We start from the raw sequence: 57,671 nt of genomic DNA, 5'->3' as shown, positions 1-57,671 counted from the left end.
CCTCGGTGTGCGCCGGCGCGGCGCTCATGGTCACCCTGGTCGACGTCGAGATCTACGCGCGGCTGGTGCTGGAGCGCGACGGCGTGGCCGCGGTGCTCACCCTGGTCCGCTTCCTGCTCGCGCTGCCCGTCGGCGCGATCCTCGGTGGCTTCCTCGCCACCCGGTTCGGCGACCGGATCGTCTCGGTCGTCGGCCTCATCGTCGCGGCGGGCGGCTACGTGCTCATCGCGACCTGGCCGGTGGACGTGCTCTCCGCCCACTACCTGGGCTTCCTCCCGGCCCTGGACACCTCGCTCGCGATCGCCGGCTTCGGGCTCGGCGTGGTGATCGGCCCGCTGTCGTCGGCGGCGCTGCGGGCGGTGTCGCTGTCGCAGGCGGGCATCGCCTCGGCGCTGCTCGTCGTGGCGCGCATGAGCGGCATGCTGATCGGCGTGGCGGCGCTGACCACCTTCGGCTTCTACCGCCTGAACGCGATCATGGACTCGATGCCGCGGATCGCCTCGACGGGCGACTTCATGAAGACGGCCATGGCGGTGGCGCAGCAGACGCAGGAGGCCTACGGACGGATGTTCGGCGAGGTCTTCGGCGTGACCGCGGTGATCTGCCTGGTCGGCGCGGGGTTCGCGGCCTCCGTGGCCGGCGGCCGGCACGAATCGGAGCAATCGCCCACCGAGGACGACGAGGCGCTCGTACCCTCCCGGTAGGCGATCGGCGCGGGGGCGCCGATCGGGAGCGGGGGCTCTCATGGGGGATCTGTCCGTGCGCCGCGGCGCGCCACGGGTGCGGCTACTCGGTCGCGCCGGGGTCGGGAGGACGACGCTGGGCGTGGCGTTACGCGCGCGGGCCGTCGAGACGGCCGAGGACGACGGCGGCGCCGACGCGCTGCTCTACTGCTTCGCCGGGGGACTGCGCGCCACCGACCGTGCGGCGATCGCGGCGCTGGACGCCGATCCCACGGGCCCAGCGGTGATCGCGTGGACCAAGGCCGACGCCGCGGGCTCCTGGCGCGCCGCCGACGAGTACGCCGCGCGCCTCGGTGAGGTTCTCGGCCGCCCGATCGTCGCGGTCATGGCGCTGCTCGACGGGGTCGACGCGGACGACCTGCCCGCGATCCGCCGCCTCGCGGAATCGCCCCTTGCACTGCCCGAGTCGGCGCTCGCGGCCGCGGAGGCGCTGGGCGAGGACGCCCCGCTGCTGCGCCGGTTCGGCGGCTACGGGCTGGCGTGCGCGCTCGGCGCGCTGCGCGAGACCCCGTCGATGCCCGACGAGGTGCTGCTGGCCGGCCTGCGCGAGCTCAGCGGCGTGGACGCGCTGCTCCCGCCGCTCGCCGCGGCCCTGCAGGGGTACGAGGAGCGCCGGGAAGCCGAGTTCGACGGTGTGCTGCGCGCCGTCGCCGCCACGGACTGCGCGCGGCGCGACGAGGCCGAGCAGCTGCTGCTGGACCGCCTGGGGCGGGCGTCGTGACCGTGCTCGTGGCCGGGCAGGACCCGGCCGGCGCGGCGGCCGTCGCGGACCGCCTGGGCGGGGACGCCGCGGCCGTCGGCGCCGACGGCGTGCCGGTCCCGCTCGGCGAGCACCGCGGCGATCACGACGTGCTCGTCTACCTGCTCGACGCCTGCGTTCCCGCCGACGCGGTCGACGCGGTCGCCCTCGGCCGCCTCCGCGCGGGCCTGCCGGCGGTGCTGGCCGCCACCGGCGCCGACGTCTATCCGCACGCCGCGGCGACCTTGGCGGAGTCCGGGCGACTCCTGGGCGGCGACGTGATGAGCGTCCAGCCGGATTCGGGCGGTGGCTTCGACGCGCTGCGCGCCGCGCTCGACGATCCGCTGCCCGTGCGGCCCGTCGCACCCGCGGGCCCGCGCGCCGTGCCGCCGAACCCCGCCCTGGAACGGGCGGACCGCTCCGCGTACCTGCGCTCCACCGTCGCGCGGATCCGGGCGACGCTGCTCGCGGACTCCGCCGAGGGGTTCCGGCGCCAGGAGGACGAGCCGGGACCCGACGTGCGGCCCCGGCTCACCGCGGTCGCCGTCGCGCTGGAGCGCTCGCTGGACGCGCACCTGCGCGCCGCGTACCGGGGCACCTTCGCGGGGTGGCCCGAGCCGCCGGAGCCCGCCGTGCCGGTGCTGCCCCGGCCCGATCCGCCGGACGCGCCCGCGTACCGTCGCCGGCCCGAGGACTTCGCGGTGCTGATCCTGGGCGCGTCCGCCGGGCTGGGCATCGGCCGGGCTGTGGCCGCGCCGCTGGAGGCGCTGGGTGCCCTGCGCTGGCTCGCGCTGCCGATCAGCCTCGCCGTGGGGCTCGCCGCCGCGGTCTGGCTGCTGCGGGTGCGGCGCCGGTCGGCCGCGCGGGCGGACCGCCGGAACCGGGCCGACGCGGCCGCGGCCCGGTTCCGGCAGCGGGTCGAGGCCGAGCTGGCGGCGGCGCTCGTCGCCGCGGAGGCCGACGCCGCGCTGCGGCTCGCGCGCGGGCAGGGAACCGATCGGGAGGCTGGTGCGTCCAATGAGTATGGACCCTGAATTCGGGCTGTTCGGGTCGCCGGACACGGACGCCTTCGGGCCGGGGCTGTTCGACGGTGCCGTCCCCTCCGCCGAGCCCTCGCCCGGTGGGCTCTGGGTGCACGCGGAGGAAGGCTGGTACGACGTGCACGCCCTCGACACCGACGGGGACGGCCTGGTCGACACCGGCACCCTCACCGACGCCCAGGGCACCGCCGTGTTCACCGACCTGGACGCCGACGGGGTGGCCGACGTCTACCACCGAGTGCGGCCGAACGGCACGTTCGAGACGTGGCGGTTCGCCGACGGCCGGTGGCGACTGATGGACAGGGGCGACATTGCTTGACACCGTTCGATAGGGTTGCGATCGCAAACCTGATTGAGGGGGGACCATGGCGAACCGGTTCAAGGCGAGGCGCGCCGCGCGTGCCGGACTGGCACTGACCCGGGCGCAGGAGTACGTCCTCGCCGCCCAGCGTGCCGACGGTCCGGGGCCGGGGTGGACGATCAGCGAGTACGTCGTGCTCGACGGGGAGATCGACGTCGCCGTGCTGCGCCGCGCCGCCGCCTACGTGGCGACCGCCGCCGAGCCGCTCGTCGCCCGGATCGACGAGAAGGCGCACACCCAACACATCGGTGCCGGTACCACTGTTGCGGTGGAGGAGGTCGACCTCCGGCGCGAGGCCGACCCCGAGGAGGCGGCGCGGCGGTTCGCCGCGGACCGTCTTTCCTCGCCGCCGCGGGAGCCCCGTGTCCGGCTGGCTGTCGTGCGCACCGCCGAGAACCGGGTGCGGCTGCTCCTCGAATGCGACCTCGCCGTCGCCGACGGGTACACCGCGGCGCGCGTCCGCGCCGCGATCGCCCGCGCGTACACGGCACTCGTGCAGGGCCGCTCGCTCCAGGAGGACCCCATCCGCCCGCTGCGGGCACTGCTCGCCGCCGAGTCGGGCTACCTCTCCTCCCGGGACCGCGGGGAGGACGCCGCGTACTGGCGCGCCGCCGGCCTCCCGGGGCCGGCCGTCCTGCCCGGCGGCGCACCGTCGAGCGGGGCCGGCGGCCAGGTCCGCGCGCCCCTGCTGCCGGTCCCCGCGGATCTGGTCCGCAGCCTCGACGCCGAGGCCCGCGCCGTCGGCGTGCGGAACTTCACCGTGGCGGTCGTGGCCGCCGCCCTCGTCGCAGCGCGGCGCACCGCCGCCGAACGGGTGCGGGTGGACCTGCCCGTCTCGGGGCGCATCGACGAGACCGGCCTCGACACCGACGGCGCCGCAGGCACCACCATCGCGGTGCGCGTCGACCTGCCGCGGGAGGGCACGGTGCGCGCGTGCCTGCGGGCCGTCGACGCCGGGATCCGCCAGGCCTTCCTGCACCAGCGTGGCCGCCCGCTCGACGGCGAGCACGGCTCGACCGGCGTGGTGGTCAACTACCTGCAACCCGTGCCCGAGGACTTCGCGGGTGTGCCCGGCGGCACCGAGGTGATCAACGCCGGGCCCGTCCGGCACCTCGCCTTCGTCGCGCTGGCCGTGGACGGCGGCCTCACCCTCGATGTCCGCGGCCGGGCCGCGGTCTTCGACGCCCCGCAGGTCGCGGCGCTCGCGGCCGAGTGGCGCGGCGCCATCGCCGCACTCGTCGCCGACCCCGACGCGCTCCTCGGGCCGCTGCTCGAAGCCGTGCCGGAGGAGGCCGTGCTCGAGGAGATCGTGCCGGAGGCGCCCTCGTCCGAGTCCCGGTCCGTCACGGCAGCCGGCGGGGACGACGTCGCGCTCGTCGCCGAGCTGCTCGGCGGGATCCTCGGCGTGCCCGACGTGGGCCCCGACGACTCGCTGTTCGACTTGGGCGGCACCTCGCTGGTCGCGGTGCGGATCACCGACCGGCTCGCGGAGCTGCGCGGCGTGCAGGTCCCCGTGGTGGAGGTCTTCGACAACCCCACGCCCCGCGGCATCGCCGCGCTCCTCGCGACCGCGCCGCCCGTCGCCCCCGTCGCCTCGGCCGCCCTCGCCGCCCTCGTCGCGCCGGCCACCACCGATCCGACCGCCGGGGACGCGCCGGCGGCACCGTCGAAGCCCGGCCCGGCCGGACCGTCGATCCCCCCGCTGGGTGATGTCGCGGAGGCCCCCGCCTCGCACGCGCAGGCGGGCCTGTTCCGCGACTTCCAACTCGGCGGGCCCTCGCCGGTCTACAACATGCCGCTGGTCCTCGACTTCGACGAGCCCATCGACGCCGTCGCGATGGGCCGCGCGGTGCGCGACGTGGTGGCCAAGCACCGGGCACTGCGCACCGTGCTGCGGTTGCGCGGCGACGACGTGGTGCAGGACCTCACCGTTCCCATCGACGACGAGCGCCTGCTGGAGCGGCGCACCGTCGCCTCCGGCGAGCGCGACGCCGTCGCCCGGGAGTGTGCGGCGTACGCCTTCGACCTCGCCGCCGAGCCGCCCTTCCGCGGCTGGCTGCTCGAGGATCCCGACCCGGACGAGCCGCCGCGCATGGTCCTGGTGCTGCACCACACCGCCGGCGACGGCGCGTCGGTCGGGCCGTTGTTACGCGACCTCGTCGCCGCGTACGCCGCCCGCCGCTCCGGCGTCGCTCCGGACCTCGGGGCCCCGGCGGTGCAGTACGCGGATTTCGCGGCCTGGCAGGTGACGCGTCTGCGCGATCTCGGTGGGCCGGTCGTCGCGCAGCGCGACTTCTGGCGCCGTACGCTCGACAGTGCGCCGGCCGAGACGGTGCTGCCCGTGGATCGCCCGTACCCCTCCGACAGCGGATTCGAGGGCGGCACCGTCGATTTCGCGTGGCCGGCGGAGCTCGCCGAGCGCCTGAGCAGCCTCGCGCGTGAGCACGGCGCGAGCCTGTTCATGGTCCACTACGCCGCCCTCGCGGCGCTGCTGTCCAAGCTCGGCGCGGGCGACGACGTGGTGATCGGCACCGCCGCGTCCGGCCGCCCCGCGTCGTGCGACGACGTGGTCGGCATGTTCGTCAACCTGCTGCCCCTGCGCACCACCGTCGACTGGTCGGCGGAGTTCGGCGACTACCTCCGGCGCACCCGGTCGACGGTGCTCGACGCCTACGCGAACCAGGACGTGCCCTTCGGCGAGATGGTGGCGATGCAGCCGCGCGGCTCCGCCGATCGGCACCCGATCTTCCAGGTGATCCTCGGCTGGAACGAGGATCCGGGCTGGGGCGACCTGCGCGACGTGCTCGGCGCCGAGGTGGCGCCGATGGCCGCCGGGACCTCCCGCGCCGACCTGCTGTTCAGCGTCACCGAGTCCGCCGACGGCCTCACCGGCGGCGTCGAGTACCGCACCGACGTCTTCGACCGCGCCACCGTCGAGGCCCTCGTCGCGCGCTGGCGGCGGCTGCTCGAGCAGGTCGCCGCCGACCCGCGGACCCGCGTGGCCGCCCTCGACGTGCTGCTCGACCCCGAGCCCGCGACCCTCGAAGCGTGGGGCGCACCGTCGGGCCCGGAGCGCACCGCGACCGTCCCCGACCTGATCGACGAGTGGATCCGGACCACGCCCGACGCCCTCGCCCTCGCCGACGACGAGCGGACCCTGACCTACGCCGAGCTCGACCGGGAGGCGAACCGCTGGGCGCGCTACCTGCGCGGCGAGGGCGTCCGGCCGGGCGACGTGATCGCGCTGACCGTGCCGCGCTCGGCGCGGCTGATCGTGGCGGAGCTGGCCGCGCTGCGCGCCGGCGCCGCCTACCTGCCGATCGATCCCGCGTACCCCGCCGAGCGCATCGCGTTCCTGCTGGAGGACGCGGCGCCGCGCCTGGTGATCGGCGTCGACACCGCCCCCGACCTGCAGGGTTTCGACGATGCGCCGCTCACCGACGCCGAGCGCGGCGGGCCGCTGCGGACGGACGACGCCGCGTACATCGTCTACACCTCCGGCACCACCGGCACCCCGAAGGGCGTCGTCGTGCCGCACGCCGGCGCCGCCGGACTGGCCGCGGCGATCGCCGCCGGGACCGGGGCGGGCCCCGGCGCGCAGGTGCTGTCGAACTTCTCCGTCGGCTTCGACATCTCCTTCTGGGACCTGCTCAGCGCCCTCGCCACCGGCGGCACGCTGCGGATCTCCGGCGAGACCCGCGTGGGCGACGAGCTCGCGGACTTCGTCGAGGAGCACGGCGTCACGCACGCGCTCATCACCCCGTCCGTGCTGGCGTCGATCACGCCGGGCCGGATGCCCGGCCTCACCTCGCTCACCGTCGGCGCCGAGGCCGTCACCCGCGCGCTCGTCGAGACCTGGGCGCCGGGCCGGCGGCTGATCAACGCCTACGGCCCCACCGAGCTCACCGTCGCCGCGACCGTCGGGCCGCTGACCCCGGGGGAGGGCGCGGTCTCCATCGGCCGCCCCATCGGCGGCTCCCGCGCCTACGTCCTCGACGCGGGGCTGCGGCGCGTGCCGCCGGGCGTCGTGGGCGAGTTGTACGTCGGCGGGCCCGGCGTGGCGCGCGGTTACGCGGGGCTGCCCGCCCTCACCGCGTCGCGCTTCGTCGCCGACCCCCTCGGCGCGGACGGCGCGCGCGTCTACCGCACCGGCGACCTGGTGCGCTGGCTGCCCGGCGGCGAGCTGGAGTACGTGGGCCGCGCCGACGACCAGGTGAAGCTCCGCGGCTTCCGGATCGAGCCGGGCGAGGTCGAGGCGGCGCTCGCGGCGTGCCCCGGCGTCGTCGCGGCCGCCGTCGTCGTGCAGGGCGACGGGGCCGCCCGGCGCCTCGTCGGGTACGTCACCGGCACGGCGTCCGAGGCGGACGTCCGGGCCCACGCCGCGCGGCGGCTGCCCGCGCACATGGTGCCAGCCCGGGTGCTCGTTCTCGGCGCGCTGCCGCTCACCGCGAACGGCAAGGTCGACCGCGCGGCGCTGCCCGTGCCCGACGCCGGCGACGACGCCCCGTACCGGGCGCCCGGCACCTCCGCCGAGGAGACCCTCGCCGGGGTCGTCGCCGAGGTGCTCGGCCGCGACCGCGTCGGCGTCGACGACTCCTTCTTCGAGCTGGGCGGCGACTCGATCACGGCGATCCAGCTGGTCGGCCGCGCCCGCGCCGCGGGCCTCACCGTCACCGCGCACGACGTCTTCGCGCACCGCACCGTCGCGGGCCTCGCGGCCGTGGCCCGCACGGCCGACCCCGCCGAGGCCGCGCCCGACGACGGCGTCGGCGAGATCGCGCCCACGCCCGTGATGTCCTGGTTCGCCGCGCACGGCGGCACCCCCGAGGGCTTCCACCAGTCGGTGCTGGTCCGCACCCCGTCGGGCGTGAGCACCGAGACGCTGCACGCCCTGACCCAGGCGATCCTCGACCGGCACGACGCCCTCCGCGCGCAGATCGGCACGACGCCCGGCGGCGCCTCCTCGCTCGTGGTGCGGCCCGTCGGCGCCGTCGCCGCGGCCGACGTCGTGGACCGGGTCGACGCCACCGGCCTGTCGATCGACGAGGCCGGCGCCGCGATCGCCGCCGAGCACCGCCGGGTGACAGGCCTGCTGCGGCCCGGCGCCCCGTCGCTGCTGCGGGTCGTGTGGTTCGACCTCGGCCCCGAGCGGGAGGGCGCGCTGCTGGTCGCGGCCCACCACTTCGTCGTCGACGGGGTCTCCTGGCGCATCCTGCTCACCGACCTCGCGACCGGCTGGCACGCCGCCGCGACGGGCCGGCCCGTGGTGACGGCCCCGGTGGGCAGCTCCTTCCGCCGCTGGTCGACGGTGCTCGCGGACCGGGCCGTGGAGGTGGGGCCGGAGGACGTCGACCACTGGCGGTCGGTGCTCGACGGTGCGCCGTCGCTGGTCGACGGTGCCCTCGACCCCGCCCGCGACACCCACGGCGCGGCCGGCCGGGCGGAGCTGACGCTGCCGCCCGAGATCGCCGGGCCGCTGCTCGGCGCGGTGCCGGAGTCCTTCCACGCGGGCGTGCAGGACGTGCTGCTCGCGGCGTTCGCGACCGCGGTCACCGCGTGGGCGGACGAGCGTGGCCGCGGCGACGGTTCCGCGCTCGTCGAGGTGGAGACCCACGGCCGCGACGAGTCCCTGGCGCCCGGGCTGGACCTCGCGCGCACCGTCGGGTGGTTCACGAACGTCCACCCCGTGCGGCTGCGGCCGGGCGCGGACGGCCCCGCCGCGGCGGTCAAGCGGATCAAGGAGCAGCTGCGGGCGGTGCCCGGCGGCGGCCTCGGCTACGGCCTGGCGCGGTATGCGAACCCCGAGACGGCGGCGGAGTTCGCCGGGCTCCGGGAGCCGGAGATCGGCTTCAACTACCTGGGCCGCACGACCGGCGCGGGCGATCAGGACTGGGGGCCCGACCGCCGCTTCCCCGACCTCTCCCCGGCGCCCGACGCGCTCGCGCTCCTGCACGCCGTCGAGGTGAACGCCGTCGCCCGCGACGGCGCGGACGGGCCGGAGCTGGTCGCTGCGTGGACGTGGGCGCCGGCGCTCATCGACGAGGACGCCGTCCGCCGGCTCGGCGCGCTCTGGTTCGACGCGCTCCGCGACGTCGTCGCATCGGCGGGCACCGGCGGCGGGCACACCCCGTCGGACTTCCCGCTGGTCGCGCTCACGGGCGAGCAGGTCGAGCGCCTCGACGAGCGGTACCCGGGCCTGGAGGACGTGCTGCCGCTGACGCTGCTGCAGCAGGGATTCCGCTACCACGCGGAGCTCGGCGACGCCGCGGACGAGCGGCCCGACCCCTACGTCGTGCAGACGGTGATCGACTTCGACGGCGTCCTCGACGAGGCCCGCTTCGCCGAGGCGGTGCGCGCGGTGCTGGCCCGCCGCGAGGCGCTGCGCGCCCGGTTCGTCGCCGACGGGCTGGACGCCCCCGTCCAGGTCATCGCGGCGCCCGGTCCCGTGCCCTACCGCCACGAGGACGTGCGCGCGGAGGACGACCCGGACGCCCGGTTCGTCGAGCTGGCCGCCGCCGAGCGGCGCCGCGGCTTCCGCCTCGACCGCGAACCCGGCATGCGGTTCCTGCTGGTCCGGGTGGGGGAGCGCGACGTGCGGCTGGTGGTGACGAACCACCACATCCTGTGGGACGGCTGGTCGGCGCCGGTGATCCTCCGCGATCTCCTGGCGGGGTACGCGGGCATCGATCCCGACGCCCTCGGCGGCCCGCGGGCGGGCCTGCGCGACTACTTCACCTGGCTGGCGGGCCGCGACCGGGACGCCGCGCGCGCCGCGTGGGCCGCGGAGCTCGACGGCCTCGACGAGCCGACACTCGTCGCCCGCGACCGCCCGCTGCGGTCCGGAGCCGACGGCGGACCGTCGGGCGAGGGGCACGACGAGGTGCGCACGATCATCCCCGACAACCTCAACGCCGCCGTCACCCGTCTCGCGGGCACGCTCGGCACCACGCCCGGCGCGGTGCTGCAGGCCACGTGGGCGATCGCGCTGGGCGGCGCGACGGGCCGCGGCGACGTGGTCTTCGGGTCCGTCCAGTCGGGCCGCCCCGCGCAGCTCGACGGCGTCGAGGACCTGGTGGGCCTGCTCATCACCACCTCGCCGGTGCGCGTCCCCCTCGACCCGCGCGCGACGGTCCGCGAGGTTGCCCTCGGCGTACAGGAGCAGTACGTGCGCCTGCTCGACCACCAGCACCTCGGCCTCACGGAGATCGCCCGCGCCGCCGGCCGGGACGAGCTCTTCGACTCGCTGTTCGTGGTGGAGAACTACCCGTCGACGGCGGGCGCGACGATCCCCGGCACCGACGTCGAGGTCGTCGACGTGCACGGCGACGAGGCGACCCACTACCCGCTGTCCGTCGCCGTGGTCCCGGGCCGGACCATGCACGTCCGCGCGGGTTTCCGCACCGACGCGCTGGACCGCGGCTGGGTCGAGGACCTGATCGACCGGTGGCGCCGCGTGCTGACCGCCGCGGTCACCCGGCCCGACGCCCGCCTCGCCGACGTCGACGGCACCGGCGAGACCGAGCGGCTGCTCGTGCGCCGCTGGGGCGGCGCCATCGGCGGCGTCCCCGCCCGCACGCTCCCGGAGCTCTTCGCCCGCCGCGCCGCGGCCCGCCCCCGTTCCCGCGCCGTCGCCGGCGACGGCGCCCCGCTCAGCTACGCCGAGCTCGACGCGCTGTCGAACCGGTGGGCGCGACGCTTCCTCGCCGAGGGCGTGGGCCCGGGCGACGTGGTCGCCGTGACCGCGCCGCGCTCGATCGGCTTCGTCGCCGTGGTGCTCGGCGTCGCGAAGGCGGGCGCCGCCTTCCTGCCGATCGACGCCGCGACGCCGCGCGAGCGCATCGAGGCCATGTTCGACGACGCGCGCCCCGTCCTCGAGGTCGACGGTGCGCTGCTCGACGCCGGCCCGGGCGAGGCGGGGGACGAGCCCGTCACCGACGCTGACCGGCGCGCGCCCCTGACCCCGCAGGACGCCGCCTACGTCATCTTCACCTCCGGCTCGACGGGCACGCCCAAGGGCGTCGCCGTCACCCACGCCGGCCTCGCCGACCTGGTGCGGACCTTCGACGAGCTGGACCTGGGCCCGGGGACGCGGATGCTGCACAACGCCTCCGTCGGCTTCGACGCCGCGGTGTGGGAGCTGCTGTGCGCCCTCGGCACGGGCGGCACGCTCGTCGTCTCGGCGACGGTGCTCGCGGGCCGCGAGCTCGCCGACTTCGTCGAGAAGCACCGGGTCACCAACGCGGTGCTCACGCCGTCCGTGCTGGCGTCGGTGCCCGCCGGGCGGATGCGGGGCCTGACCTCGCTGGTAGTGGCCGCCGAGGCGGTGCCGCGCGCGCTCGTCGACCGCTGGGGCCCCGGCCGCCGGTTGGTCAACGCCTACGGCCCCACCGAGGCGACGATCGCCGTCTCCTTCGCGCGGATCCGGCCCGGCGAGTCCGGTCCGGTGCCCATCGGCCGGCCCGTCCGCGGCATGGCGGTCCGGGTGCTCGACGGTGCCCTCCGGCGCGTCGCGCCGGGCGTCGTGGGCGAGCTCTACGTGTCGGGCGCCGCGGTGGCCCGCGGCTACGTCAGCCGCCCGGGCCTCACGGCGTCGCGGTTCGTCGCGGACCCGTACGGCGCCGCCGGCGCGCGGATGTACCGCACGGGCGACCTGGTGCGGTGGCTGCCCGACGGCGCCCTGGAGTACGTGGGCCGCGCCGACGACCAGGTGAAGATCCGCGGCGTGCGGGTCGAGCTGGGCGAGGTGGAGGCGGCGCTGGCCGCGGTCCCCGGCGTGAACGCCGCGGTCGCCCTCGTGCGCGACGGCGCTCGCGGCGGCCGGCTCGTCGGCTACGTCGTCGCGCCCGGCCTCGCGCCTGACGAGGTGACCGCGGCCGTCGGGCGGCGTCTGCCCGCCGCGATGGTCCCGTTCGTCGTGGTGCTCGACGCCCTGCCGCTCACCCCGAGCGGCAAGCTCGACCGCGCGGCGCTCCCGGAGCCGGTGTTCGCCGCGGCCGCCGGGTACCGGGCGCCGGAGACCGACGAGGAACGGGCCATGGTCGCGCTGTTCGAATCCGTCCTCGAGGCCGAGGGCGTGGGCCTCGACGATTCCTTCTTCGAGCTCGGCGGCGATTCGCTGTCGCTGATGCGGCTGGTGGACCGCGTGGACGTCGACTTCGGGGTGCGGGTGCCGATCGCGGGACTGTTCGAGAGCGCCACCCCGGCGTCGGTGCTGGCGTCGCTGTCCGACGCCGGCGGGCCCCGGTCGGTGGAGGTCCCCGTCGACGACGTGCGGTTCGCGCCCGCCGCGCCCGACGTGGTGCCGACCGGCCACGAGGTGCTCGTCACCGGCGCGACCGGCCTGCTGGGCGGGCACCTGATCCGGGCGGTCCTCGAGGCGGACCCGGCGGCCCGCGTGCAGGCCCTGGTCCGCGCGCGCGACGAGGCGTCGGGGCTCGAGCGCATCCGCACCACGATGCGGGGCTACGGCTCCTGGTCGGACGGCTACGAGGACCGCATCACCGCGCTCCCCGGCGATCTCGCGCTACCCGCCCTGGGGATCGAGGCCGACGTCTGGGACCGCGTGATCGAACAGGTCGACGCGATCATCCACTGCGGCGCCCGGGTCAACCACGTCGAGCCCTACGCGCGGCTGCGCGCCGCCAACGTGGATTCGACGCGGTTCCTGCTGGAGTTGGCCTCGCGGCGGCCCGGGACGGTCTTCCAGTTCGTCTCCACCATCTCGGCGGCGGGCGCGTTCGAGGAGATCCCCGACGCCGGGTACACGCAGTCCAAGTGGGTGGCCGAGCGGGTCGTGGAGCTGGCGGCGGCGAGCGGCGTCCCGTCGACGATCCTGCGTCCCGGCCTCCTGACGGGCGCCCTGGACTCGGGCGCGACGAACACGGACGACGCCTTCTGGAACCTGGTGCGGTCGATCGCGACGGTCGGCGCGGCACCGTCGGAGCTGCTGGACCAGACGATCGAGATGACCCCCGTCGACCGCGCCGCAGAGGCGATGGTCGAGGTCCTCCGCACGGGCGACGAGCCGCTGCGGACGCTCGAGGTGGGCAGCGGCTCGCGGGTGAGCTGGCGGGAGATCGTCGGGGCGCTGCGCCGCGGCGGCTATCCCGTCGAGGCGGTGCCGGGGCACGTCTTCCTGGAGCGGCAGACCGCCGCGTTCCGCGACCGGCCGGAGGTGGCGGGGGCGCTCGCGCGCGCCATTCTGCTCATCCGTGCAGGTCTGGAGCGTGAGACCGTCGGCGAGGGCGGCGGCTGGACCCCGACGAGCGCCGCCGACGGGCGGATCGGGCTCGACGGTGACCGGGGCCCCGTCGGGGACGCCGGGCTCGACGTCTACGTCGACTACTTGGTGCGCATCGGCTTCCTCCCGCGCGTGGGGAAAGGGGCAGAGGTGTGATGTGAGATGTTGCACGTCACCCTCGGTTCTGTGACCTTGCCCGATGTGTGACACTGGTTCAAAGGTTCGTATGCGACTTTGGAGATGACACCTATGACGTCAGCCACGATTCCCGGCCTCGAGGGGGATTCGGTCCCCACGAAGCACGCCCAGCTCGTCGAGTGGGTGCGCGAGGTCGCCGAGCTCACGCAGCCCGACCGCGTGGTGTGGGCCGACGGTTCGGACGCCGAATGGGATCGCCTGACCGCCGAGATGGTCGCCGCGGGCACGTTCACCAAGCTGAACGACGCGAAGAAGCCCAACTCCTTCCTCGCACTGTCGGACCCGGCGGACGTGGCGCGCGTGGAGTCGCGCACCTACATCTGTTCGGAGACCAAGGAGGGCGCGGGCCCGACGAACAACTGGGTCCGTCCCGCCGAGATGCGCGCGACGATGACCGACCTCTACCGCGGCTCGATGCAGGGCCGCACCATGTACGTGGTGCCCTTCTGCATGGGCCCGCTGGGCGCCGACGACCCGAAGCTGGGCGTCGAGCTGACCGACAGCCCCTACGTGGTGGTCTCGATGAAGATCATGACCCGCATGGGCACCGCGGTGCTGGAGAAGCTGGGCGACGAGGGCTTCTTCGTCAAGGCCATCCACTCCGTGGGCAAGCCGCTCGCGCCGGGCGAGGCCGACGTGGCGTGGCCCTGCAGCGAGACCAAGTACATCACCCACTTCCCCGAGACCCGCGAGATCTGGTCGTACGGCTCGGGTTACGGCGGCAACGCCCTGCTGGGCAAGAAGTGCTACGCGCTGCGCATCGCCTCGGCCATGGCGCACGACGAGGGCTGGCTCGCCGAGCACATGCTGATCCTCAAGCTGATCTCGCCGGAGGACAAGGTCTACTACATCGCCGCGGCGTTCCCGTCGGCCTGCGGTAAGACCAACCTCGCGATGATCCAGCCGACCCTCCCGGGTTGGCGCGCCGAGACCGTCGGCGACGACATCGCCTGGATGCGCTTCGGCAAGGACGGCCGCCTGTACGCGGTGAACCCCGAGTTCGGCTTCTTCGGCGTCGCCCCCGGCACGTCGATGGACTCGAACCCGAACGCGATGAAGACCATCGACGCCGGCAACACCATCTTCACCAACGTCGCCAAGACCGACGACGGCGACGTCTGGTGGGAGGGCATGTCGGCCGCGCCGCAGCACCTCACCGACTGGCGCGGCGACGACTGGGAGAGCTCCTCCGCCGAGAACGAGGACGGCGTCGTCACCGTCGCCGCGCACCCGAACTCGCGCTACACCACCCCGATGTCGCAGTGCCCGTCGATCGCCCCCGAGTGGGACGACCCGCAGGGCGTGCCGATCTCGGCCATCCTGTTCGGCGGCCGCCGCAAGACGACGGTGCCGCTGGTCACGCAGGCACGCGACTGGAAGCACGGCGTGTTCATGGGCGCGACCGTCGGCTCCGAGCAGACCGCCGCCGCCGAGGGCAAGGTGGGCACCGTCCGCCGCGACCCGATGGCGATGCTGCCATTCCTGGGCTACAACGTGGGCGACTACTTCGACCACTGGCTCAACATCGGCAAGCAGGCCGACGAGTCGAAGCTGCCGGCCGTGTTCTACGTGAACTGGTTCCGCCGCGGCGAGGACAAGCGCTTCCTGTGGCCCGGATTCGGCGAGAACAGCCGCGTGCTCAAGTGGATCGTCGACCGCATCGAGGGCAACGCCGCCGGCAAGGAGACGCCGATCGGCATCGTCGCCACCCCGGAGGAGCTGGACCTCACCGGCCTGGACACCCCGGTCGCGGACGTCGCCGAGGCGCTGGCCGTGAACGTCGACGAGTGGCGCGGCGAGCTGCCGTCGATCGACGAGTGGTTCGAGTTCGTGGGCGACAAGCTGCCCACTGGCCTCAAGGACGAGCTGGACGCGCTCAAGCAGCGCCTGGGCTGATCCCTGACACGTACTGCGCCCCCGCCGGATTTCGGCGGGGGCGCAGTGCTGTCCGGGGACGCCTGTCGGCGGCGCGTCAGGCGCGTGACCAGTCCTGCTGTCGCAGGTCGCGCTTGAGGATCTTCCCCGCGCCGGAGACGGGGAGCGCCTCGACGAACGCGACCGACCGCGGCAGCTTGTAGTTCGCGATGTACTCCCGGGCGAAGCCGCGGAGCTCGTCTCCGGTGACCGCGGCGCCTGCGGCGAGCACGACGACGGCGTGCACCCGCTCGCCCCACTCCTCGTCGGGCACGCCGATCACGGCGACCTGCGCGACGGCGGGGTGCTTGGCGAGCGCGTTCTCCACCTCCACCGAGTAGACGTTCTCGCCGCCGGTGATCACCATGTCCTTGATCCGGTCGGCCACGAAGACGTACCCGTCGTCGTTCATGTAGCCCGCGTCGCCGGTGTGCATCCAGCCGCCGCGCAGCGCGTCCGCGGTCTCGGCCTCCTTGTTCCAGTAGCCCGTCATCAGGTGATCGCCGCGGGCGACGATCTCGCCGACCTCGCCGCGGGGCAGCTCGACGTCGTCGGGACCCACGATCCGCACCTCGGAGTGCACGGCGGGGCGCCCGCAGCTGCGCCGCAGCGCGGGGTCGTCGTGGTCCTCGGCGGTGAGGAGCGTGGCGACGGGCGCCAGTTCGGTCATGCCGTATGCCTGCGTGAGCCGGGCGGCCGGGACCAGGGCGTGCGTCCGCTCGAGCACCGCCTCGGAGATCGGGGAGGCGCCGTACATGATCCGGGTCAGGCTCGACAGGTCGGCCGCGCGGCCCTCGGGGGAGTCGATGAGCAGCTGGATCATGGTGGGCACGAGCAGGGCGTCGGTGACGCGGTGCTCCTCGATCGCGGCGGCGACGCCCGCCGGCGTGAACGACGGGACCATGACGTGGGTGGCCCGGGTCAGGCACCCGATCGTCCACGCGGCGAGGTCGGCGAGGTGGAACATGGGGGCGGCGTGCAGGAGCACGCCGCCGCGGTTGAGCATGCCGGTGGTGACCAGCGAGCCCATCGCCGACGTGAGGCACGCGCGGTGGGAGAGCATCACCCCCTTCGGGGTGCCGGTGGTGCCGCCGGTGTAGAAGATCCCGTACAGGTCGTCGCCGCCGCGCCGGGCGTCCTCGATCGGCGCGGAGGAGGTGATCAGCTCCTCGTAGCCGAGCATGCCGGCGGGGACGGTGCCCTCGCCCGCGTGGATCACGGAGGTCACGTTCGGCGCGAGCGCGCGGAGCTCCGGGACCAGCGGCGCGAAGGCGTCGTCCACCACCAGGACGTTCGTCTCGCAGTCGGCGAGGGAGTAGGCGATCTCGGCGGCGCTCCAGCGCACGTTGACGGGGTTGACCACGCACCCCGCCCAGGGCGTCGCGAGCAGGAACTCGTGGTAGCGGTCGCTGTTGAGCGACAGGATGCCGATCCGGTCCCCCTCGCGAGCGCCGAGGTCGCGGAACGCGCCGGCGAGCCGGGCCACCCGGTCGGCGACCTCGGCGGCCGTCCGGCGGCGGTCGCGGTACACCGTCACGACGTGGTGCGGCACGGCCTGGGCGGTCTGGGACAGCGATTGGGTGATCTGCACTTCAATCCTCCGGGGAGTGAACCACTACCAGTGTGATAGCGACTACAACGGGATTGACTATTGCATGTCAGGGCGGGGTCGTGCAATAAATGTGAATATCCAATCGTACGGAGGTAGAAAATGAGTCGGACATACGTCGCCGGCGTCGGGATGATTCCCTTCGCCACCCCGCGCACCGCGGAGCCCTACGACGTGATGGCGCCCGCCGCGGTCCGTGCCGCCCTCGCCGACGCGGGCGTCGAGCTCGCGGACGTGCAGCAGGCGTACGCCGGGTACGTCTACGGCGATTCGACCAGCGGCCAGCGCGCGCTCTACCGGGTCGGCACGACCGGGATCCCCGTCGTCAACGTGAACAACAACTGCTCGACCGGCTCGTCCGCGCTCTTCCTCGCCCGCCAGGCCGTCGCGTCCGGCGCCGCGGACTGCGTGCTCGCCTTCGGCTTCGAGCAGATGGAGCGCGGCGCGCTCGCCATCAAGTGGCCCGACCGGCCGAGCCCGTTCGTCGACTTCATGGCGATCGCGGAGGAGCGGAACGGCAGGAGTGAAGCGCCGTTCGCCGCGCAGCTGTTCGGCGGCGCGGGCGCGGAGTACGCCGAGCGGTACGGCGTCGCACCGGAGACCTTCGCGAAGGTGGCGGTCAAGGCCCGCGCCCATGCCGCGAACAACCCGTTCGCGGTGTTCCGGGACCCGGTCACCGTCGAGGAGGTGCTGGCCTCTCCGCAGATCTTCGGCCCGCTCACGCGCCTGCAGTGCTGCCCGCCCACCTGTGGGGCCGCCGCCGCGATCATCGTGAGCGAGGAGTTCGCCCGCGCCCGCGGCCTGCGCACGACGGTCGCGATCGCCGCGCAGGCGATGACCACGGACGGCGCCGCGACGTTCGACGGCTCGCTGATGAACCTCGTGGGCGCGGACATGAGCCGCCGCGCCGCTGATCAGGTGTACGAGGCCGCGGGCGTCGACCCGGGAGACGTGCGGGTCGTGGAACTGCACGACTGTTTCACTGCGAACGAGATCCTCTCCTACGAGTCCCTGCGGCTCACCCCGGACGGCACCGCGGAGAAGTTCATCGAGGACGGCGACAACACCTACGGCGGCGCGGTGGTCACCAACCCGTCGGGCGGCCTCCTGTCCAAGGGGCATCCCCTCGGCGCGACGGGTCTGGCCCAGTGCGCGGAGCTGTCCTGGCAGCTGCGCGGTGAGGCCGGCACCCGCCAGGTCGACGGTGCCTCCCTCGCCCTGCAGCACAACATCGGGCTCGGCGGCGCGGCCGTCGTGACGCTGTACGAGCGGGGCGACCGATGAGCATCGACCGCGACGCCGCGCTGGCGCTCGCTCTGCCCGAGTTCTCCGTGGACGTCGAGCGCGGCCGGCTGCGCTTCTTCGCGCAGGCCATTGGCGAGACCGACCCCGTGTTCACCGATCTCGACGCCGCGCGGGCCGCGGGCCACCGCGACCTGCCCGCGCCGCCGACCTTCGTCTTCGGCCTGGCACTCGAGGCACCGGAGCCCTTCGGCTACCTCGGCGCGCTCGGGATCGACCTGCGCCACATCCTGCACGGCGAGCAGCGCTTCGACTACCACTCCGTCGTCTGCGCCGGAGACCGGATCTCCGTGCGGGAGAACATCGTCGACGTCTACGCCAAGAGCGGCGGCGCCCTCGAGTTCCTGGTCAAGCGGTCAGAGTTCCTCCGCGATGGCGCGCCGGTCGCCACCGCCACCTCGACGATCGTCGTCCGTCGCCCGCAGGAGGCCGCCGCGTGAGCGCAACCATCGACGTGGGCACCGAGCTGCCCCCGCTCGCCGTCGGCGAGATCACGCGCACCACGCTCGCCCTGTTCGCGGGAGCGAGCGGCGACCACAACCCCATGCACATCGACCTCGACGTCGCCCGCTCCGCCGGACTCGACGACGTCTTCGCCCACGGCATGCTCGGCATGGCCCACCTGGGTCGATTGCTGACGGGTTGGGCCGGCGTGCAGCGCATCCGCAGCTTCGCGGTGCGGTTCGTCGCCATCACCCCCGTGCACGCCCGGCCCGTCTGCCGGGGCACGGTCGTCGCGGTCGACGATGCCGCCGGCACCGCCACCCTGGACCTCACGGTCACCCTCGCCGACGGCACCTCGACCCTCACGGGCACCGCCGTCGTCGACCTCGCCTGACCCACACCCCAAGGAGTACAACCATGTCCGCACTGAACGGAAAGATCGCCGTCGTCACGGGTTCCGGCCGCGGTATCGGCCGGGAGATCGCCCTCAAGCTCGCCGCCGACGGCGCCGCCGTCGTGGTCAACGATCTCGACGAGGCGCCCGCCGCGCAGACCGTCGCCGATATCGCGGCCGCCGGTGGCCGCGCCGTGGCCTGCGCCGGCAGCGTCACCGAGGAGGGCTTCGCCGAGCGCTTCGTCGGCACGGCCGTCGACGAGCTCGGCGGGCTCGACATCGTCGTCAACAACGCCGGGTACACGTGGGACTCGGTCGTGCAGAAGATGACCGACGAGCAGTGGGACGCGATCCTCGACGTGCACCTCAAGGCCCCGTTCCGAATCCTGCGCGCCGCCCAGCCGGTGATCTCGGGCCTCGTCAAGGCCGCCCGCGCGGAGGGGCGCGCGGTGCCGTGCCGCAAGGTGGTCAACATCTCGTCGATCGCGGGGCTCGGCGGCAACGCGGGGCAGGCCAACTACGCCGCGGCGAAGGCGGGCGTGACGGGACTGACCAAGACACTCGCCAAGGAGTGGGGCCGGTACAACGTCACCGTGAACACCGTCGCCTTCGGGCTCATCACCACGCGCCTGACCGAGGCCCCGGCCGGCGGCGACGGCAGCATCGACGTCGCGGGACGCGAGATCAAGGTGGGCGTCAATCCCCAGCTGCTCGACGCGATGGCGGCCCAGATCCCGCTCGGCCGCGCGGGCACTCCCCGGGAGGCCGCCGGCGCCGTGTACCTGCTGTGCCGGCCGGAGTCCGACTACGTCAGCGCGCAGACTCTGGTGTGCGGAGGCGGGTACATGATCTAGGCGCCCTAGTCTTGGACGCCATGGAGACGACATCGGTGGTGCGCTCGCGTCCGGCCAACCGGCGCGAGCTGATCATCGACGCCGCGGCCGCGGCGTTCGCGGCCCGCGGCTACGAGAACGTCGCGATGAGCACCGTCGCCGAGGCCGTGGGGGTGCGGCCCTCGGCGCTGTACCGGCACTTCGCCAACAAGGAGGCGATGCTCGCGGCGGCCTTCGAGGGCTACGTCCAGGGCCTGCGGGAGGCGCTCGCGGCGGGGTCGGAGGCGGACCGGTTCGGGCCCCTGATCGACCGGACGCTCGCGCACCGGGCGGCGGGCCGGCTCTGGATCCGGGAGGCACGCTACCTCCCGGCGGACGCCGTCGCTGCGGTCCGCGAGTCCCTCCTGGCGGACCTCGATGCAACGGTCGCGGTGGAGGGCGATGCCGGGGCGCGGGCCCGATCGATCGCGGTGCTCGGCGTCCTGCTCAGCACGGCGATGCACGCCACGGAGTCGACCGAGCCGCCGATGCGCTCGCTCCTGTCCGCCTTGGTGTCCCGCGCCGCGACGGGCCCGCTCGCGGCGGATTCGCCGTCCGCCGCCGCGCCGCGCGGCCTCGCCCGGATCGCCAAGCGCGAGCAGATCCTCGCCGCCGCAGTGGAGCTGTTCGCGGCCCGGACCTACGACGGGGTCGCGCTGGAGGACATCGCCGCCGCGGTCGACCTCGCGCCGTCGAGCATCTACAACCATTTCGCCAGCAAGGAGGAGATCCTCTCCTCGGCGCTGCACCGTGCCAACGGTTTCGTCCAGGTGGATCTCGACGAGGTGCTCGCCGCCACCGACGACCCCGGTGTCGCGCTCCACGCGATCGTGGGGCGGTACGCGGGCTTCGCGGTGCGCCACCCCGGGATGACGCAGGCGATCGTCTCCGAGATCGGCGAGCTCGCCGAGCGGGAGAGCGCCGTCCTCATCGAGCCCCAGCGGGCCTACGTCGGCGAGTGGGTCCACCTGTACGGCAGCGTCGACGACGCCGATCCCGCCGCGCGGCGCGTCGCCGTGATGGCGGCGATCACCGCGGTCAACCAGCTCGCGTGCACGCCGGGCGCGCCGCGCGGGGCCGAGAGGGCCGCGCTGGTGACGGCGTACGGGCGCAGGATCCTCGGCGTCGACGGCGTGCAGGACCCCCTTCCACGGGCCTGACGGCGCGGCGCCGGTTCAGAGCCGGCCGCCCCGGCCGTAGCTGCCGAACTCGAGCAGGATGAGCGCGGCCGCGACCCGGGCGACCTGGTGCGGACGCAGCATGACCGCGCGCTCCTGGTCGAAGGAGCGGTACTTGCGCAGGTAGCGGTAGAGCCGCTCGACGTGCAGCAGCGGGTCGAAGGCGTGCACGGCGCGCCGCGCCGCGGCCCGGACCCACGGGTGCCGCAGGGCCGTCGCGTCGTCGGCGAACAGGTCGGGGAAGGGCGCGAAGGCGAGCGAGACGCGCTTGTAGCCGTGGTCGCGCGCCCACGCCACGGTCTCCAGCGTGAGCCGCTCGTCCACCCCGTTGGGCGACCGCCGCGCGCGCAGCGGCAGGTCCAGGGACAGGTCCTCGGGCCCGGCGGGCAGGTACCGGTGCGCGGCGCAGACGGTGCCGTCGGGCGTCCGGGCGAGGGCGAACACCCCGTCGGGCGTGGTGCCGTCGAGCATGCGTCCCAGGATCATCGAGAAGCCGCGGGTGGGGTCGTGCCCCGCGAGGGTCTCCATCCGGCGGACGGCCTGCCGGTCCAGGTCGGCGACGTCGGCCTCCCGCACGATCTCGACGGTGACGCCCGCGTTGCGGGTGCGGGAGACCGCCTGGCGCAGGTTGCGGAACCGTCGGCCGACGAGGTCGAAGGCGCAGGTGTCGACGACGACGTCGCGGCCGATGGGCACGGCCCGCAGGCCGTGCGCCTCCCAGAGCGGGCGGTACGCCTCCCCGGCGCCGAGGACCGCGATCGGCCGGTGCCCGGCACGGCGCACGAACTCCGCGATCGCCGCGGCGCGGGCCTCGGCGGTGAGGCCGACGGGGTCGCCGCTCGCGACCACCACGCCGAGCCGGATCGCGTAGCCCACCACGGCGTCCCCGCCGGGCGCGGCCACGTGCTGCTTCTCGGGCCGGAGCGCGAACGGCGCGAGCGGATCGCCGACCGCCTTGCCGACCAGCTCCGAAACGCTTCGATGAGCGAAGGACATGAACGAATTATGCGCCTGCCCCTGCGATCCCGCGCGCCGGGGGTCAGTCGTCGAGTGGCCGCGGCGGCACCGTCGACGCCCGGACGACGACCTCGGTGCGGATCTGCGCCGGCTCCCCGGGTGGGTCCCCTGCCAGGATCGCGAGCAGCATCGCGACCGTCGCGCGCACCTCGTCCTTCACCGCCCCGGTCATGCAGGTGATCGACGGGGTCGCGGTGCGGGAGTGCTCGGAATCGGACATGGTGGCGACGAGCAGTGCGTCGGGAACGTGGATCCCGCGCTCGGCGAGCGCGGCGACGGTGCCCGCGGCATGCCGGCCCGTCATGCAGACGATCGCGTCGGGCAGGCGGCCGTGCGCGCCGCCGGCCAGGGCGGCGGCGAAGGCGCGGCCCCCGTCGACCCCGGCCCGTTCCGGCACGGTGACGACCACCGGATCGGCGCGGCCGGTCTCGGCGCACCAGCGTCGGAAGGCGTTCTCGCTGTCGATGTTCCACGCGTTCGGGTCGGTGCCGCGGACGAGCAGGATGCGCCGGGCGCCGGCGTCCGCGAGGTGGTCGAGCATCCGCGTCATCCCGGCGTCGTCGTCCGTGGAGACCCAGTCGACCCGGTCGGGGCGGCCCGGGTCGCGCCCGATGGTGACGTAGGACAGGCCGCGCTCGTCGAGTCGCCGGAGCACCGGGTCGTCGTGGTGCGGGTTCACCACGATGTAGCCGTCCATCGAGTAGGCGAGCGGCGGGGCGGCGTGCGTGACGAGGTCGCGGAGCAGCATGACGCCCCTGCCGCGCTCGAGCAGCTCGACGCTGAGCATTCCGGCGATGCGGGAGAAGACGTCCACGCCCTCGGGGTTGTAGTCCTCGAGCGCGTCCAGCGATCGGAAGACCAGGCCGACGGCGCCGAGCCGGGCGCCCTGCAGGCCGCGGGCGATGGCGTCGGCCTGGTAGCCCATCTCCTCCGCGACCTCGACGATCCGCGCCCGCGTCGCCGCCGACAGCGTGCCGGTGCCGTTGAGCGCCTGGGAGACCGCGGCGGTCGAGACGCCGGCGCGGGCCGCCACGTCCCTGATGGTCAAGCCTCGTCGCCGCATCCTCGGAATCCTACGGGCGGAACCCGTTGTATTAAACGTTTAACTTTTCTATGGTCTGGATCACAGTCGCGGCGCCGGGCGCCGCGCATGATCGAGAAGAGGACCGGGTGCAGCTCTACACCGACATCACGACGACCCCGACCGGCGCCGCGGCCGGCCGCGCCAGGGGCGCCCGCTTCGCGCCGCGGATCCGGCGCATCAGCGCGCTCTACGCGGCCCACTTCGCGGAACTCGGGATCGCCCCGGGCGTGGTCGCCGAGGTCGCGGCCGCGAGCCACGACGAGCTGGCGTCCTGGGCCCCGCACCTCGCCGCCGAGGTCGAAGGACTGGCCGCCGGCGCGGAGACGCCCCTCGCCGCGGTCGCCCTCCTCGACGCCCGCACCGAGATCCTCGCCCGCACCGCGCCGTCGCGCGAGGGGGAGTGCTCGACGATGGTGCGGGCCCTCCCCGGCGCGGCGCCCGAGACCCTCCAGACCTGGGACTGGCACGACCACCTCGCGCCCGACGGGCTCCTGCTGGCCGGTGTCGGGAACACCGGCCTGCGGTTCAAGATGTTCACCGAGTTCGGTGTGTCCGGCAAGATCGGCCTCAGCGAGGCCGGTGTCGGCGTCCACTTCAACATCCTCAACCACCGCTCGGACGGGGGCGCCCCGGGCGTGCCGGTGCACGCGGTCGCACGCCGCGTCATCGAGGAGGCGACGAGCGTCGACCACGCCGTCGACCTCGTCCGGAGCGCGCGGGTCAGCGCGTCGACGGTGCTGACCGTCGCCGACCGGCACGGCCGGGCCGCGAGCATCGAGATGTCCCCCGCGGGAACGGCGGTCGTCCGCCCGGGCGAGGACGGCTGGCTGTTCCACACCAACCACTTCCTCGACCCGGAACTGGCGGCGGGCGACACCATCCCGCGCGTGGAATCGTCGACCGACCTGCGGATGGACGACATGACCGGCCGGCGGGCGGACCTGTGCGCCGGCACCGGCCAGGCGCGCGCGAAGGCCCTCGCGGCCGACGGTACGGCGCCCCAGATCATGCGCCCCGACCTGACGCTCCCGCTCGTCGAGCAGTGGAGCACCCTCCTCACCGTCGCCCTGGACCTGGACGCCTTCGCGCTGTCCTACCGGGCCGGAACCCCCCTCGAGGCCGCAGAACTCGGCCTCCTCACCTTCTGATCGGACGTCGACCATGGCAACCCACCAGCTCTCCGCACGCCCGTCCGCGCGGAAGATCTTCACCGTCTCCGGCTTCGGCACCGCGATGGAGTACTACGACTTCTCGATCTACGGGCTCGCCGCGGCGCTCGTCTTCCCGAAGATCTTCTTCCCCGACCTCAGCCCCATGGTGGGGACCCTGGTCTCCTTCCTCACGTTCGGGGCGGGCTTCCTCGCCCGGCCCCTCGGCGGCCTCGTGATCGGCCACTTCGGCGACAAGGTCGGACGCCGGCCGATGCTCATCCTGACCCTGCTCGTGATGGGCCTGTCGACCTTCGTCCTGGGCTGCCTGCCGACGGCGGACAGCGTCGGGATGCTCGCCCCGGTGCTGCTCGTGCTCGTGCGCATCGTCCAGGGCTTCGCCGCGGGCGGCGAGTGGGGCGGTGCGGCCCTGATCGGGATCGAGAGCGCGCCCGACGACCGGCGCGGCCTCTGGGGCAGCTTCACCAGCGTGGGGATCGGGACGGTGCTCGGCATCGCCGTGTTCACTCTGGTCAGCGGGCTTTCCGGGGACGCGATCTCCGGGGCCGGGCTGGCCGGTGGTGCCTGGCGGATCCCGTTCCTGCTCGGCGGCGTGCTCGTGGTCTTCGGCCTCGTGATGCGGTTGCGTGCCCCGCAGGAGCCGGCGCCCCATCCCGGCGAAGACCGGAAGGCGCAGCCGCTGCCCATCTTCACCGTGCTGCGCCGGTTCCCCGCGGTAGTGCTGTGCGCGGTGGGCATCTCCTTCGGGTACATCACGCTGGCCTACGTGACCTCGGTGTTCATGCTCACCTACATGACCGAGATCGGCTACGGCGACACCGACAACCTCCTGATCAGCCTGGCAGGCGCGATCGCCCTGATCCCCGGGGCGGCGTTCTTCGCGCTGCTGTCGGACCGGATCGGCCGCAAGAAGGTGATGATCGGGGGAGCGGGCCTCATTCTGGCCGTCTACGTCGCGTACTTCGCGATCGTTCCGCTGCACCACCTGGCCGCGACCTACGCGATCAGCGTCGTATCCGGGTTCGTGGTCGGCGCTGCCCAGGGGCCGATCCCGGCGTTCCTCGGCGAGCAGTTCCCGCGGGAGGTCCGCTACACCGCCATCTCGGCCACCTACCAGGTGGGATCCGCGATCGGCGGCGCGACCGCCGCCGGTACCGCCACGTGGCTGCTGATCGCCTTCGACGGTCACTGGATCGGCGTCGTCGGATACCTCGCTCTCGTCCTGGGCGTGCTCGCGTTCTGCTCGTCCCGCCTTCGCGAGACCGCGTTCGAGCCGCTGCCCGAGAACCGGGACGCCGAGGGCTCGCAGTCGGCCGACGCGGACGCGACCGCGCGACCGTGAGCCGGCGTCCCGGCCGGCGGGTCCGGGGCGTCGCCGATTCGATGGGGCCGCAACGCGGTTCGCGCACCGGTCCGCCGGGGACGCAACGTCGAGACACCGAGTGGCCCGGTGTCGCACGCGCGGCGACGCGATGGTGATGGCAAAACGTACGGTGTACTGATTGGGCGGAGAATGATTGCCACAATGGTCGCCACGCGCCGTTGCGGCGTGCTGACGGGCGCGATTGGCAGGTGTGATCGGAAAAGTTATCACCGCGAAACACCCGGTTCTTCACGTTGGGGAAGAGAGTTGTCGAAGTCGCTTTCCGCGCATTGTGGTCGCGTTCACATCGTGTTGTTTTCGTTACCCGTGTTTCCTGGAATCCGCTCGCCCGGTCGTGTTTGCTCAGAGGTGGGTCGAATCGGTAGCCATAGCAACCACCTCTGAAATCTTTTTCACTCCAATGCTTCTCATCCGTGTGTCGCGGCCGTGCCGCAGGCGCACGGTGATCGGTGCTGCGCTGTGGACGCCGGATCGCCCGCCCGAAGGAATGGTCGTGCGCGATGGGAGAAGGAGAATTCATGTCCAGGTATCAGGGGCGGCACCGTAAGAACACCGGGACGGCCGCATCGGTGACGCGGATGACCGCATCGGCGGCCGCCGCCGTCGCGGTGGGTTCGATCTGGCTCGGCGCGGGCGCCGCTCACGCGGGTGGCGACCCGTCGAAGCCGCCCGCCCCCGTGCAACCGGCGGGTCCGGGCAAGCCCGGCGCCCCCGCGAAGCCCGCGGGCGCGGCGAAACCGGGCGGTCCGGCATCGACAACCGGGACGGCGGGCACGGCGAAACCCGGTGCGCCGGGGAGTGCCCCGGGTGCGGTCGCCCCCGGGGGCCCGGCTAAGCCCGCGGGGCCTGCTGCGAGCGCGCCTGCGGCCGCGGGCGGGCAAGGCTCCAGCGGCGCCGGAGCCGGCTCCGGTGCGGGCGGGAACGGTGCGGGCGCTGCAGCTCCCGGCGCCTCGGGCCGCACGAGTGGCGCGGGCGGCGGCGGTGCGCAGGCCGCCACGGCCCAGGGTGGCGGCACCCAGGGCGCCGCGGGGCAGCCCGTCGGCGCGGCCCAGCAGGGCGGCGGATCGGGTGCCGGCGGTACCGGCGCGAACACGGGACCAGGCGGCGGCACGGGCAGCACTGCCCCGCAGGGCGTGGCACCGCAGGGCACCGCTCCGCAGGGCGCGGCCCCGCAGGCGCCCTCCGCCGCGAGTGGGGGCCGTGCGGTCCCCGCCGCCACCGGCGGAGCGGGCGCCTCGGACGCCTCCGGCGGCGCGGGCTCGGGCGCGACGGGAGTCGGCTCACTCGACGCGGATTCGACCGCCCAGGTCGCGGGCTCGGGCGCGACTGGGAGTGCGTCGTCGGCCGGCTCGGAGCGCGACACCGCCGCGTCGCTCGCGGGGACCGGATCCACCGGCGCGAGCGCCGAGGGCACCACCGGCACCGCCGGCGGAGTGACGTCGACCGGGTCGGGCGGGTCCGCATCCACCGGGACGAGCGGCGCGGGCGGATCGAGCGCGGGCGGCGGGGCTTCGTCCGCGGACGCGGGTGTCTCGGCCTCCGTCCCGGGCGCGTCCACCTCGTCGGGCTCGGACTCCGGCGGCGGACTGCTCAGCGGCGTCCTCGACGCGATCCCCCTGCTCTAGCGGCGAGCGCCGCGTCCCCGAATCGGGGCGCGGCGCGACGTCGGGCGAGGGCCCTCAGTCGGGCGGCGACCAACGCTGCGCGCTGCGGAAGACCCGGTCCATCATCCGGTTCGGGGCGGCACGCATCGCCAGGTCGCGCCCGCGGGCGAGGAGCGGCGTGGGCGCCTGCAGCGCGGCGCCCAGCAGGTGCGCCTGCCGCGCGATGGACTGCGTGCGCGGCCTGCGGGCCTTGTCGTAGGCGGCGAGCTTGGTCGGGATGTCGCGGGGATCGTGATCGCGCGCGATCGGCCGGAGCAGCGAGACCAGCACGGCCGCGTCCTCCAGCGCCAGGTTCGCCCCCTGCCCCAGGGTGGGCGGCATGGCGTGCGCCGCGTCGCCGACCAGCGCCGCCGGGCCCCGCGCGTAGGTGCGCAGCGGGTGCGCGAGCCGCTCGATGGGCTGGTAGCCGATGCGCTCCGGGGCGGTCGCGGCGAGCAGATCGGGGATCGGGTCGTGCCAATCCCGGTAGCGCTCGAGGAGCTCACCGGGCTCGGGCAGGTCGTCGTCGGCGGCCGGGCGCACCGCGAACCAGTAGACGCGGCCGTCGGCGAGCGGGACGTAGCCGAATCGCTCGCCCCGGCCGAAGCTCTCCCCGCTGTCGGTCAGCGTGACGGGGCCGTCGGTGATGCCGCGCCACGCTCCGTAGCCGCAGTAGGCCGCGCCCGGGTCGCCCGCGTGGCTGCCGCGGACCCGGCTGCGGATGCCGTCGGCCCCGATCAGGACGTGCCAGTCCTCGAGCAGCCCGCTGGGCCCCAGGTCCAGCGTGCCGCGACTCAGGCCCTCCACCCGGATCCCGGGCCGGACGGTGTCGGGGGCCAGGTCCCGGAGCAGGGCCTTGTGCAGGTCGGTGCGGTCCACCACCCGAAGCTCGGCGAGGGTGGCGGGCGAGAAGAGGCTGAGCCGGGTGCCGTCCGCGCGGCGGGTGCCGTACGGGACGGACGGCGGACCGTCGGCCACGACGGCCCGCACCCGCTCCTCCAGCCCGAGCGAGCGGAGCGCCGCGAAACCGTTGGAGAGCAATGAGAGTCCGGAGCCGCGGGGCAGGAAACGGGCGGCCTGCTCCAGGACGATCACCTCGGCGCCGGCGCGCTGCAGGCCGGAGGCCACCGCCAGCCCGCCGATCCCGGCGCCGACGACGGCGACGCGCAGTGAGTTCGTCCTCCACATGCCCTCGACGCTAGTGCCGAACGAGCGCCGTGTCACCGAGGCGGGCGCCACGTGACACGTCGTGTTGTCACAGGGCTGTGCTGGGTTTGGGATCGCACCCTACCTGTGGTTATCCTTGTGCGTCCCTCCACCGCTGAACGAGGGCAGAGCCCTCGAGGAGTGACCGTGGCCGTCGCCGACGAATGGGAACTGTGGTTCCCTGATGCTTACGAGATCGGCGCGGAGACGGTGCGGTCGTTCGCCCGCGCGACCCGCAGCTGGGACGTGCCCTACGCGGTCAGTCGCCGCCTTCCGGACGACGTGGCCGTACCGGCGACCATGCTCGGCGCCCCCATGCTGCAGGCCGCGTCCGGGGTGGTCGGGAAGGCGATCCCTGGCTGCAACCTGGCGGCGATCCTGCACGCCGGCCAGGCCTTCACCTACCTGCGCCCGCTGCACGTGGGCGACGTTCTCAGCCTGGGGGTGCGGTTGGCGTCGCACATCGTGAAGGCGGACACCGACATGATCGTCGTCGAGTGCATGGTCTACGCGGGCGACGAGCCGTCGCTCGGCGGGGAGATCTTCCTGGTCCACAGCCAGCGCGAGACCGGCATCGACCTCGAGGCCGCAGACCGGCTCGCCGACGAGGTCATGATGACCGGCACCGGGCCCTCGGACAGCGACGCCTACGCCGCGAACGTCGCCGCGTCCCGGTAGCGACGGCCGGATCAGACCGAAGCGCCGAGCACCCCGTCGAGCGCCCGCGCCATATCGGCCGCCTCGATCCGCATGAGCATCGCCTCGTCGACGCCGGCCAGATCCAGGCCCGAGTCGGCGAGCCGTAACTCCCGCTCCTCTTCGGCGGCCTCGATGACGTTCCGCACGAAGCGCCCGTTGCCCAGGCGGTCCAGCCGGTCGGCGACGCCGGCGCAGCAGGTCTCCAGCACCTCGGCGGCCCCGCCCGTGAGCAGCGCGTCGCGCGAGCGGGCCATCGCGGCGCCGATCTCGGCGAGCTCGCCCGGGCTGTACCCGGGGAACCGGATGCGGCGCGCGAACCGTGAGGCGAGGCCCTCGTTCGAGCCGAGGAAGCGGTCGATCTCGGCGTCGTAGCCCGCCACGATCACGACGAGGCGATCGCGGTCGTTCTCCATCCGCGCCAGCAGGGTGTCGATCGCCTCCTGCCCGAAGGCGTCGCCGCCCGTGAGGCCCTCCTGCACCAGCGTGTAGGCCTCGTCGATGAACAGCACCCCGTCGAGCGCGGAGTCGATCACCGCGGAGGTCTTCTGCGCGGTGGCGCCGAGGTACTGGCCGACGAGATCGCGGCGCGAGCACTCGATCACGGTGTCGGTCGCCAGCAGACCGAGGCCGCGGTACATCCGCGCGACGATGCGCGCCACCGTCGTCTTGCCCGTGCCGGGCGGGCCGGTGAACGCGAGGTGCAGCGAGCGGCTCCCGCTCGACAGTCCGCGGTCGGCGCGGACCCGCGCCAGCTGCATCGTCGTGCGCAGGCGGGTGACCTGCTCCTTCACCTCGTGCAGCCCCACCTGCCGCTCCAGCTCGTCGGCGGCCGCGGCCAGCAGCGCGTCGCCCGCGTCGCCGTCATCCTCCGCGGCCGGTCCGGGGGTCTCCGGCGCGTCGAGTACCAGGCGGTGGCCCGGGTCGCGCAGCGCCGCCTCCGCGGGCGGGTACGACGGTGCCGCCCGCTCCAGCAGCTCGCGGGCGCGCTCCTCCTCGCCCTGCTCGCGCAGGACGAGGGCGTGGCAGTAGCGGGCCGCGGCCGCCGCGCCGGGCACCGGCCCCTCGGCGGCGGCGGTCAGGAGCCGCGCGGCCTCGCCGAACCGGCCCAGCTGCGCCGCCGCGGAGCCCGCGATCGTCGCCGCCGCGGCCGCGAGGACCGCGTCGTCCCAGTCCCCGTGCCCGTCGAGCGCGGTCAGGGCGTCCGGCCACCGTCGGGACCGTACGGCGACCACCGCGCGCTGATACCGCGCGACGGGGCACGACGGCGCGGCGTCGAGGACGCGCTCGGCCTCCTCGGGCGCACCGTCGGCCAGCAGGCGCGCGGCGTAGGCGACGTGCGCGGTGGCGGCGTCCCGCAGCGGGTAGTCGACGTAGAGCCCGGTGGCGAAGGTGCCGGTCAGCGCGCCCGGCGGCAGCCCGACCCGGCGGGCGGCGGCCCCGATCGCGTCGGCGGTGCGGTGCAGTGCGGCGAGCACCTCGGCGGTGTTCTCCCCGGCGGCGGCGCGGCCCAGCCAGGCGTCGGCCATGCCCGGATCGGCGGTGGTGGCCGCCTCGAAGGCGCGGCGTGCGAGCGCGGCGTCGCGCGGCATCGCCTCGAACTCGCCGATCCCGATGCCCAGAGCGGCGATCCCCGCCTGGAATGCGCGGAGCGCAGATGTGCCCATGTGGTCCCCCCAGACCCCGATGTTGCGATCACCCTAGCGAGGCGGAGCGCGGCGCGGGCGGGTTCGGGGAAGGCCGCCGGGTCAGCGGGCCAGTTCGGCGATCGCGCGGATCTCAGCCAGGTCGGGGCCGTACTCGGGCGACGACCAGAAGCGCAGGCGCCAGCGATCGTCGCCCTCGCCGGCGTGCCGCGCGGCGGCCTCGACCTCGTAGTAGCCGCGCGCCATGGGGAACTCCAGCACCTCGCCGGGTCCGTCCGCGGTGGGAGAGAACCACTCGACCGAGCCCGACGTGTCGACGCACAGCTGGGTGCGCAGCACGGTGTCCCAGTCACCGTCCTCCGGCGGCACGGCGTCCCAGTGCTCGAGCTCGACGGGCATCGCCGCCTGCGTCCGCGACGGCGACGCGAAGCCGGCGGTGGCACGGTTGGTCGCGGCGCCGTGCACCGTCACGGCGGCCAGCAGGTCGTCGGGCACGCGGTGCCCGAAGCAGCTGCCGAAGAACTTCCCGTCGCGCAGGTCGAGCACGCCGGAGAGCTGCGTGAGGATCCGAGGTTCGAGGCGCATCGGTCCATCATGACGGATGCCGACGGGGGCCACCCGGGGTGTCCGGTTCGGCGTGGGGGATCACCCTGATGCCGCAGGTCAGAGATTCTGGCATTCTCGTTGACATGTCACAGACTCCGTTCGCACCGGCGACGCTGCCCACGCCCGAGACGGTGGCCGCGCGGGCCGTCGGCGTCACCAAGGTCTACGGCGAGGGCGACAACGCCGTGCACGCCCTCGCGGGCGTCTCGGTCGACTTCCGGGCCGGGGAGTTCACCGCCATCATGGGCCCGTCGGGCTCGGGCAAGTCGACGCTCATGCACTGCCTCGCGGGCCTCGACGCGGCGTCGGGCGGCTCGGTGCAGGTGGGCGGCACGGAGCTGACCTCGCTGAACGACAAGCAGATCACGCAGCTGCGGCGCGACCGGATCGGCTTCGTCTTCCAGAGCTTCAACCTGGTGCCCACGCTGACGGCGATCGAGAACATCACGCTGCCGCTGGACATCGCGGGCCGCAAGCCCGATCAGCAGTGGCTCGACGCGGTGATCGACCGGCTCGGCCTGCGCGACCGCCTCGACCACCGCCCCACCGAGCTCTCGGGCGGCCAGCAGCAGCGCGTCGCGTGCGCCCGCGCGCTCGTGGGGCGGCCGGAGATCATCTTCGGCGACGAGCCCACGGGCAACCTGGATTCGCGCTCCGGCGCGGAGGTGCTGTCCATCCTGCGCGCCGCCGTCGACGACTACCGGCAGACCGTCGTCATCGTCACGCACGATCCGCGCGCCGCGTCCTACGCCGACCGGGTGGTCTTCCTCGCCGACGGCCGCATCGTCGACGAGATGCGCAGCCCCACCGCGGAACGGGTGCTGGAGAAGATGATCCACCTCGACGAGCTCGTCGCCCGCTGATGGCGAACCCGATGCGCCGGGTGGCGCTGCGGAACCTCCTGGCGCACAAGGGGCGCCTCGTCCTGACGGTGCTCTCCGTGCTTCTCGGCACGTCGTTCATCGCCGGATCGATGGTCTTCACCGGCACCCTGTCGAAGGCCTTCGACGGGATCTCCGACCGCATCGCGGTCGGCGTCGACGCGCGGATCTCGCCCGAGAACGCCCAGGGGCAGGGCGGATTCGGCCCCTCGGGCCCCGGCGTGCCGCTGTCCGTCGTAGATCAGGTGAAGGCGGTGCCGGGCGTGCGCGTCGTGGTCCCCGCCGTCACCGGCACCATCGCCCTGCGCGACGGGAACGGCGACGTGGTCTCGCCCACCGGTGCGCCCCAGGTGGGCGGCGCCTACCTCCCGCCCGGCGAGAACCTCGACCCCGACGGGCTGAAGATCACGGCGGGCAGGGCACCGTCGGGCCCGAACGAGATGGTGCTCAACGAGTCCGCCTCAAAGCGGCTCACGCTGCCGGTGGGATCGAAGACCACCATCGTGGCCCCGCACTCGCCCGGCCCGACCGACGTCACGATCGTCGGGCTGTACACGATCTCCACCGACTCCGGCGGCTACCTCGGCGCGCTGTTCGCGAAGGACGAGGCGCAGAAGCTCTTCGGTGACGGCGCCACCGCGCCCTACATCGAGATCGGCGCCGCGCCGGGCACCTCGCCCGAGCAGCTGCGCGACGCCCTCGCCGAGCGGCTGCCCGACCTGAACGTGCAGACCGGCGCGCAGGTGCGGCAGGAGTTCGAGGACACGATCAATCAGGGTCTGAGCTTCCTCAACTACTTCCTCGTGGCCTTCGGCCTCATCGGGCTCCTGGTGGGCGTCTTCATCATCTACAACACCTTCTCGATGCTCGTCGCGCAGCGCCTGTCCGAGCTCGCCCTGCTCCGCGCCATCGGCGCCGGCCGGGAGCAGGTGCGCAACTCCGTGGTCCTCGAAGCGCTGGTCGTGGGCGTGGTCGGCAGCGCGCTCGGGCTCGCCGTCGGCATCGGCCTCGCGGTGCTGCTGCGCGCCGGTGTCACCGCCGCGGGCGCGGGCTTCCCGGACGGCGGCCTCGCGGTGAGCCCCTCGGTGGTCATCACGGTGATGGTGGTCGGCACCGTCGTCACGGTGATCTCCGCCCTGATCCCCGCCGTGCGTGCCTCCCGGGTGCCGCCCGTCGCCGCGATGCGCGCGCAGGACGGCGGCTCGCCGCAGTCGCTGCTCGTGCGCGGGGCGATCGGCGCGGCCCTGCTGCTGTGCTCGCTGGCGCTGCTGTTCGTGGCGACCACCGAGGTCGGCTCGACGGCCGCGATCGAGGTCGGCATCGCCGGATTCGGGCTGATCCTCGCCATCGTGATCGGCGGGCCCGCCCTCGTCGGGCCGCTGCTCGGCGGCATCGGCAAGGTCATCGCCGCGCCCTTCGGCCCGGCGGGACGGCTGGGCCGCACCAACGTGATGCGGAACCCGCAGCGCACCACCGCCACCGCCTTCGCGCTGGTGATCGGCGTGGCGCTGGTCGGCGTCATCGGCACGCTCGGCGCATCGATGCAGAAGTCGATCGACGCCCAGGTGGACAAGGGGATCCGCTCCGACCTCATGCTGCAGGCCCCGTCGCTGGGGATGCCGCCGGCCGCGCTCACCGCCATCAAGGACGTGCCCGGCGTCGGCGCGAAGACCATCCTCTACGGCGTGCCGGTGCGGCTCGGTGGCGACCGGCTCAGCGCGCTCGGGGTCGACGGTGACATCACCACCGCGTTCAACCTCACCCGGACGTCCGGTGAGTTGGCGCTGAAGCAGGGCGGGCTCCTCGTGGACGACCGCACGGCACGTGAACGCGGCTGGGACGTCGGCTCGGTCGTCGAACCGATGTCGGCCGTCGGTACCGCGAAGGCGAAGCTCACCGTGACCGGGATCTACGCCGGCACCGGCGGATCGCTGTCCGGGCCGGTGATCGCGGCGGCCGACATGAACACGCTGTACCCGCCCGCGAGCGGCGCGTCGACACCGCTCGTCACGCCGCAGTCGGTGTTCGTGAACGCCGCCGACGGCACGTCGGTCAGCGACCTCAAGGAGCGCCTGCGGGAGGCCGTGAAGCCGCTGCTGGTGGTGAACGTCGACGACCAGGACGACCTCAAGGATCAGGCGGGCCAGGCGATCACGGCGCTCATGGGCGTGCTCTACGGACTGCTCGGCCTCGCGGTGGTGATCGCGATCCTCGGCATCGTCAACACCCTCGCGTTGTCGGTGGTGGAGCGGCGCCGGGAGATCGGCATGCTGCGCGCGATCGGCCTGATCCGCTCGCAGGTGCGCCGCTCGATCTACCTGGAGTCCATGCTCATCGCCGTCTTCGGCGCGGCGCTGGGCCTGGTGCTCGGCGTGCTGCTGGGCGTCTCGCTCGTGCACGCGCTCCGCGACGAGGGCCTCGGCTCCGTGGTGGTGCCCTGGTCCACGGTGATCGTCATGCTGGTGGCGTCCGCGTTCGTCGGCGTGGGCGCGGCGATCCTGCCGGCCATCCGCGCCGCGCGTACGCCTCCGCTGGCCGCCATCGCGGAGGGATGAGTCGGCTTTCGGAGTGCGTGTCACAGATGGCGCGCGGCCGGTGTCCCATGTGCGGAAGACTCGAATCCGCATGAGGAGGCAATCATGAAGGTCGTCGTGATCGGCGCGGGCTACGCGGGCACCATCGCCGCGAATCGGCTGGTGAAGAAGGCGGACGCGGAGGTGACCGTCGTCAACCCGCGGCCCGGGTTCGTCGAGCGGGTGCGGCTGCACGAGCACATCGCGGGCAGCGGCTCCGCGGTCACCCCGCTGACGGACATGCTGGACCCGCGGATCCGGCTGGTCGTGGGCACCGTCGACAAGATCGGCGACGGTTCCTTGCTGCTGGCCGACGGGACGACCCTGCCCTTCGACCGCGCGATCTACGCCGCGGGCGGGGCGCCGACGGCACCGTCGGGCACCCACGTGGTGGGCTCGCTCGAGACCGCGGAGGAGGCGCGCCGCGCGCTCGCCGCCCTGCCCGACGGGGCCGCCGTCACCGTCGTGGGCGGGGGCCTGACGGGCATCGAGACCGCGGCCGAGGTGGCCGAGGCCCGCCCGGCCCTGCGGGTGCGGCTGCTCAGCGAGGGCGAGGTCGGAGCGTCGCTCGGGCCCGGCGCGCGGGCGCGGGTGCGGCGCGAGCTGGACCGGCACGGCGTGGCCGTCGAGCGCGGGCGGTACGACGGTGCCGGCCGCGCCGACCTGGTGCTGTGGGCCGTCGCGACGCAGGTCAGCGACCTCGCCGCGCGCAGCGGCCTGGCCGTGGACGAGGCCGGACGCGTGGTCGTGGACGAGTTCCTGCGGAGCGTGTCCGATCCGCGGATCGTGGCGGTGGGCGACGGCGCCGCCGTCCCCGGCGCGCGGCTGAGCTGCCAGACCGCGTTGCCCCAGGGCGCGCACGGCGCGGACAACCTCGCCCGGGAGCTGGCGGGGAGGCCGGCGAAGCCCTTCTCGATGGGGTACACCGGGCAGAACGTCTCGATCGGCCGGAAGCGTGCGGTGATCCAGGCGGCGCGGCGCGACGACACCCCCACCCGGATCCAGTTCGGCGGTCGCTCGGCGGCGCTGGTCAAGGAGCAGGTCTGCCGGATGGCCAAGGGGGCGGCGAAGACGGCGCGCTACGCCTGGCTGCCCGCGCCGCGATGAGCGCCGAGGAGCTGTTCGCCGAGCACCGCCCGCTGCTGTTCTCCGTGGCGTACGAGATCCTGGGCAGCGTCGCGGATGCGGAGGACGTGCTGCAGGAGAGCTACCTGCGCTGGCGGGACGTGGACCTCGGGTCGGTCGAGAATCCGCGGGCGTACCTGGCGCGGATCGTGACCCGGCAGGCGCTCAACGCGTTGCGCACCGCGTCGCGGCGGCGCGAGGAGTACGTCGGGCCGTGGCTGCCGGAGCCGTTGGAGGCACCGTCGGGCGACGGGCCCGTCGAGCACGTGCTCACCGGCGAGGCCGTGACCACCGCGATGCTGCTGGTCCTGGAGTCGCTGACGCCCACGGAGCGCGCGGTCTTCGTGCTGCGCGAGGTCTTCGACTTCGGCTACCCCGAGATCGCCGATGCCGTCGGGAAGAGCGAGGCGACGGTGCGCCAGACGGCGCACCGCGCCCGCGGGCACGTACGGGCGCGGCGGCCGCGCGAGGTCGTGGACCCCGTCGCCGCGCAGGGCGTGGCCGAGCGGTTCGTCCTGGCGGCAGCGACCGGCGACGTGCAGGCGCTCATGGACGTCCTTGCGCCCGACGTGGTCTACCTCGGCGACGGTGGCGGCGTCGTCTCGGCCGCGCGGCGGCCGGTGCAGGGGGCGGACCGCGTGGCCCGGTTCGTCGCGGGTCTGTTCCGCAAGAGCGCGACGATGGGCGAGCTCGGGCTGCGCTTCGCCGTCTACAACGGCATGCCGGCGATGGTCGTGTCGTTCGACGGGGTCGTCGATCAGGTCACCTGCATCGAGGTCCGCGGTGCTGCGGTCACCGGCGTTTACACGGTCCGCAATCCGGACAAGTTGCACCGAGTCATCGGATGACTAGCCTTCAGGGCGTCGAGCTGTGGATCTGCGTCCAAACGTATGGGACGGTTCATTAACTTCGCGATTCGGTAGCGTCCCGGGGGTGCAACCAGGGCGGAAAGTGCTGCTAACGAAGTGTGAAATTGCAATGATGGGACTGACGCGCAACTCAGCTATTGAGCTCTGACCTGGGCGTATCGCGTACTCGCAAGCACATATCACGATATGGTAACGGTTGCATTTCGAAACGGATTTGCTACTGCCGAGTAGCGAATCCTGTGATTAATCTTCGCGGTGATCGAGCGCACTCACAGCCCCCTCTGTGACGGCACACACGCTCAATCATCCGATCGCCGCTCCTCCGCAGGGCGTGCTGATCGTCGTCACGTGAAGACATCAGGAGAGACCCATGCGTGCTGCCACCCTGCCCACGACCGCCACCCCCGGACGCGCCACGTTCAGCTGGAGCCGGACGGGGGTGATCACCCAGGCGATGGCGGCCACCGTCCTCGCCGGCTCGCTGACCCTCACCGCCCTGCCCTCGTCGAGCTTCTCGCTGCCCACGCCCGCGCAGGTGCTCGCCGTGCCGGCCGCCGCCGCGCCGCTGCGCATCGAGGTCAACACCGTCGGCCTGATCGACCTGCTGCCCGACGCGCTGCTCGTCGCCGAGCTCTCCAGTGCGAATCCCGACAAGCTGGCGCGCGTCCTCGCCCAGGTGCCGCCGGACAAGGTCGCCGCCATCATGGAGAAGATCCCGGCCGACAAGACCGCGAAGATCCTCGAGGCGATGCCGCCCGAGAGCGTGGTCGCCATCATGAACGCGCTCGACGAGAGCAAGCTGACCGCCATCGTCAACGGCCTCCCGCAGGACAAGCTCAACACGATCGTCGCCGGGCTCTCGCAGGAGAAGCTCAACGCCGTCGTCAAGGCCATCCCCGAGGCCAAGCTCATCGAGGTCGTCAAGAGCCTCGACGATGCGACCCTCGGCAAGATCGTCGGCGCGCTGCCGACCGATCGCCTCGTCACCATCGTGTCCGGCCTGGACCAGCAGAAGCTCCAGGACCTGGTCGGCGGCATTCCCGCCGAGGTCCTCGGCCCCGTTGTCGGCGGCCTGCCCAACGACAAGCTCGCCGCGCTCGTGGCGCAGATCCCCGTCGACAAGCTCGGCGCGGTGGTCGCGACCCTGCCTCCCGCCACGATCGCCAAGCTCGTCGAGGGCCTGCCGACGTCCGTGCTCACCGAGGTGATCGGCACCGTCGACCCCGCGAAGATCGGCCCCGCGGTGGCGGCGCTGCCCACCGACAAGCTCAGCGCCCTCGTCGGCTACATCCCCACCGACAAGCTGGCCGCCGTGGTCTCCGGCTTCGACGAGAAGAAGCTCGGCGACATCGTCGGCCTCATCCCGGTCGAGAAGCTCGGCCCCGTGGTCGCCGGCCTGCCCGCCGACAAGCTCACCGCGCTGGTCAAGCAGATCCCCACCGAGAAGCTCATCACCGTGGTCTCGGGCCTCGACGACAAGGTCCTGGCCGACCTCGTCAACGGGATCCCGGTCGAGAAGCTCGGGCCCATCGTCGCGGGCCTGCCCACCGAGAAGCTCATCGCGCTCGTCGGTTCCATCCCGACCGACAAGCTCAAGGCCATCGTCGGCGGGCTGCCCGACGACAAGCTGCTCGGCATCATGGACGGCCAGCTCATCGGCCGCGTCGTGTCGCTGGTCGTCGCGAGCCTGGGCACGCCCGGCGGTATCGCGAAGCTCCCTGAGCTGCTCACCGGCGTCGTCAGCGGTGCGGTCTCGGGCGGCGCGCAGCTCGTCCCGAACCTCGTCGCGAACATCCCGCTGGTCGGCCCGATCGTCGCCGGACCGATCGAGTTCGTGGCGAACACCGTCGTGGTGCCCGCGGTGAACTTCGGCCTCAGCCTGCTGCAGCCGGTGTTCTCGCTGATCTCCACCGTGATCTCCCTGCCGGTCTCGCTGGCCACCTCCGTGATCGGCAGCGGCGGCCTCACCGACCTCTTCGGGAACCTGACGAAGGGCCTCGCCGACCTGGGCGGCGCGAGCAAGGACCTCACCGGACTGGCGCAGGGCACGTCGGCGCTCGCCGGGGCGGACGCGAGCGGTGCCCGGACCCAGTCGGCCCTGTCGTCGCTGTTCTCGGCGCCGAACGACACGGAGACGGAGGACGCCGCGGCGGGCGACTACGTCGGCAAGCACCGGGTCACGGAGACGGAGGGCGCCGAGCCGACGACGACGGCCGACGCTCCGACCACCGCGGTCGAGCCGACGAAGACGGTCGAGCCGACGACGGTGGATCCGACGAAGACCGCCGACCCGACGGCGGTCGAGCCGACGGGCACCGTCCCGCCCGAGACGGACGAGCAGGCGCCCGCCGACGAGACCTCGGAGGCGCAGACGCCCGCCGCGGACTCGACCGAGACGCCGGCAGCGGATGAGAGCACGGACGCCTCCGCCGACGACGCGCCGGCCGACGACGCCCCGACGGTCGCCGCCGACGCCGCCTGATCACCCCCGGTCTCCGGCCCCCTCCGCGATCCGCGGCGGGGGCCGGAGCCGTGTGCGGCACCGTCGGGCGGCTAGCGCTTGCGGAAGACCAGCACCAGGTTGGAGACGAGCAGCTCCCGCAGGCCCGGCACGCGGACCAGCCACCACGCCCACGCCGGGTGGTAGCGCGGGAACGCGGCCACGAGCTCCGCGTTCTCGACGGTGGCCGCCCACCGCAGCCCGTCCGCGGCGCCGACCTTGAACAGCGACGTGCCGTAGAGGTTCTTCGGCGGATGCCCGTGCTTGCGCGTGTACATCCGAGCGGCGCGCTCGCCGCCGAGATAGTGCGTCTGCCCCATCTCGTGGCCGCCGAACGGGCCGTACCAGAGCGTGTAGCTCAGGATCACCATGCCGCCGGGCCGGGTGACGCGCAGCATCTCGTCGCCCATGGTGCGCCAGTCGCGCACGTGCTCGGCGACGTTGGACGAGAGGCAGACGTCGACGGCACCGTCGGCGATGGGGAGCGCGAGGCCCGAGCCCCGCAGCCCCCGCGAGGAGGTGATGCCGGCGGCGTGCGCCTCCGACGGATCGGGCTCGACGGGGATGTACACGGCCCCGTGCTGGGCGAAGGCGTCCTCGAAGTAGCCGGGCCCGCCGCCCACGTCGAGGACGAGGGCGCCCTCGAGATCCCCGAACAGGTCGCCGGTCAGCTCGACGGTGTCGCGCGCGAGCGAGCCGTAGAACCGGGCCGGCTCAGACTGCTCGAACCGGAAGTCGGACAGCAGCCCCACCGAGCGGCGCAGCGTGGCGCGGCGGCGGAGGCGTTCGGTGGCCTTCTTCCAGGTCGCGGGGTACACGCAGACGGACGGTACCCTAGGAACCGTGCGTGAAGTCCTCCTGCTGTGCTGGCGTGACACCCGCCACCCGCAGGGCGGCGGCAGTGAGCTGTACCTCGAGCGCGTGGGGGAGGAACTGGCCGCCCGCGGCGTGCGGGTCACGCTGCGGACCGCGATGTACCCCGGCGCAGCCCGGTTCGAGACCGTTCGCGGCGTGCGCATCTCCCGCGGCGGCGGACGGTTCACCGTGTATCCGCTGGCGCTGCTGGCGATCGTCCTCGCGCGGTTCGGCCGAGGCCCGCTGCGCGGCATCCGCCCCGACGCGGTGATCGACACGCAGAACGGCATCCCCTTCTTCGCGCGACTCGTCGCGGGCGTACCCGTGACGGTGCTCGTGCACCACTGCCACCGCGAGCAGTGGCCCGTCGCGGGCCGGCTCGTCGCGCGCGTCGGCTGGTTCATCGAGTCGCGCCTTTCGCCGTGGCTGCACCGGCGCTCGCAGTACCTCACCGTCTCGCTGCCGTCGGCCGAGGAGCTGGCGCTGCTCGGCGTCGGCCCGGAACGGGTGGCCGTGGTGCGCAACGGGATCGACGCCGTGGCACCCGGGGTCGCGGACGTGCGGTCCGCGTCGCCGCGGATGGTCGTGCTCTCGCGGCTCGTGCCGCACAAGCAGATCGAGGACGCCCTCGACGTGCTCGCCCGCTTGCGGCGCCGCGTCCCCGACCTGCACCTCGACGTCATCGGCAGCGGCTGGTGGGACTCCGAGTTGTACGCGCACGCCGCGAAGCTCGGTGTGCTCGACCGCGTGACCTTCCACGGCCACGTCACCGAACAGCGCAAGCACCGCCTGCTCTCGCGGGCGTGGGTGCACGTCATGCCGTCGCGCAAGGAGGGCTGGGGCATCACGGTGATCGAGGCGGCCCAGCACGCGGTGCCGACCGTCGGGTACGTCTCGTCGCGCGGGCTCACCGACTCCGTCGTCGACGGTGCCACCGGCCTGCTGGTCCGCGACCTCTCCGGGCTCACCGAATCGGTGTACACGCTGCTCAGCGACGCTCTGCTGCGGGAGGAGCTCGGCGCGAAGGCGCAGGAGCGGGCGGGGGAGTTCTCCTGGCCCGCCACCGCCGACGGCGTCTCCCGCGTGTTGTCCGCGTCCGTCGCAGGGGAGCGCGTGGGCGGGCTCGTCTAATCGCGACGCGGTGTGCCCCATGAGCCGGCGTCCTTCGTGCGACCGGTTGCGGGGCCTGTGGTCGTCGCGCGAGCCATTCGTGCCGCGCATGGCTCGGATAGACGCAGGTCAGATCGATTCCTGCGGGGTCGGCTAAGCGTCGCACGCATGACGGCTAGGGCTGGCCGGGGCTGCTCGGTCACCGGCGACGCTGAGCTAGGCGGGACGCCGTGCGGTGGATTCTTGCCGCTGAGCGGGCACTATCCACCGCACGGTGCCCGGCGGAGGCGGCGGCACGGCGAAGAGGTCGCGGCGGGCGTGCCACCGTATCGAGCCTCGCGGGCAATCTTCGGTGGGAATCTGCGGCGGAGCATCGGCGTGTCGTCGCCGACTCGCACCGAAGGTCGCCGAGGGCTCGACCCGATGCGTTCGCTCACAGCTGCACTCGCCGACGCGGAGGCCGCGACCGCCGTAATCTGAAACGGTGGCTGAATCCGAGAAGCGGCGCCCTGCGATTCTGACCGTCGACGACGATCCGAGCGTGTCCCGCGCGGTCGCCCGTGACCTGCGGCGCAAGTACGGCGACGAGTACCGCATCGTCCGCGCGGAGAGCGGCGAGCAGGCCCTCGAGGCGCTCAAGGAGCTCAAGCTCCGCGGCGACCTGGTGGCCGCGATCCTCGCCGACTACCGCATGCCGCAGATGACGGGCCTGGAGTTCCTCGAGGCGGCGATGGACGTCTACCCCGGCGCGCGTCGGCTGTTGCTCACCGCGTACGCGGACACGGGCGCCGCGATCGAGGCGATCAACGTCGTCGACCTCGACCACTACCTGCTCAAGCCCTGGGACCCGCCGGAGGAGAAGCTCTACCCCGTCATCGACGCGCAGCTGGAGGCGTGGCTGTGCAGCGACCACCGGCCCGTCCCGGAGACGAAGGTCGTCGGGCACCGCTGGTCGGCCCGCTCGTCCGAGGTGCGGGAGTTCCTGGCCCGCAACCAGATCCCGTATCGCTGGTACACCGCCGAGTCGCCCGAGGGGCAGCGGCTCCTCGCCGCGGCGGGCAGCGACGGGCAGCAGCTCCCGCTCGTCGCGGCGGCCGACGGGACCGCGCTGTGCGCACCGTCGGACAGCGAACTGGCGGCGCACGTGGGACTGAACACCACCCCGTCGGAGGAGTTCTACGACCTGGTCGTGGTCGGCGCGGGCCCGGCCGGCCTCGGCGCCGCCGTGTACGGCGCCTCCGAGGGGCTGCGGACGGTCCTCGTCGAGCGGTCCGCGACCGGCGGGCAGGCGGGACAGAGCTCGCGCATCGAGAACTACCTGGGCTTTCCCGACGGGGTCTCGGGGACTCAGCTCACCGACCGGGCGCGGCGGCAGGCCACCAAGTTCGGCGCCGAGATGATCACCGCCGCCGACGTCGTCGAGCTCGAGGTCACCGGGGCCGGGCGGCGCGTGCGGTTCTCCGACGGCACCGTCGTCGGCGCCCACACCGTCATCCTCGCGACGGGCGTCGCCTACCGGCAGCTGGACGCCCCCGGTATGGAGCGGCTGACGGGTGCCGGGATCTTCTACGGGTCGGCGATGACCGAGGCGCCGGCCTGCGCGGGCCAGGACGTCTACATCGTGGGCGGCGCCAACTCCGCGGGCCAGGCGGCGGCGTACCTGTCGAAGGGCGCCCGCTCCGTGACCCTGCTGGTGCGCGGCCCGTCGCTCGAGGCGTCGATGTCGTACTACCTCATCCAGCAGCTCAACGCGATCGAGAACGTGCACGTCAAGCCCCACACGCAGGTGATCGAGGCGCACGGCGACGACCACCTCACGCAGCTCACGCTGCGCGACACCCAGTCGGGCGAGACGGAGCAGGTCCCGGCCGACTTCCTGTTCGTCTTCATCGGCGCCGAGCCGCGCACCGACTGGCTCGACGGTGTCGTCGCGCGGGACGGGCGGGGCTTCCTGCTGACGGGTCCGGACCTCACGGTCGACGGTGCCTCCCCGCGGGGATGGGAACTGGACCGGCCGCCGTTCCACCTGGAGTCGAGCGTCCCCGGCATCTTCGTCGCCGGCGACGTCCGTTCCGAATCGGCGAAGCGCGTCGCCTCCGCGGTGGGCGAGGGCGCGATGGCCGTCATGTTCGTCCACCGCTATCTGGAAGGAGTCGACTCGTGAGCACTCATGACCCGTGCTTCGTCGACGAACTGCGCACCCTGTTCCTGTTCGAGAAGCTCAGCGACGAGCAGCTGGAATGGCTGTGCGAACGCGGCCACGTGGAGACCTACCCCGCCGGCCCCGTGTACTCGACCGGCGACCCCGCGGACTGGCTGTACGTCCTGCTCAAGGGGACGATCGCGCTGTCGCAGAAGGTGGGGGACGCGGAGGTCGAGACCACCCGCTCCGACCAGCGCGGCGCCTACTCCGGCGCGTGGTCGGCGTTCCTCGGCAAGGGCGGCCCGGCGCAGACGCAGTACAACTCGTCCATGCGCGCGGCGACGGAGGCGCAGTTCTTCATGCTGCCCGCCGCCGACTTCAACGAGGCGATGCACGACTGGTTCCCGATGGCGGTGCACCTGTTGGAGGGCGTCTTCTACGGCGGCCAGCGCAGCCGCCAGATGATCGAGCAGCGCGAGCGCCTGCTGGCGCTGGGGTCGCTGTCGGCAGGCCTCACCCACGAGCTGAACAACCCCGCCGGCGCGGCCACCCGCGCGGCCACGGAACTGCGCACGCGCGTCGGCGGCATGCGGCACAAGCTGGCCGGCATCGCCAGCGGCAAGCTCGACCGGACGCGCCTCGTCGACCTCGTGAAATTCCAGGAGGAGGCCGTCGAGGCGGTCGCGAGCGCCCCCGATCTCGGCCCGCTGGAGGCCTCGGACCGGGAGGACGAGCTCATGGACTGGCTCGACGATCACGACATCGGCGACGGCCACGTGCTGGCCCCCGTCTTCGTGGCGGCGGGCCTGCAGACCGACTTCCTCGACCGCGTCGCGGGCTCGCTCGACGACGTGCAGACGCTGTCGGGGGCGCTGCGCTGGCTGTACTACACGGTCGAGACCGAGCTGCTCATGAACGAGATCACCGACTCCACCAACCGGATCTCCACGCTCCTGCAGGCGGCCAAGCAGTACTCGCAGATGGACCGTGCGCCCTTCCAGGTGCTCGACGTGCGCGAGCTGCTCGACAGCACCGTCGTCATGCTCAGCCGCAAGCTGGGCCAGGCGGACGTCACCGTGGTTCGCGACTACGACCCCGACCTGCCCGACATCCAGGGCTACGGCGCCGAGCTGAACCAGGTGTGGACCAACCTCATCGACAACGCCGTGCAGGCGATGGACGGCCACGGGACCCTCACGCTGCGGGCGCACCGCAAGGAGGACTCGGTGGTCGTCGAGGTCGCCGACACCGGCTCCGGCATCCCCGCCGACGTGCTGCCTCGCATCTTCGAGCCCTTCTTCACCACCAAGGGCGTCGGCGAGGGAACCGGCCTGGGCCTGGACATCTCGTGGCGGATCGTGGTGAACAAGCACCAGGGTGATCTGGCGGTGCGGTCCGAGCCGGGGAACACCGTGTTCACCGTGGAGCTGCCCATCGCCGGGCCGCAGCGCGAGGCCGAGATCGACGATCCCGGCGACCCGGGAGAAGGACTGGAACCATGAGCGAGCCGACCGATCCGATCGATCCGACGGTGCCGCCCAGCGGCGCCGGCTGTGTGGAGTGCGACGCTGCCGGCGGCTGGTGGGTGCACCTGCGGCGCTGCGCGAAGTGCGGCCACGTCGGCTGCTGCGACTCGTCGCCGTCGCAGCACGCGAGCGGCCACGCCCGCGCGAGCGGTCACCCCATCGTGCAGAGCTTCGAGCCCGGCGAGGACTGGTTCTGGGACTACGTCTCCGAGGACTACTACGACGGTCCGCGCCTCGCCGATCCGCAGAGCCGCCCCGTCGACCAGGCCGTGCCCGGCCCCGCGGGCCGCGTGCCCGCCGACTGGAGGAACCACGTGCACTGAGCCCGAGTTCTCGTCGGCCCGATCAATGCGAGGATGGCAATAGCCGTATCCGGACCAGGAGGTAAGTCGTGCCGCAGACCGTCAGAGGAATCGTCGCCCGCGCGAAGGGGGAGCCCGTCGAGGTCCTCCCGATCGTGATCCCCGATCCGGGGCCCGGTGAGGTGGTGGTCGCGGTGCAGGCGTGCGGCGTCTGCCACACCGACCTGCACTACCGGGAGGGCGGCATCAACGACGAGTTCCCGTTCCTGCTGGGCCACGAGGCCGCGGGCGTCGTCGAAACCGTGGGCGAGGGAGTCGATCACGTCGCGCCCGGCGACTTCGTCGTGCTCAACTGGCGGGCCGTGTGCGGGCAGTGCCGCGCCTGCAAGCGCGGGAAGCCGCAGTACTGTTTCGACACCTTCAACGCCACGCAGAAGATGACCCTCGAGGACGGCACCGAGCTCTCGCCCGCCCTCGGCATCGGTGCCTTCGCGGAGAAGACCCTCGTGCACCAGGGCCAGTGCACCAAGGTCGATCCCGAGGCCGACCCCGCCGTCGTGGGCCTCCTCGGCTGCGGCGTGATGGCCGGCCTGGGTGCCGCCGTGAACACCGGCGGCGTCTCCCGTGGCGACACGGTGGCCGTGATCGGTTGCGGCGGTGTGGGAGACGCGGCGATCGCGGGTGCCCGCCTGGTCGGCGCGCGCACCATCATCGCCGTGGACCGGGACCCGAAGAAGCTGGAGTGGGCCCGCGAGCTGGGCGCCACGCACACCGTCAATGCAGCGGAAACCGATGCAGTGGAGGCGATTCAGGAGCTCACGGACGGCTTCGGCGCCGACGTCGTGATCGACGCCGTGGGCCGCCCCGAGACCTGGAAGCAGGCGTTCTACGCCCGCGACCTGGCCGGCACCGTTGTGCTGGTGGGCGTGCCCACCCCGGACCTGACGCTGGACATGCCGCTCATCGACTTCTTCTCGCGCGGTGGGGCTCTCAAATCGTCCTGGTACGGCGACTGCCTGCCCGAGCGGGACTTCCCGCAGCTCGTGGACCTGTACCGGCAGGGCCGCCTGCCGCTGGAGAAGTTCGTCACCGAACGGATCGGCCTCGACGAGGTGGAGCAGGCCTTCGCGACCATGCACCGCGGCGAGGTGCTGCGCTCGGTGGTGGTCCTGTGACGCTGCGCGTGGAACGCGTTGTCACGTCGGGCACCTTCAGCCTCGACGGCGGCACCTGGGACGTCGATAACAACGTCTGGGTGGTCGGCGACGATAGCGAGGTCGTGGTGATCGACGCCGCGCACTCCGCCGATCCGATCGTCGACGCCGTCGGCGGCCGGACGGTGCGCGGAATCGTCTGCACCCATGGGCACAACGACCACGTGACCGTCGCCCCGGAGCTGTCCGAGCGGCTCGACGCACCGATCCTGCTGCACCCCGGCGACGACGTGCTGTGGGACATGACGCACCCGGGCGTCGGGCACGAGGACCTCGCCGCCGACAGCCGGATCACCGTCGGCGGCACAGAGATCCAGGTGATCCACGCGCCCGGGCACTCGCCGGGATCGGTGTGCCTGTACCTCCCGGAGGCGGGGCAGCTGTTCAGCGGCGACACCCTGTTCGCCGGCGGGCCCGGCGCCACCGGCCGCTCGTACAGCGACTTCACCGTGATCATCGAGTCGATCCGCGACCGGCTGTTCGCGCTGCCGCCGGAGACCGTGGTGAACACCGGCCACGGCGACGGGACCACGCTGGGCACCGAATCGCCCCACCTCGAGGAGTGGATCCGCCGGGGTCACTGATCCCCGCCCGAATCGGAACCCGGGTTGTATCTTCTTTGCATGACCAGGGTGCAGGTGGGGCCGCGGGCGAGCAGGTGGTGGATCGCCTACCTGCTCGTCTTCGGCGCCGCACTCCTCGGTGCGCTGTCGGACCGGCGATGGGGCACCGCCGCGCTGGTCACGGCGATCCTGATCGCGGGCCTCGTCACGACGGCCGGCTCCCTGCTGCTGCAGCTCGCCGTGCACGTCGTGGCCTGCGCCTTCGCGGCGCTGTCCGCGGAGATCGCCTTCGCCGTGGGCGACGTCTTCTGGGGCGTCTTCGGCCTGCTCGCGGCGGTCGTCCTGGCCGCCCTCGTCCCCCTCGCGCTCCGCGAGGGCTCGGGCGGCCGGATCCGCACCGAGGAGCTCGTCGGCAGGTCGGTGCAGCAGGCCGAGCGCCTGCTCGGCTATCCGCGCGACCGCCAGCCCGGCGACCTCGGTGCGCCCGTCCTCGTCGCCGTCCCCTTCGGTTCGCTGCCCGACGGTGCCGATCGTCGCCGCGGGCTCGTGGTGACGTCGGTGGCCGTCGATCCCGCCGGCCCGTGGATCGCCTTCGGCGTCGCGCCGGCCGCGACGGTGCCCGAGCTCGACCGCCGCATGCGGGATGTGCTGCAGGCCGAGCTGCACGCCCGCATCGGCGGCTTCCCCGCCGACCTCCGCCCTGGCCGCACCGTCGCGCCGGTGCGGGCGGAGACCGCTACGCCGAGATGAGGGCGGGGGAGTGGTCGGCGACCTCGATGATGCGGTCGCGGAGCAGGCGGAACACGGTGTCCACCGAGCGGGTCGCCTGCGTGGTGTCAGGGTGCATGGCGTTGAAGTCCAGCCCCGACTCGTCGCGGTTGATCCAGGTGAACACCTCGCGCGAGGGCGTGGCGTTGGCGAACACCGAGAAGTCATGGTGGCGAGCCAGTTCCGCGCCCGGCACCCGCGTGACGTCGATGTAGGAGAGCATCGGCGCGGTGAAACCGTGCTCCACGGGGAACTCCGGATCGTCGGCCAGCAGGTCGATGACCGGGAAGACGGGGGTGCGGTCCAGCTGCTTCGCCGTGGCGACCGCCTCGTGGGCGTTGCGCGCGACTTCGTCGAACGTGCCCGACGCCGAGAACTGCACCGGCACCAGGGTGACGTACCAGCCGACGGCCATCGCGTCGCCCGTCGCGGACCGGTCGGCGCGCGGGATGAGCATGGTGAACAGCTCGTCGCCGGTCAGGTTGTTGTGCACCTGCCCGAGCACCGCGAGGAGCGCGCTGCTCATGTTCGCGCCGGCCCGCTTCGCCGCTGCGCTGAAGCGGGCGGTGCGGTCGGCGTCGATGAACGAGGCGTGCACGGCGATCCGGCCCGGTGCCGCCTCGCCGTCGGCGAGCCCCAGCGGCAGGGGGAAGCGCGGCATGCCGCCCGCGCGGCGCAGCGTCTCGCGCCACTGGACGACGTCGGGGTGAGTCGGCGTCAGCGTGGCGGCCAGCGTGCGCTGCTCCCGGGTGAACTCGCGGTGCGGGCGGACCGGCACCGGCACGTACGGGGTGCCGCTGCGCGCCGCCGTGTACCGGGAGACGAGCTCGAAGAAGCTCACGGCCTGCGAGACGCCGTCGGTGTACAGGTGGTCCGAGCAGACCACCACCTGGAAGTGCGGGTCAGCCGCGCCGGGGCGTGCGTGCTCCACACCGGTCACGGCGAAGGCGAAGGCCGCCCACTCGTGCAGCTCGGGCACCGACTCCATGAGGTAGTCCTTGACGGTCGCGCCGGGATGCGTTTCCGACGAGGCCTCGACGGCGAGAGCGATCTGCTCCGGAGAAAGCGTGCGTCCGCGCGGATTCGGGTCCGTCGACACCGGAAAAGCGGTGTGGAAGACGCCGTGCCCGCGCACGAATTCGGTGAAGACCGATTCGACGGTTCTTTCATCGAAAACATCGTGGATCGTGAATGTGGTGAAGACGAGACGGCGGGTGCAGGCCTCGCCGTCGATGCCGCTGCGCAGGTGGTCGGCCTGCACGTAGGACGTGCAGACGTCCTGGTCAGGGGCGGTGCGCATCGCCTCCTTGGTGGTCGCGTCCGGAGCCCAGACGGTCCACTCTCCCGCCGGGCACTGCCACTGCTCTGAGAAACCCGAGATCATGAAGAACATGATGGCGAAGTCCATAGCGCGGCAAAAGACGCACGAACAGTGAGAAACCCGACAATTGCCGGGGGTTCACATTTCGTCGTGCATGACGCATCATGCGCATCGCTAATTACAGAACGAAGTAATGGGGGATGTCGTGCCGTGCGGGATGCAAATGAACAGCAGATTTCCTGCACGCCGTACGGGAATTCGGGTCACTGCGAGGGGGTCGGCGCGCCGGCGCCGTCGGCCCCCGAGATCCGCCGCGCGCGGCCCGTCGCGGCCGTCGTCGCCCCGCCCAGGAGCACCGTCGTCCACAGCAGGTGCGCCGCCCACGCCCCGGCCCGCTCCGCGCGCGAAGCGGAGGCGGTCGCGATCTCGCCGGGCACCCGGTAGAGCCGCAGGTCGGGTGTGTCGACGGCGAGGGCGAGGCCGGGAAGCGGTACCGTCGGGAAGACCGTCTCGCCGTCCACGAGCACGGCCTCCACGAGCACCCAGCCGACGCCCAGCTCCGCCAGGCGGCCCGCCAGGGCGTCGCCGCCGGCGGCGAGCGCGTCCTCCGCGTCGGACGCGGCACCCGGAACGCGGTCGACGGAGCGCCCGCCGACGCGGAGTTCACCCGTCTGCAGGACGGGCGCCCGCAGCATCCGCGGCGCGGGGTCGAGGACCGGCGCGTCCGGCCCGTACGCGAACGTCCGGAACATGCCCGGGGGCAGCACCGCGACCGATCCGCGGTCCGCGGGCACCGCCTCGGCCACGGTCCGCCACGACTCCGGGTAGGTCACCGGCGCGAGCGCGCCGCCCACGCCCCACGCGAGGCCCGGCAGCACGGCGATCGGCGCCGCCACCGCCACGACGGCGCCCGCGGCCCGCGCGGCGACGGGCAGCGCGGCCACCAGCGCCGCGGCGCACGCCGCGTACAGGGGCACGGCCAGGGCCACCCATTTCTGCCCGTCGCGCAGCAGCCCGCTCCCGGGGATCGCCTGCACCACGGCCTCGAGCAGCGCCGTCCCGGGGCCCGTCGCCGCCACAGCGGGCAGCACCACGGCGCACAGCGCCAGCAGCGCGAACCGGCCCAGCGGCGAGGCGAGCAGCCGCGCGCGGAGCACCAGCACCCCGCCCGCCAGCAGCGCGAGGGCGAGCGCGGTCCAGAGCCAGGGGGCACCGTCGGGCACGGCCTGCCGGTTCCAGATGCCCCCGAGCCCCAGCAGGGACCCGAGCGTGCCGAGCCCCGGCTCGGCGCGGGCGGCGAAGACCGCGACGCTCGCCGGGTCGGCGCGCACGCCGCTGCCCGAGACCAGCGACGGGTACAGCCACGGCGCCGCCGCGCAGACGAACAGCCCCAGCTGCCAGGCCCACCGCCGCGGGGCCGCGACCAGGCCCGCGATCAGCGCGAACACGGCGCCCGTCGGCGTCAGCCCGCCCGCCGCCAGGCACGCCGCGAAGCCGCCGAGCTGAGCCCGTCCCTGCATGCGCAGGCCGACGACGACCGCCCAGCCGATCGCGGCGTACCCGGCCAGCAGGCTCCAGTGCCCCTGCAGGAGCCGCTCGGCGACGAACGGATTCCACAGCCCCGCCGTCGCGGCGGCCAGGCCCGCGCCGAGGCCCGCGTCGCGGCCCACGGCGGCGAGGATCGCCAGGGCGCACCGACCGAAGCCCCACCCCGCCGCCACCAGCGCGACGAACAGCAGGGCCGTGACCAGGAGGCCACCGTTGACCACCTGCGAGCCGACGGCCAGGAGCCAGTCCTGCGGCGTCGCCCGGGCGGCGTTGTCGCCGAGCCCGAGCGCGGTGTCGGTGAGGTACGAGCGGGGCGTGGAGACCGCGTCGCGCAGCAGCAGGTAGCGGCCGCCGGCGGCCAGCGGGCCCAGGATCACGGCGGCGAGCACGGCGGACCAGGCGGCGAGGGCCAGGTCGCGCGATCTCATCGACCCGAGCCTACTGACACAATGGCCGGGTGCGAGGTTTGGCGTGGGTCACGATCGGCTCGATGCTGGCCAACCTCTGTTCGTACCTGGTGCACCTGCCCGCGAGCCGCTGGCTCGGGCCCGCCGGGTACGGCGAGTTCGCCTCCCTCCTGCAGCTGACGCTGATCCTCGCCGTGCCAGCGCTCGCGCTGCAGACCGTCGTCGCGCGCCAGGTGGTCCGCGGCGCCGGGGCCGCCCAGATGCGGGCGCTGGGCTACCGGATCGCGCTGGGCGCGGGCGTGCTCGCCGCGATCGCGGTGCCGCTGGCCGCCGCCGGCCTGCACACCCGGGCGATCACGGCCGCCGCCGCGCTGGCTGCCGCGCCCGCGCTCGTGCTGCTGGCCGTCGAGCAGGGCCTGTTGCAGGGCGAGCGGCGCTTCGGCCGGCTCGCGGCGCTGCTCGGACTCGCCGGGCTGGGCAAGCTCGTCTTCACCGTGCCGGGGCTCCTGCTGGGCCCGGGGCCGGCGCTCCTCGGCACGACGGTGGGCGCCCTGGTCGCCGCCGCGGTCGGCCGGGCGCTGGCCGGGGCCCCGGCGGGGCACGAGGCCGGGCCGGACGCGGGGGTGCGCGCGGTGCTCGGCGCCAGCTCCGTGCAGCTGGTGCTCGTGGTCTTCGCCTCGCTCGACCTGTTGCTGTCGCGGCCCGTCCTCGGCGCGGCCGCGGCCGGCACCTACGCCCTCGGTGCGGTGGCCTCGAAGGTCGCGTTCTGGCTGCCGCAGGCCGTCGGCGTCGTCTTCTACCCGCAGCTCGCGACCCCGGGCCGGGCTCGCGGGGCGCTGCGCACCGTCGTGGGGCTGCTGACCGCCCTCGGCCTGGCCTGCGTCGCCGGGGCGGCGGTGTGCGCGCCCCTCGCGACGCTGCTGGCCGGCGAGGACTACCGGCCCGTCCAGGGCCTGCTGTGGCTGTTCGCGGCACAGGGCGCGCTCCTGGCCCTACTGCAGGGCCTGCTGCTCTACGCCATCGCGATCGAGCGCACCCGCATGGCGCTGTTCGCGTGGGCGGTGGTCGCGGCCGAGGCGGCGATCCTGCTGACCGTACCGCGCACACCCGCCGAAATGATCACCGCCGCGGCGCTGTGTGCGCTCGCGGCGGTGATGGTGATCGGTGCGGTCGTGACCGTCAGCGCTCGTCGCGCTTCCGGAAGTCGATCGCCTCGGTCCGGGACTCGTCCGGCCGCGGCTGAGCGCTGAAGGCCTCCGTCGCCGGGTCGCCGCCCGCATCGGGTGCGGTGATCGGATCCTCGTCGAGCGGGGCCGTGGGAGCGGCATCGCCGGAGCCGGCAGCGGCCGCCCGGCCGCTGCCGCCCGTGCCGGGACCACCCGCGGTGGCGGGGTTGCGGCCCAGGAACAGGGCGAAGACGCCGAGGCCCAGGGCGATCAGGCCGAGGACGCCGCCCGCGACGGGCGCCACGTACTTCGCGACCGCGATCTTGTTCTGCGCCGACTTCGCAACCTCCGCCTGCGAGCGGACCGTCGCATCGACCCAGCGCTGCTTGGCGTCGAAGACGTCGAGCTTGAAGTCGCGGACCTGCTTCGGCGTGTTCGGGGCGACCTGGCCCGGCAGGCGGAACTGCTGCGTGTAGTGCAGCGACTGGTCGACGATGACGCCCGAGGTCGGGTCGACCCACAGGTCCACATCGGTCTTCGCCCAGCGGTTCAGCGTGATGTCGTCCTTGGGGTCGACGCCGCCGATGCCCCACCAGCCGGCGGGCATGGTGAGCACGGTGCCCAGCGTCGGGTCGTTGCCGTCGCGGATCGTGGAGAGGTCCACCCAGTCCTGCTGGCCCTGGAAGTGCAGCGTCTTGGTGCCGCTGACCTCCTTCTCCTCCACGAACTTCAGGCCCACGTTGCTGCGGGTGATGAGGTCGAAGAACTCGTACTTCCCGTCCTCGGTGGTGCCGGCGGGGAAGCGGTACTGCAGGCCCTTGCGGTCGTCGATCTTCACGGCCGGCGTGCTCTCGCCGGGCTGGTACGTGGCCTCCGACGTCTTACCGGTCGGCTTGCCCGTCTCGCGGTCGAGGGAGACGCGGTCGAGCCACGCCTGCACCAGGCCGTCGTCGCAGGGACGCTTGTCCTGCACGGCGCCGGTCAGCTGCGGGTGCCGCGGCTCGCCCTTGGTCTTGATCGACGGGACGACCATCGAGCTACCGGACTGCACCGTCATCGTCGACTTGTCCGACGGGGTGGTCACCAGCGTGCGGGTCTGCGTCGTCACCGAGACGTCGTTGACCACGGCCTTGTCCTTGTTGATCGAGCACATGTCCAGCGACTTCGCCGGGAACTCTGCGTCGGCCTGGGAGTCCGCGGCCTTCTCCGACTTCGCCACCGTCGTGGTGTCGATGTCCAGCGGGATCGTCGTCAGCTTGCCCGCGACGTACGCCGGTCCGGCGATCGCGGCCGTGATCAGCAGCGCGCCCAAGAAGATCAGGATCGGACCGATAACGCGCGCCAGCCGGCTACGGCCTACCGCCATCGAAGTGTCTCCTCACAGCTCTCGTGGAGCGCGTGCGAGCTTCGCACACGCCGTCGGGGCACGCGGTCGCGCTCCCTTCCAAGTACCCGAGCCTACAGGTGGTGTGGGGGTGGCATGGGCCACGCGCGCGGGCGGGGACCGAATCGCGGGTAGATTCGGTGGACGATGAGCACCGTCGGGACCAGCGAATTCGCATCTGCAAAGCCTGCGGGTGCGGCCGGTTTCGTGCCCGCACTCGAGGGCATGCGCGCGTGCGCCGCGATCGCCGTGATGCTCACCCACACCGCCTTCCAGACCGGTCAGGTGGGTCATTCGGTGATGGGCCGGGTGTGGGGCCGGTTCGACATGGCCGTCGCCCTGTTCTTCGGGCTCTCCGGGTTCCTGCTGTGGCGCGCGCACGCCCGTGCCGCCTGGACGTCCTCCGGCGGCCCGTCGACGGGGCGGTACTACCGGTCGCGATTCGTGCGGATCATGCCCGCCTACCTCCTGGTCGCCGTGGTCGCGCTCGCCCTGCTTCCGCGGTCGACGGCCCCGTCGGGCTCCACCTGGCTCGCCAATCTCTCGCTGACCCAGGTCTTCGTGCCCTACTCCCTCACCGACGGGCTGACCCAGATGTGGTCGCTGTCCGTGGAGATGCTCTTCTACCTGCTGCTGCCGTTGGCCGCGCTGGCGCTGGTGCGGCTGCGCGGTGCGGCCGCGCGGTGGCGGGTGCCGGTGTTGCTCGTGGTCGCGGCGGTGTCACTGAGCTGGGCGTGGGTCGGCGCGGCCCTGCCCCTGCCGCCGGGGGTGAACCACCACAACTGGCTGCCCTCGTACGTGCCGTGGTTCGTCGCGGGCATCGTCCTCGCCGAGATCGTGAGCGCTCCGGTCGCCCGGTTCGCTCCGGTGCGGCGCCTGGCGCGCCGTCGCGTGTGCTGGCCGGCGGCGCTCGTGGTGTTCGCGGTGATCTGCACGCCGCTGGGCGGGCCCGTCACGCTCGACACCCCCGAGGCCTGGCAGTTCGCCGTGCGTATGGGGCTCGGTGGGTTGCTCGGCTTCCTGCTGCTGGCGCCGCTCGTGTTGGCGCCCGCCTCGGAGCCCTCGCGGTGGCTCGGCTCGGGGTTCATGCTGGCGCTCGGTCGCTGGTCGTACGGCATCTTCATCTGGCACCTCGTGGTGCTCACCGCGATCTTCCCGCTGTTCGCGATCGTGCCCTTCAACGGCGCCTTCCTGAAGGTGACTCTGCTGACGCTGGTCTTCTCCGTCGCCGTCGCGGCCCTGAGTTACGCCTGGGTGGAGGAGCCGGCCCGCCGCTGGCTGGCCCACCGCGAGGCCCGACGGTCCGCCGCCTCCTCGCCCGCCGAGGCCGAGCAGGCGCGGATCGAGCCGTCGGAGCCCGTCGCGCCGGTGGGGTAGTCCCGCGCGGAAGCGATGCGCGCCGCGCATACCCCTCGTCGTCGCAGGTCAGCGACTGTTCACGAGATCGGGCGATTCGCGCCGCGCATGCACGGCTGCTCCGCGCGGGCATCGTCGCTATTCCGGCGGCAGTGCCGCGAGAAGTTGCTCCGTGAACGCCTTCATGTCCGTCGTCGTCTTTCCGCCGACGAGGACCTCCACGATGTACGACCCCCGGACAGCAAAAGTGTGCAGGCGCTTGAAGGTGGTCGAATCCGTCTGTTGGCTGTTCGCGAGCACGATATTGGGAGCCGGGCCTGTGACGTCGGTGACCATGAATCCTGAGGTCGCCTGCTCTCCCATTTTGTAGATCTTGTTGACGCAGAGGCGCCAGTCCTTGGCGGTGGCGTCGAACAGCCGTTGGGCGACTTCGGCAGATGTTGCCTTCACCACGCTCTGCGTGACGTAGACGGGGTCCCCCTCGGGTACGTCCGAAGCGCTCAGCGTTCGTCGCGCGGACGTTGACCAGTTGGTATTGGCGTAGGTTCGCGCTTCCGCGGAGTACGCGAGCGAAGTGCAGTCCACAGGGGAGACCGTGTGGGTGGTGTCAGTGACGTAGAGCCCGCTCTCGGCGCGCGCTTCGGCCATCGTGTGCCCCACGAGGGCCCTCACACGGGCGGCGTCGAAGAGGACGGGCTTCAGGAGCGGTTGACGAGCCGAATCTGTGGCGGGAGCGTTGCGCGTGATGCGCTCCGCCAGTTGATTCGCGATGGTTGCGGATTGCCCCTGCACGCCGTCGTAGCAGGTGGACACCTGGATGAGGTAGTTGAACTTGTGTGCCAACGCGAACGTGCACGACCACCCCTGTGGAGTCTCCTTGATGAACCGCGCGACAGTCGCGGTCGCGCCGACCACGTCCATGTTGCTGAAACGGACGGTGTACCGGGATCCGCCGTCCTCGACTCTCGTGATGTCCTGATCGAGGCACTCCCGCCACTGTGCGAGCGACCGATCGAACAGACGCTGCGCGGCTTCGGGCGAAACAGTGTCGATCAGGTTCTGGCTGACCCACCGTCGGATCGGGTCGGGCGGCGGGATTTCGGTGAGGAGGCCGCGGTACTGGCGAACTTCGGATGATGTCCTGGCATCGCTGATCAGGCCGCCCGTCGTTCTGCAGCGGTCTGGTGTGACCTGCAGGCCCGTCTCCTCCGCGGACTCGTCGTGATCCGCGCGGTCGGACACCACCAAGTCGGTCCGTGACATGATCCGGTTGAGTTCGGCGACCCCCAGGAAGAGGCGGTCGATCTCGATCGGCTTCGGAGTTGCGCTGCTGGACGCCGCCGCGGATTGAGATTCGGGGCCACTGCCGAAGGTGAAGATCGCGCCGAGGACCATCACGACGACGACCGCGATTGCGGCGCCGGACAAGATGATGTTCCGCCGCCGTGACGGGCGATAGCCGGGTGAGCCGGCGGGCGCCCCGAACGCCTGCGATGCGGGGGAGAAACGTCCAACCGCGCCTGCGGCCACGGTCGAGGTCCACGATCCGCCGGGACCGGCGGCGCCAGGGACGATTGTCGGAGCGGACAGGGTGTTCCCGGCCGGGGTGACGGCACGGAGGGCCGCGACGAATTCGGCGCAGCTGGTGTAGCGATCCGCGGGGTTCTTGGCGAGGGCCCGGGCGAAGACGGCGTCCAACGCCGGCGGCAGGTTGGGGTTGAGCTCGGAGATTGATGGAACCGGGTGGCTGACGTGCGCCATCATCAGCGCGGGCAGGGTCTCGGCGGTGAACGGCGGGCGCCCGGCGAGGAGGGCGAAGGCCGTCACGCCGAGGGAGTAGATGTCGGCGCGGTTATCGAGAGGGCGTCCCTCGACGGCCTCGGGCGCGATGTAGGTCATCGTGCCGACGGTGACGCCGGTGCTGGTCAGGGAGGTCGCTTCACCGGCGGCCTTGGCGATGCCGAAGTCGGCGAGTTTGACCGCGGTGATGCGCCCGTCCGGACTGAGGCCGAGGAGGATATTGGCGGGTTTGACGTCGCGGTGGGTAACGCCGTGCTCGAAGTAGGCGTAGTCGAGTGCGGCTCCGGCGCCCGCCACGATGTCGGTCGCGATGTCGAGCCGGAGGGCGCCGCCGACGCTCTTCGTGAACGCCGCAGTGTCCTGGCCATCGATGTATTCCATCGTCAGCCAGAGTCGGCCTTCGAAGTCGCCGCGGTCGTAGACGGTGATGATGTTCGGGTGGTGGAGTTTCGCGAGGAGTCCGGCTTCGCGATCGAAGCGGTTGCGGAATTGCTCGTTGCGGCTGACCGCGGCGTCGAGCAGTTTCAATGCGTCATAGCGTGGCAGGCGGGGGTGCTGCACGAGGTAGACCTCGCCCATTCCGCCCGAACCCAGCTGACGTAGCACCTGGTAGGCGCCGATCTGTGTCCCGTTCCCCTCCATGTCGTGAGTCTTGCACACGCATTGATGCGCGCGGCGCATCGCCCTGCGACAACGAATGTGTCTTGACCTGGGGTTTCAGGGGTATGCGTGGCACGCATCGCTTCTCTGCGCGACTACACCCCAGCTCCGCGGC

At 73.2% G+C, this 57,671-nt stretch carries 40 protein-coding genes (1 of these 40 cut by a window edge); 29 read left to right on the top strand and 11 right to left on the bottom strand.

Features of this window, described 5'->3' with window-relative positions; genetic code table 11:
• From ACM9LD_RS18555 to ACM9LD_RS18530, 6 genes are all read left to right on the top strand, one after another.
• A protein-coding gene (locus ACM9LD_RS18555) for an MFS transporter (RefSeq protein WP_415678048.1) crosses the window boundary here: on the top strand, positions 1-704 show its end. It extends 874 nt beyond the left edge of the window; 704 of the gene's 1,578 nt are visible here — the last part of the coding sequence; the start codon falls outside the window, past its left edge; its stop codon occupies positions 702-704.
• Between the two features lie 40 nt (positions 705-744).
• Positions 745-1,464, top strand: a complete 720-nt coding sequence (locus ACM9LD_RS18550; protein WP_415678034.1) for a hypothetical protein — start codon at positions 745-747, stop codon at positions 1,462-1,464.
• A complete protein-coding gene (locus ACM9LD_RS18545; RefSeq protein WP_415678033.1) occupies positions 1,461-2,516 on the top strand; it encodes a hypothetical protein in 1,056 nt (351 codons plus the stop codon). Before ACM9LD_RS18550 ends, ACM9LD_RS18545 begins: the two co-directional genes overlap by 4 nt.
• Entirely contained in the window at positions 2,506-2,841 is a 336-nt protein-coding gene (locus tag ACM9LD_RS18540; protein WP_415678032.1) for a DUF6802 family protein, read from the top strand. Before ACM9LD_RS18545 ends, ACM9LD_RS18540 begins: the two co-directional genes overlap by 11 nt.
• 46 nt (positions 2,842-2,887) lie before the next feature.
• Entirely contained in the window at positions 2,888-13,279 is a 10,392-nt protein-coding gene (locus tag ACM9LD_RS18535; RefSeq protein ID WP_415678031.1) for an amino acid adenylation domain-containing protein, read from the top strand.
• A 93-nt stretch (positions 13,280-13,372) separates the two neighbouring features.
• Positions 13,373-15,217 (top strand): phosphoenolpyruvate carboxykinase (GTP), encoded by a 1,845-nt coding sequence (locus ACM9LD_RS18530; protein WP_415678030.1) that lies wholly within the window; start codon positions 13,373-13,375, stop codon positions 15,215-15,217.
• Between the two features lie 76 nt (positions 15,218-15,293).
• Here ACM9LD_RS18530 and ACM9LD_RS18525 read toward each other — a convergent pair whose 3' ends face one another.
• Positions 15,294-16,826 (bottom strand): long-chain-fatty-acid--CoA ligase, encoded by a 1,533-nt coding sequence (locus ACM9LD_RS18525; RefSeq protein ID WP_415678029.1) that lies wholly within the window; start codon positions 16,824-16,826, stop codon positions 15,294-15,296.
• A 120-nt stretch (positions 16,827-16,946) separates the two neighbouring features.
• Between ACM9LD_RS18525 and ACM9LD_RS18520 the strand changes: the two genes are divergently transcribed.
• Genes ACM9LD_RS18520 through ACM9LD_RS18500 form a run of 5 tightly spaced genes read left to right on the top strand, consistent with a single transcriptional unit; the run spans position 16,947 to position 21,016 of the window.
• Positions 16,947-18,128, top strand: a complete 1,182-nt coding sequence (locus ACM9LD_RS18520) for a lipid-transfer protein (RefSeq protein WP_415678028.1) — start codon at positions 16,947-16,949, stop codon at positions 18,126-18,128.
• The gene (locus ACM9LD_RS18515; RefSeq protein ID WP_415678027.1) at positions 18,125-18,586 is read left to right on the top strand and encodes a MaoC family dehydratase N-terminal domain-containing protein; all 462 of its coding nucleotides are present in this window, start codon (positions 18,125-18,127) and stop codon (positions 18,584-18,586) included. The genes ACM9LD_RS18520 and ACM9LD_RS18515 overlap by 4 nt, the downstream gene beginning before the upstream one ends.
• Positions 18,587-18,594: 8 nt before the next feature.
• A complete protein-coding gene (locus tag ACM9LD_RS18510; protein ID WP_415678047.1) occupies positions 18,595-18,984 on the top strand; it encodes a MaoC/PaaZ C-terminal domain-containing protein in 390 nt (129 codons plus the stop codon).
• 23 nt (positions 18,985-19,007) lie between these two features.
• Positions 19,008-19,838 carry an SDR family NAD(P)-dependent oxidoreductase gene (locus ACM9LD_RS18505; protein ID WP_415678026.1) on the top strand — a complete coding sequence of 277 codons (831 nt, stop codon included), beginning with the start codon at positions 19,008-19,010 and terminating at the stop codon, positions 19,836-19,838.
• Between the two features lie 20 nt (positions 19,839-19,858).
• Positions 19,859-21,016 (top strand): TetR/AcrR family transcriptional regulator, encoded by a 1,158-nt coding sequence (locus ACM9LD_RS18500; RefSeq protein WP_415678025.1) that lies wholly within the window; start codon positions 19,859-19,861, stop codon positions 21,014-21,016.
• Positions 21,017-21,031: 15 nt separating this feature from the next.
• Here the strand turns inward: ACM9LD_RS18500 and ACM9LD_RS18495 are convergent, their stop codons facing one another.
• Positions 21,032-22,030 (bottom strand): phosphatidylglycerol lysyltransferase domain-containing protein, encoded by a 999-nt coding sequence (locus ACM9LD_RS18495; RefSeq protein ID WP_415678024.1) that lies wholly within the window; start codon positions 22,028-22,030, stop codon positions 21,032-21,034.
• 43 nt (positions 22,031-22,073) lie between these two features.
• Positions 22,074-23,099, bottom strand: a complete 1,026-nt coding sequence (locus ACM9LD_RS18490; protein WP_415678023.1) for a LacI family DNA-binding transcriptional regulator — start codon at positions 23,097-23,099, stop codon at positions 22,074-22,076.
• Between the two features lie 65 nt (positions 23,100-23,164).
• On the opposite strand from ACM9LD_RS18490, the gene ACM9LD_RS18485 reads away from it, so the two are divergent.
• The 3 genes from ACM9LD_RS18485 to ACM9LD_RS18475 all read left to right on the top strand — a co-directional run bounded on the left by ACM9LD_RS18485 (position 23,165) and on the right by ACM9LD_RS18475 (position 27,313).
• On the top strand, positions 23,165-24,283 hold the full coding sequence (locus ACM9LD_RS18485; protein WP_415678022.1) for a C45 family autoproteolytic acyltransferase/hydolase: 1,119 nt from the start codon (positions 23,165-23,167) through the stop codon (positions 24,281-24,283).
• A gap of 13 nt (positions 24,284-24,296) precedes the next feature.
• Positions 24,297-25,646 (top strand): MFS transporter, encoded by a 1,350-nt coding sequence (locus tag ACM9LD_RS18480; RefSeq protein WP_415678021.1) that lies wholly within the window; start codon positions 24,297-24,299, stop codon positions 25,644-25,646.
• Positions 25,647-26,206: 560 nt separating this feature from the next.
• On the top strand, positions 26,207-27,313 hold the full coding sequence (locus ACM9LD_RS18475) for a hypothetical protein (RefSeq protein ID WP_415678020.1): 1,107 nt from the start codon (positions 26,207-26,209) through the stop codon (positions 27,311-27,313).
• A gap of 54 nt (positions 27,314-27,367) precedes the next feature.
• On the opposite strand, the gene ACM9LD_RS18470 is transcribed toward ACM9LD_RS18475, so the two are convergent.
• The gene (locus ACM9LD_RS18470; protein ID WP_415678019.1) at positions 27,368-28,519 is read right to left on the bottom strand and encodes an FAD-dependent monooxygenase; all 1,152 of its coding nucleotides are present in this window, start codon (positions 28,517-28,519) and stop codon (positions 27,368-27,370) included.
• Positions 28,520-28,684: 165 nt separating this feature from the next.
• Between ACM9LD_RS18470 and ACM9LD_RS18465 the strand changes: the two genes are divergently transcribed.
• Positions 28,685-29,215 (top strand): FAS1-like dehydratase domain-containing protein, encoded by a 531-nt coding sequence (locus ACM9LD_RS18465; RefSeq protein ID WP_415678018.1) that lies wholly within the window; start codon positions 28,685-28,687, stop codon positions 29,213-29,215.
• An 11-nt stretch (positions 29,216-29,226) separates the two neighbouring features.
• Here the strand turns inward: ACM9LD_RS18465 and eccA are convergent, their stop codons facing one another.
• Complete coding sequence (eccA, locus tag ACM9LD_RS18460) at positions 29,227-30,900, bottom strand: type VII secretion AAA-ATPase EccA (protein WP_415678017.1); 1,674 nt, start codon at positions 30,898-30,900, stop codon at positions 29,227-29,229.
• An 81-nt stretch (positions 30,901-30,981) separates the two neighbouring features.
• On the bottom strand, positions 30,982-31,464 hold the full coding sequence (locus ACM9LD_RS18455) for a hypothetical protein (protein ID WP_415678016.1): 483 nt from the start codon (positions 31,462-31,464) through the stop codon (positions 30,982-30,984).
• Between the two features lie 104 nt (positions 31,465-31,568).
• On the opposite strand from ACM9LD_RS18455, the gene ACM9LD_RS18450 reads away from it, so the two are divergent.
• From ACM9LD_RS18450 to ACM9LD_RS18430, 5 genes are all read left to right on the top strand, one after another.
• Positions 31,569-32,348 carry an ABC transporter ATP-binding protein gene (locus ACM9LD_RS18450; protein ID WP_415678015.1) on the top strand — a complete coding sequence of 260 codons (780 nt, stop codon included), beginning with the start codon at positions 31,569-31,571 and terminating at the stop codon, positions 32,346-32,348.
• The gene (locus ACM9LD_RS18445) at positions 32,348-34,921 is read left to right on the top strand and encodes an ABC transporter permease (RefSeq protein WP_415678014.1); all 2,574 of its coding nucleotides are present in this window, start codon (positions 32,348-32,350) and stop codon (positions 34,919-34,921) included. Before ACM9LD_RS18450 ends, ACM9LD_RS18445 begins: the two co-directional genes overlap by 1 nt.
• A gap of 84 nt (positions 34,922-35,005) precedes the next feature.
• On the top strand, positions 35,006-36,046 hold the full coding sequence (locus ACM9LD_RS18440; protein WP_415678013.1) for an NAD(P)/FAD-dependent oxidoreductase: 1,041 nt from the start codon (positions 35,006-35,008) through the stop codon (positions 36,044-36,046).
• Entirely contained in the window at positions 36,043-36,912 is an 870-nt protein-coding gene (locus ACM9LD_RS18435) for an RNA polymerase sigma-70 factor (RefSeq protein ID WP_415678012.1), read from the top strand. Before ACM9LD_RS18440 ends, ACM9LD_RS18435 begins: the two co-directional genes overlap by 4 nt.
• Positions 36,913-37,303: 391 nt before the next feature.
• Complete coding sequence (locus tag ACM9LD_RS18430) at positions 37,304-39,415, top strand: magnesium transporter MgtE N-terminal domain-containing protein (protein WP_415678011.1); 2,112 nt, start codon at positions 37,304-37,306, stop codon at positions 39,413-39,415.
• Between the two features lie 71 nt (positions 39,416-39,486).
• On the opposite strand, the gene ACM9LD_RS18425 is transcribed toward ACM9LD_RS18430, so the two are convergent.
• Positions 39,487-40,251, bottom strand: a complete 765-nt coding sequence (locus ACM9LD_RS18425; RefSeq protein WP_415678010.1) for a class I SAM-dependent methyltransferase — start codon at positions 40,249-40,251, stop codon at positions 39,487-39,489.
• Positions 40,252-40,276: 25 nt separating this feature from the next.
• Here ACM9LD_RS18425 and ACM9LD_RS18420 point away from each other — a divergent pair, with 25 nt between their 5' ends.
• The 7 genes from ACM9LD_RS18420 to ACM9LD_RS18390 all read left to right on the top strand — a co-directional run bounded on the left by ACM9LD_RS18420 (position 40,277) and on the right by ACM9LD_RS18390 (position 47,896).
• Positions 40,277-41,419 (top strand): glycosyltransferase family 4 protein, encoded by a 1,143-nt coding sequence (locus ACM9LD_RS18420; RefSeq protein WP_415678009.1) that lies wholly within the window; start codon positions 40,277-40,279, stop codon positions 41,417-41,419.
• A 463-nt stretch (positions 41,420-41,882) separates the two neighbouring features.
• A complete protein-coding gene (locus ACM9LD_RS18415; RefSeq protein WP_415678008.1) occupies positions 41,883-43,562 on the top strand; it encodes an NAD(P)/FAD-dependent oxidoreductase in 1,680 nt (559 codons plus the stop codon).
• Positions 43,559-45,043 carry an ATP-binding protein gene (locus ACM9LD_RS18410; RefSeq protein ID WP_415678007.1) on the top strand — a complete coding sequence of 495 codons (1,485 nt, stop codon included), beginning with the start codon at positions 43,559-43,561 and terminating at the stop codon, positions 45,041-45,043. Before ACM9LD_RS18415 ends, ACM9LD_RS18410 begins: the two co-directional genes overlap by 4 nt.
• Positions 45,040-45,390 carry a UBP-type zinc finger domain-containing protein gene (locus tag ACM9LD_RS18405; RefSeq protein WP_415678006.1) on the top strand — a complete coding sequence of 117 codons (351 nt, stop codon included), beginning with the start codon at positions 45,040-45,042 and terminating at the stop codon, positions 45,388-45,390. Before ACM9LD_RS18410 ends, ACM9LD_RS18405 begins: the two co-directional genes overlap by 4 nt.
• A 68-nt stretch (positions 45,391-45,458) precedes the next feature.
• Positions 45,459-46,544, top strand: a complete 1,086-nt coding sequence (locus tag ACM9LD_RS18400; RefSeq protein WP_224647721.1) for an S-(hydroxymethyl)mycothiol dehydrogenase — start codon at positions 45,459-45,461, stop codon at positions 46,542-46,544.
• Positions 46,541-47,167, top strand: coding sequence for an MBL fold metallo-hydrolase (locus ACM9LD_RS18395; protein WP_415678005.1), 627 nt, complete (start codon positions 46,541-46,543; stop codon positions 47,165-47,167). Before ACM9LD_RS18400 ends, ACM9LD_RS18395 begins: the two co-directional genes overlap by 4 nt.
• A 39-nt stretch (positions 47,168-47,206) precedes the next feature.
• Positions 47,207-47,896: a hypothetical protein gene (locus ACM9LD_RS18390; protein ID WP_415678004.1), complete on the top strand. Its 690-nt coding sequence runs from the start codon at positions 47,207-47,209 to the stop codon at positions 47,894-47,896.
• On the opposite strand, the gene ACM9LD_RS18385 is transcribed toward ACM9LD_RS18390, so the two are convergent.
• Together ACM9LD_RS18385 and ACM9LD_RS18380 are read right to left on the bottom strand one after the other, a co-directional pair.
• Positions 47,883-49,298, bottom strand: coding sequence for a condensation domain-containing protein (locus ACM9LD_RS18385; protein ID WP_415678003.1), 1,416 nt, complete (start codon positions 49,296-49,298; stop codon positions 47,883-47,885). The two genes, ACM9LD_RS18390 and ACM9LD_RS18385, sit on opposite strands and share 14 nt — an antisense overlap.
• A 200-nt stretch (positions 49,299-49,498) precedes the next feature.
• Positions 49,499-51,211 carry a hypothetical protein gene (locus ACM9LD_RS18380; RefSeq protein WP_415678002.1) on the bottom strand — a complete coding sequence of 571 codons (1,713 nt, stop codon included), beginning with the start codon at positions 51,209-51,211 and terminating at the stop codon, positions 49,499-49,501.
• A 29-nt stretch (positions 51,212-51,240) separates the two neighbouring features.
• Here ACM9LD_RS18380 and ACM9LD_RS18375 point away from each other — a divergent pair, with 29 nt between their 5' ends.
• Complete coding sequence (locus ACM9LD_RS18375) at positions 51,241-52,440, top strand: polysaccharide biosynthesis protein (protein ID WP_415678001.1); 1,200 nt, start codon at positions 51,241-51,243, stop codon at positions 52,438-52,440.
• Here the strand turns inward: ACM9LD_RS18375 and ACM9LD_RS18370 are convergent.
• Complete coding sequence (locus ACM9LD_RS18370) at positions 52,370-53,722, bottom strand: PorA family protein (RefSeq protein ID WP_415678000.1); 1,353 nt, start codon at positions 53,720-53,722, stop codon at positions 52,370-52,372. The two genes, ACM9LD_RS18375 and ACM9LD_RS18370, sit on opposite strands and share 71 nt — an antisense overlap.
• A gap of 165 nt (positions 53,723-53,887) precedes the next feature.
• Between ACM9LD_RS18370 and ACM9LD_RS18365 the strand changes: the two genes are divergently transcribed.
• The gene (locus ACM9LD_RS18365; RefSeq protein WP_415677999.1) at positions 53,888-55,117 is read left to right on the top strand and encodes an acyltransferase family protein; all 1,230 of its coding nucleotides are present in this window, start codon (positions 53,888-53,890) and stop codon (positions 55,115-55,117) included.
• Positions 55,118-55,234: 117 nt separating this feature from the next.
• Here ACM9LD_RS18365 and ACM9LD_RS18360 read toward each other — a convergent pair whose 3' ends face one another.
• Positions 55,235-57,538 carry a serine/threonine-protein kinase PknH/PknJ gene (locus ACM9LD_RS18360; RefSeq protein WP_415677998.1) on the bottom strand — a complete coding sequence of 768 codons (2,304 nt, stop codon included), beginning with the start codon at positions 57,536-57,538 and terminating at the stop codon, positions 55,235-55,237.
• Between the last annotated feature and the right edge of the window lie 133 nt (positions 57,539-57,671).

Origin of the sequence: Tsukamurella hominis (assembly GCF_965137015.1) — a bacterium.
In the GTDB taxonomy this organism is placed as follows: Bacteria; Actinomycetota; Actinomycetes; order Mycobacteriales; family Mycobacteriaceae; genus Tsukamurella; species Tsukamurella hominis.
The sequence above is the reverse complement of the archived record's forward strand: the minus strand, read 5'-3'. Positions and strand labels throughout refer to the sequence as shown.

Bases quoted from the DNA above. Each gene is read 5' to 3' on its own strand.
- ACM9LD_RS18475 (WP_415678020.1), top strand. From the start codon at position 26,207: ATGTCCAGGTATCAGGGGCGGCACCGTAAGAACACCGGGACGGCCGCA.
- ACM9LD_RS18530 (WP_415678030.1), top strand. From the start codon at position 13,373: ATGACGTCAGCCACGATTCCCGGCCTCGAGGGGGATTCGGTCCCCACG.
- ACM9LD_RS18480 (WP_415678021.1), top strand. From the start codon at position 24,297: ATGGCAACCCACCAGCTCTCCGCACGCCCGTCCGCGCGGAAGATCTTC.
- ACM9LD_RS18535 (WP_415678031.1), top strand. From the start codon at position 2,888: ATGGCGAACCGGTTCAAGGCGAGGCGCGCCGCGCGTGCCGGACTGGCA.
- ACM9LD_RS18445 (WP_415678014.1), top strand. From the start codon at position 32,348: ATGGCGAACCCGATGCGCCGGGTGGCGCTGCGGAACCTCCTGGCGCAC.
- ACM9LD_RS18540 (WP_415678032.1), top strand. From the start codon at position 2,506: ATGGACCCTGAATTCGGGCTGTTCGGGTCGCCGGACACGGACGCCTTC.
- eccA (WP_415678017.1), bottom strand. From the start codon at position 30,900: ATGGGCACATCTGCGCTCCGCGCATTCCAGGCGGGGATCGCCGCTCTG.
- ACM9LD_RS18550 (WP_415678034.1), top strand. From the start codon at position 745: ATGGGGGATCTGTCCGTGCGCCGCGGCGCGCCACGGGTGCGGCTACTC.
- ACM9LD_RS18435 (WP_415678012.1), top strand. From the start codon at position 36,043: ATGAGCGCCGAGGAGCTGTTCGCCGAGCACCGCCCGCTGCTGTTCTCC.
- ACM9LD_RS18365 (WP_415677999.1), top strand. From the start codon at position 53,888: ATGAGCACCGTCGGGACCAGCGAATTCGCATCTGCAAAGCCTGCGGGT.
- ACM9LD_RS18485 (WP_415678022.1), top strand. From the start codon at position 23,165: ATGGTCTGGATCACAGTCGCGGCGCCGGGCGCCGCGCATGATCGAGAA.
- ACM9LD_RS18405 (WP_415678006.1), top strand. From the start codon at position 45,040: ATGAGCGAGCCGACCGATCCGATCGATCCGACGGTGCCGCCCAGCGGC.
- ACM9LD_RS18500 (WP_415678025.1), top strand. From the start codon at position 19,859: ATGGAGACGACATCGGTGGTGCGCTCGCGTCCGGCCAACCGGCGCGAG.
- ACM9LD_RS18380 (WP_415678002.1), bottom strand. From the start codon at position 51,211: ATGAGATCGCGCGACCTGGCCCTCGCCGCCTGGTCCGCCGTGCTCGCC.
- ACM9LD_RS18505 (WP_415678026.1), top strand. From the start codon at position 19,008: ATGTCCGCACTGAACGGAAAGATCGCCGTCGTCACGGGTTCCGGCCGC.
- ACM9LD_RS18470 (WP_415678019.1), bottom strand. From the start codon at position 28,519: ATGTGGAGGACGAACTCACTGCGCGTCGCCGTCGTCGGCGCCGGGATC.
- ACM9LD_RS18370 (WP_415678000.1), bottom strand. From the start codon at position 53,722: ATGGCGGTAGGCCGTAGCCGGCTGGCGCGCGTTATCGGTCCGATCCTG.
- ACM9LD_RS18455 (WP_415678016.1), bottom strand. From the start codon at position 31,464: ATGCGCCTCGAACCTCGGATCCTCACGCAGCTCTCCGGCGTGCTCGAC.
- ACM9LD_RS18440 (WP_415678013.1), top strand. From the start codon at position 35,006: ATGAAGGTCGTCGTGATCGGCGCGGGCTACGCGGGCACCATCGCCGCG.
- ACM9LD_RS18495 (WP_415678024.1), bottom strand. From the start codon at position 22,030: ATGTCCTTCGCTCATCGAAGCGTTTCGGAGCTGGTCGGCAAGGCGGTC.
- ACM9LD_RS18390 (WP_415678004.1), top strand. From the start codon at position 47,207: ATGACCAGGGTGCAGGTGGGGCCGCGGGCGAGCAGGTGGTGGATCGCC.
- ACM9LD_RS18360 (WP_415677998.1), bottom strand. From the start codon at position 57,538: ATGGAGGGGAACGGGACACAGATCGGCGCCTACCAGGTGCTACGTCAG.
- ACM9LD_RS18520 (WP_415678028.1), top strand. From the start codon at position 16,947: ATGAGTCGGACATACGTCGCCGGCGTCGGGATGATTCCCTTCGCCACC.
- ACM9LD_RS18385 (WP_415678003.1), bottom strand. From the start codon at position 49,298: ATGATCTCGGGTTTCTCAGAGCAGTGGCAGTGCCCGGCGGGAGAGTGG.
- ACM9LD_RS18450 (WP_415678015.1), top strand. From the start codon at position 31,569: ATGTCACAGACTCCGTTCGCACCGGCGACGCTGCCCACGCCCGAGACG.
- ACM9LD_RS18515 (WP_415678027.1), top strand. From the start codon at position 18,125: ATGAGCATCGACCGCGACGCCGCGCTGGCGCTCGCTCTGCCCGAGTTC.
- ACM9LD_RS18430 (WP_415678011.1), top strand. From the start codon at position 37,304: ATGCGTGCTGCCACCCTGCCCACGACCGCCACCCCCGGACGCGCCACG.